The organism is Streptomyces sp. BoleA5 (assembly GCF_000373665.1).
Classification (GTDB): Bacteria; Actinomycetota; Actinomycetes; order Streptomycetales; family Streptomycetaceae; genus Actinacidiphila.
In genome coordinates, this window is record NZ_KB892107.1 from 55,064 (window position 1) to 110,906 (window position 55,843).

Below are 55,843 nucleotides of genomic sequence, written 5' to 3' on the forward strand. Positions count from 1 at the left end.
TCGCGGGGGCGGGGGACGTCGGCGCGGCCGGGCGCTCGCTCCCCGTGGACCTCGGGGCCGTCGTGGACCCCGTACCCCTCGTCCCCCGCGTGCTCCTCTTCCGCCTCGTCCCCGGGCTGGCCGTACTGGCGCAGCCGCTCGGCGACGCGGGCGAGTTCACGCTTGGAGAGCAGCGAGGGCGAGAACCCGGCCACCGAGCGGGCGGCGAGCCACACCTGGCACATCCACTCCAGTTGGGCGGTGCGGTCGTAGGCCTGCTCGAGGTCGTCGCCGTAGACGATGGTGCCGTGGTTGCGCAGCAGGCAGCCCGTGCGGTCCCGGAGCGCGCGCAGGACGTTGGCGGCCAGTTCCTCGCTGCCGTAGGTCGCGTAGTCGGCGACGCGTATCCGGCCGCCCAGGGCCGCCGCCATGTAGTGGATGGCGGGCAGTTCGTAGAGGAGCGTGGAGACGGCCGTGGCGTGCACGGCGTGGGTGTGGACGACGGCGCCCGCGTCGGTGTGCCGGTAGATCGCCAGGTGCATCGCCAGCTCGCTCGTCGGCCGCAGCGCGCCGAGCACCTGCTTGCCGTCCAGGTCGACCCCGACCGTGTCCTCCGGGGCGAGGCGGTGGTAGGGCACCCCGCTGGGGGTGACGAGCACCAGGTCGTCGCCCACCCGCACCGACACGTTGCCGGACGTGCCGACCACGAGACCGTCGTCGACGGAGCGGCGGGCCGTGTCCACCAGGTCCGTCCAGGCCCGCGCCACCGTGTTCCGCACCGACATCCGTGCCACCTCCGAGCGCTGATCCTGACAGGTTGGCCGTTGCCGCCCGCTCTCGGGGCACAGTAACGTCCCGGCACACCTTCCGGACCGAGCACGCATACGAATTGCAGGGGCACCATGACCACCGTCAACGGCGGCATCTCCTTCTGGTACGCGAAGTCAGGCCTCCCGGTACCGCGTGAACCGCTGCCCGGGGACTCCACCGCGGACGTGTGCATCGTCGGGGGCGGCTACACCGGGCTGTGGACCGCCTACTACCTGAAGAAGGCCGTGCCCTTCCTGCGGATCGTCGTCCTGGAGCAGCGCTTCTGCGGCTACGGCGCCTCCGGCCGCAACGGCGGCTGGCTGTACAACGGGATCGCCGGCCGCGACCGCTACGCCGCGCTGCACGGCCGGGAGGCCGCGGTCGCGCTGCAGCGCGCGATGAACGGGACCGTGGACGAGGTGATCCGGGTCGCCGCCGAGGAGGGCATCGACGCGGACGTCCACAAGGGCGGGGTGCTGGAGGTCGCCCACTCCCCCGCGCAACTGGCCCGGCTCAGGGCCTTCCACGAGACGGAGGTCGCCTTCGGCGAGAAGGACCGCCTGCTGCTGGGCGCGGCCGAGTCCGCCGCGCGGATCCGGGTCGCCGGGACGGCCGGCGGCACCTGGACACCGCACGGGGCGCGTATCCACCCGGTGAAGCTGGTGCAGGGACTGGCCCGCACGGTGGAGGCGCTCGGGGTCGTCGTCCACGAGTCGACCCCGGTGACGGAGATCCGGCCGAAGCACGCGGTCACGCCGTTCGGAACCGTGCGCGCCCCCTACGTGCTGCGCTGCACGGAGGGCTTCACCGCCTCGCTCAAGGGCCAGAAGCGGGCGTGGCTGCCGATGAACTCATCGATGGTCGTGACGGAGCCGCTGCCGCGGGAGGTCTGGGACACCATCGGCTGGGAGGGCCGGGAGGCCCTCGGCGACATGGCGCACGCGTACATGTACGCGCAGCGCACCGCCGACGACCGGATCGCCATCGGCGGCCGCGGGGTGCCGTACCGCTTCGGTTCGCGCACGGACAACGACGGCCGCACCCAGGCGGCGACGGTGGAGGCGCTCCGCGAGATCCTCGTGCGCTTCTTCCCGGCGACGGGGCGGGTGGGGATCGACCACGCCTGGTCCGGGGTGCTCGGCGTGCCGCGCGACTGGTGCGCGACCGTCGAGCTGGACCGCTCCACCGGCCTGGGCTGGGCGGGCGGCTACGTCGGCAGCGGTGTCGCCACGGCGAACCTCGCGGCGCGGACGCTGCGGGACCTCGTGCAGATGGACTCCGGCCAGGCGCACGGAACCGAGCTGACGGCCCTGCCGTGGGTGCACCACCGCGTGCGCCGCTGGGAGCCCGAGCCCTTCCGGTGGATCGGGGTGCACGGGCTGTACGCGGCCTACCGCGGCGCCGACCGGCGCGAGCAGGCCGGACGCAGCGTGGAGACCGACCGGGTGGCCCGCATCGCGGACCGCATCTCGGGCCGCCACTAGCCAGAGGAGATTCGGCCGGTACGTGCGGGGCCGGCGCTTGCGCCCGCAGGGCGCGAGACGAACGCGCACGGACCACCGCCGGCACGCCCCCGGTTCGTGCCGCGAGACGGCGGCGGAGCGGGCCGTCGCCGCGTGACCAGGATCTCTTCCTGACCTCCGGAAAGGGGTGGTCGAAGCACGCGAAAGGCCGGATTCCGGGCCGCGGCCGGGGCCGGGCCACACCCCCCGCACGCACCGGCACCGCCGCGCCTCCCCTCGTTCACCTTCCGTTCATCCAGACTCCGTACGGTCGCCACCGCCACTGTCCGATCGAACGAATGCCTGGGTCAATGGAACACATCACGCTCCTGATCGGAATCGTGATCATTACCGCACTCGTGTTCGACTTCACGAACGGTTTCCACGACACCGCCAATGCGATGGCGACCACCATCTCCACTGGCGCACTCAAGCCCAAGACGGCGGTGGCCATGTCCGCCGTGCTCAACCTCGTCGGCGCCTTCCTCTCCGTCGAGGTGGCGAAGACGATCTCCGGCGGGATCCTCGACGAGAGCGCGGGCATCAAGCCCGAGGTGATCTTCGCGGGACTCGTCGGCGCGATCGTCTGGAACCTGCTGACCTGGCTGGCGGGACTCCCCTCCAGCTCCTCCCACGCCCTCTTCGGCGGCCTCATCGGCGCCTCCGTCGCCTCGGCCGGATTCAGCTCGGTCAACGGTGACGCGGTCGTCATGAAGGTCCTGATCCCGGCCGTCTGCGCCCCGGTGGTCGCCGGGGTCGGCGCGATGCTGGCGACCCGGCTGACCTACCGCATCGGCCGCAACGCCGATCCGGCCGCCACCGCCAAGGGCTACCGGGCCGGGCAGATCGCCTCGGCCGGCCTCGTCTCCCTCGCCCACGGCACCAACGACGCACAGAAGACCATGGGTGTCATCACCCTCGCCCTGATCGCCGGCAACGTCGTCGCGCCCGACTCCGACCCGCCGCTGTGGGTCATCGTCTCGGCGGGCATGGCGATCGCGCTCGGCACCTTCATCGGTGGCTGGCGGATCATCCGCACCATGGGCAAGGGCATCACCGACATCCAGCCGCCGCAGGGCTTCGCCGCCCAGACCGGCGCCGCGACCGTCATCCTGGCCTCCTCGCACCTCGGCTTCTCGCTCTCCACCACGCAGGTCTGCTCCGGCTCCGTCATGGGCGCCGGCGTCGGCCGCAAGGGCGGTGTCGTCCGCTGGAGCACCGCGGGCCGGATGTTCGCCGCGTGGGGGCTCACCCTCCCTGCCGCGGGCCTGGTCGCGGCGGGCGCCGCGCTCCTCGCCGACCAGGGCGACTGGGGTGTCACGACGGTCGCCGTCCTGGCGCTCGCCGCGTGCACCGCGATCTGGATCGCCTCCCGCCGCAAGCCCGTCGACCACACCAACGTCAACGAGGGCCACGACGCCGAGGAGCCGGGCGTCATCACCACGGCCATCGCCGCCGTCATCCCGCCGCCCGCGGGGCTGACCACGACCGCCGCCGGCACCGACCCCGCCAAGGCCTCCGCCTGACGGCGGCAGCCGCACCGGCCCCGGAAGGAACCAGCACCATGCACATCGACTGGGCTGCCCTCGGCTCCGTCTTCGGCGTCAGCCTCGCCGTGACCGTCGGACTCGTCGGCCTGTTCACCCTCGGCATCGTCGGCCTGTCCAGGCAGGGCACCGCCGGCGGCGGCGAGGCGGGCACCTCCGCCGCGGGTGGCACCACCGCCCTGGCCCGCACCGGCGCGTACCTGTGCTTCGCGCTGTGCGCGGCGGCGGTGGCGTACGGGATCTACCTGATCGTCGCCTGACCCGCACGTCCCCGCGCACCGCGGTGTGAAGTTGACCTCAGCTCCCGGCCTTCCGGCCGTGAGCTGGGGTTTCTTCTTGTCCACAGGCTGTCGCGATGAGTTGACGGGCCGGAGCGGGGCGTGGTGGTATCGGAACCGCCAAACGGCGGCAGGAGAGGAAGTCCGGTGCGAATCCGGCGCGGTCCCGCCACTGTCACCGGGGAGCGGACCCCCGCCCATGGCCACGGCCCCGACTCGGGGCTGGAAGGCCGGGGGTGCCGCCGATCCGGGAGCCAGGAGACTCTCGTCGCCGGTCACGTCGAACCAGGGCGCGGACCCTGAGTGAGGACTCCTGTGATGCGCGGCTCCGGCCGTTCACCCGGCACCGGCGTCGCGGCGCCGTGCGCGTTCGCCACCGGCGCCGCCCTCGGCTGGCTCGCCGACCTGGCCCTCGCCGACCCGCGCCGCGGTCACCCCGTCGCGGTGTTCGGCCGCGCCGCCGCCCGCCTGGAGCGGGCGCTGTGGCGCGACCACCGCGGTCGCGGCGCCCTCCACACGGCCCTGTGCGCGGGCGGCGCCGTGGCGGCCGCGGCCGGGCTCCAGCGTGCCGTGCGCCGTTCCGGAGCGGCGTCCGTCGCCCTGACGGCGGCGGCGACCTGGGCCGTGCTCGGCGGGACATCCCTGGTACACGAGGCACGGATCGTCGGTGCCGCCCTGTCCACCGGTGACATGGAGGCGGCGCGCGAGCGGCTGCCCCATCTGTGCGGCCGCGACCCGCAGGCGCTGGACGAGGCGCAACTGGCCCGGGCGGTGGTGGAGTCCGTCGCGGAGAACACCTCGGACGCCGTCGTGGGGGCCCTGGTGTGGGGTGCGCTGGGCGGCGTACCGGGGCTCGTGGGCTTCCGGGCGGTCAACACCCTGGACGCGATGGTGGGTCACAAGTCGCCGCGGCACCGGCGGTTCGGCTGGGCCGCGGCCCGGCTGGACGACGTCGCCGGCTACCCCGGCGCCCGGCTGACCGCCGCGCTCGCGGTGCTGGCCGGCCCCGACCCCCGGGGGGCGTGGCGGGCCTGGCGCACGGACGGCCCCCGGCATCCCAGCCCGAACGCGGGGCCGGTGGAGGCCTCGTTCGCCGGGGCGTTGGGCGTGCGCCTCGGGGGGACGCTTGCCTATGACGGGCGGGTGGAGCACCGGCCCGTGCTGGGGGCGGGGAACCGGCCGGTGGAGGTACGGGACATCGAACGGGCGGCGCGGTTGTCGCGGCGGGTCGGCGCGCTGGCGCTGGTGGTCGCGGTGGGCGGGCGCCTGGCGTGGGGCGCGGTCGCCCGGGGGAGGGACTCATGAGGGGCGGGGGCCTGCTGGTCGCGGGGACCACGTCGGACGCCGGCAAGAGCGTCGTCACGGCGGGGATCTGCCGGTGGCTGACGCGGCAGGGCGTGTCCGTGGCGCCGTTCAAGGCGCAGAACATGTCGCTGAACTCGTACGTGACCCGCGAGGGCGCCGAGATCGGCCGCGCCCAGGCGATGCAGGCCCAGGCCGCGCGCGTGGAGCCGTCGGCCCTGATGAACCCGGTGCTGCTCAAGCCCGGCGGGGACCGCACGAGCCAGGTCGTCCTGATGGGGCGCCCGGTGGGCGAGATGAGTGCGCGCGGCTACCACAACGGGAGCCGCGCGGAGCTGCTGGAGACCGTCACCGGCTGCCTGGAGGAGCTGCGCGGGCGGTACGACGCGGTGATCTGCGAGGGCGCCGGCAGCCCGGCCGAGATCAACCTGCGGCGGGGCGACATCGTCAACATGGGCCTGGCGCGGGCCGCCCGGCTCCCGGTGGTCGTGGTCGGCGACATCGACCGGGGAGGGGTCTTCGCCTCGTTCTTCGGGACGACGGCGCTGCTCGCCCCGGAGGACCAGGAACTGGTCTGCGGATACCTGGTCAACAAGTTCCGCGGCGACGTGTCCCTGCTGGAGCCGGGTCTTGAGATGCTGCGCGGGCTGACCGGACGCCGCTTCTACGGGGTGCTGCCGTTCCGGCACGGCCTCGGCATCGACGAGGAGGACGGGCTGCGGATGTCGCTGCGCGGCAGCGTCCGGGAGTCGGACACGGCGCCGCCGCACGGCGAGGACGTCCTGCGGGTCGCCGTCGCGGCGGTCCCGCTGATGTCGAACTTCACCGACGTGGACGCGCTCGCCGCCGAGCCCGGTGTCCTCGTCCGCTTCGTGGACCGGCCGGAGGAGCTCGCCGACGCCGACCTCGTGGTGCTGCCCGGCACCCGCGGCACGGTCAAGGCCCTGGAGTGGCTGCGGCGGCGGGGCCTGGCCGACGCGGTCGTCCGCCGGGCCGCCGAGGGGCGTCCGGTGCTGGGGATCTGCGGCGGCTTCCAGATGCTCGCCGAGACGATCGAGGACGACGTCGAGTCGCGGGCCGGTACGGTCCCCGGGCTCGGGCTGCTGCCGGCGTGCGTCCGCTTCGCCGTGGAGAAGACCCTGGCCAGGCCTTCGGGGAAGGCGTACGGCGAACCGGTCGAGGGGTACGAGATCCACCACGGCGTGGCCGACGTCCGCGGCGGCGACGAGCCCTTCCTGGACGGCTGCCGCAGCGGCGCGGTCTGGGGCACCCACTGGCACGGCTCCCTGGAGAGCGACGGCTTCCGCCGCGCCTTCCTGCGCCGCGTCGCGCAGGCCGCGGGGCGGCGCTTCGTCCCGGCCCCAGGCACCGCCTTCGGCGCGCTCCGCGAGGAGCAGCTGGACCGGCTGGGCGACCTGATCGAGGAGCACGCCGACACCGGCGCACTGCTCCGCCTGATCGAGCAGGGCCCCCCTGCGGGGCTGCCCTTCGTCCCCCCGGGGGCGCCGTGAGCGGCCCGTCGCGGCCCCGGAGCCGGGCCGTCCGTGAGAACCGCCGCAATGTCCGTTCGACCCAGGAGGCCGCGTGAGCACCCCTTACCCCTTCACCGCGATCGTCGGGATGGCGGACCTGCGGCTGGCGCTGCTGCTGAACGCGGTCAGCCCCGCGGTGGGCGGTGTGCTGGTGCGGGGTGAGAAGGGCACCGCCAAGTCCACCGCCGTGCGGGCGCTGTCAGCGCTGCTGCCGGCCGTCGAGGTCGTCCCCGGCTGCCGCTTCGGCTGCGACCCGGCGGCAGCGGACCCGGCGTGCCCGGACGGGCCGCACGGCCCCGACGCCGGCCGCGAGAGCCGGCCGGCGCGCATGGTGGAGCTGCCGGTCGGCGCGTCCGAGGACCGCCTCGTCGGCGCCCTGGACATCGAACGGGCCCTGGCGGAGGGCGTGAAGGCCTTCGAGCCGGGGCTGCTGGCGGACGCGCACCGCGGCGTGCTGTACGTGGACGAGGTCAACCTGCTCCACGACCACCTGGTGGACCTGCTGCTGGACGCGGCCGCCATGGGCGCCTCCTACGTCGAGCGCGAGGGCGTCTCGGTGCGTCACGCCGCGCGCTTCCTGCTCGTCGGCACGATGAACCCCGAAGAGGGCGAGCTGCGGCCCCAGTTGCTGGACCGCTTCGGTCTCACGGTGGAGGTCGCGGCGTCACGGGAGACCGAGGAGCGGGTGCAGGTCGTCCGGCGGCGCCTCGCCTACGACGCCGATCCGGCGGGCTTCGCCGCCGCCTGGCGGGGCGAGGAGCGGGAGCTGCGGGAGCGCATCGCGGCGGCACGGGCGCTGCTGCCGTCGGTCTCGCTCGGCGACGGCGCGCTCCGCCAGATCGCCGCGACCTGTGCGGCCTTCGAGGTGGACGGGATGCGCGCGGACATCGTCATGGCGCGCACGGCGACCGCGCTCGCGGCCTGGGACGGGCGCACCGAGGTGACCGACGCCGACGTGCGGCAGGCCGCGCTGCTCGCGCTGCCGCACCGGCGCCGCCGCAACCCCTTCGACGCGCCGGGCCTCGACGAGGACAAGCTCGACGAGACCCTGGAACGCAACCGCGGCGAGGACGACGACCCGGACCCCGGCCCGGACGGCGGCGGACCGGACGGCGGCGGGCGCCCGCCCCAGGGCGACGACGGCGCCCCGGACCCCGCGCCCGACATCGCCCCGCCCAGGGAGCCGGCGGACGCCGGTGCCCAGCCCGAGCCCGCGCAGGCACCGCAGGGCGGCGTGGGCGAACGGGCCGCGGTGCCGGCGGCCGAGCCGTTCAAGGCCCGCGCCCTGACCGTTCCCGGCCTCGGCGAGGGCGCCGCGGGCCGCCGATCCCGGGCCCGTACCGCGCACGGCAGGACGACGGGCGCGCGGCGGCCCCAGGGCGCCCTGTCCAAACTGCACCTGGCCGCCACTGTGCACGCCGCCGCCCCGCACCAGCGGGCGCGCGGGCGCGGCGGCCCGGGGCTGGTGATCCGCCGGGACGACCTGCGCGAGGCGGTCCGCGAGGGCCGCGAGGGCAACCTGGTGCTCTTCGTCGTCGACGCCTCGGGGTCGATGGCCGCCCGGCAGCGCATGAGCGCGGTCAAGGGCGCGGTGCTGTCGCTGCTGCTCGACGCCTACCAGCGGCGCGACAAGGTCGGACTGATCACCTTCCGCGGCGCGACGGCGGAGCTGGCGCTGCCGCCGACCTCGTCGGTCGAGGCGGGCGCGGCCCGCCTGGACAGGCTGCCCACCGGCGGCCGCACCCCGCTGGCCGCCGGGCTGCTGAAGGCCCACGACGTGCTGCGCGTGGAGCGGCTGCGGGACGCCTCGCGCCGCCCGCTGCTGGTCGTGGTCACCGACGGCCGGGCGACCGGTGGCCCCGAGCCGGTGCGCACGGCCGGGCGCGCGGCGCGGCTGCTGGCGGCCGAGGGCACCGCCTCGGTGGTCGTGGACTGCGAGTCCGGCCCGGTACGGCTGGGGCTCGCGGGCGAGCTGGCGCGCGAACTGCACGGCACCGCCGTGACGTTGGACGAGCTGCGCGCGGACAGCGTCGCGGCACTGGTACGGGATGTACGGAGGGCCGCGTAATGCCACAGGGACAGCCGAGCGTCGTGCCGCAGGACGGCCTGACGACCCGTCAGCGCCGCAACCGGCCGCTGGTGATGGTGCACACCGGCACCGGCAAGGGGAAGTCGACGGCCGCCTTCGGGCTGGCGCTGCGGGCGTGGAACCAGGGCTGGCCGGTCGGGGTGTTCCAGTTCGTCAAGTCCGCCAAGTGGAAGGTCGGGGAGGAACGGGCGCTGCGCGTGCTCGGCGCCTCCGGCGAGGGCGGCAGTGTCGCCTGGCACAAGATGGGCGAGGGCTGGTCCTGGGTGCAGCGGGACATCACCGAGAGCGAGGACGCCGCCCGCGAGGGCTGGGAGCAGGTCAAGCGCGACCTGGCGGCCGAGACCTACCGGCTGTACGTGCTCGACGAGTTCGCCTACCCGCTGCACTGGGGATGGATCGACACCGACGAGGTGGTCTCGGTCCTGCGCGACCGGCCCGGCACGCAGCACGTCGTCATCACCGGCCGCAACGCCCCGCAGCCCCTGCTGGACTTCGCGGACCTGGTCACCGAGATGGGCAAGGTCAAGCATCCGATGGACGCCGGCCAGAAGGGCCAGAAGGGCATCGAGTGGTAGCCAGGCTCGTCGTCGCGGCCCCCGCCTCGGGGAGCGGCAAGACCACCGTCGCCACGGGCCTGATGGCCGCCTTCGCGGAGGCCGGGCTCGCGGTCTCCCCGCACAAGGTGGGCCCCGACTACATCGACCCCGGCTACCACGCCCTGGCCACCGGCCGCCCGGGCCGCAACCTGGACGCCTACATGTGCGGCCCGGAGCGGATCGCGCCGCTGTTCCTGCACGGGGCGCGAGGGGCCGACCTGGCGGTCGTGGAGGGCGTGATGGGGCTCTTCGACGGCGCCTCGGGAATGGGTGAGCTGGCCTCCACCGCGCATGTGGCGAAGCTGCTGCGGGCGCCGGTGGTGCTGGTGGTGGACGCCTCGTCGCAGTCCCGTTCGGTGGCGGCGCTGGTGCACGGCTTCGCCTCCTGGGACCCGCAGGTGCGGGTCGCCGGCGTCATCCTCAACAAGGTCGGCTCCGACCGGCACGAGGAACTGCTGCGCGACGCCCTCGACGGGGCGGGCGTGCCCGTGCTGGGCGCGCTGCGGCGCGACACCGCGGTCGGCACGCCCTCCCGGCACCTGGGCCTCGTCCCGGTCGCGGAGCGGCGCGCGGACGCCCTCGACGCGGTGCGGGCGCTGGCCGCCCGGGTGCGCGAGGGCTGCGACATGGAGGCGCTGCTGGCCCTGGCACGCAGCGCTCCCCCGCTCACGGACGAGCCCTGGGACCCTCGGGAGGCGGCGGCCGGCGCGGCCGCGCCGGGCACCCGGCCGGTGATCGCGGTGGCGGGCGGGGCGGCGTTCACCTTCTCGTACGCCGAGCACCTCGAACTGCTCGACGCGGCGGGAGCGGAGGTCGTCACCTTCGACCCGTTGCGGGACGAGCGGCTGCCGTCCGGTGCCGAGGGGCTGGTCATCGGCGGCGGCTTCCCCGAGATGTACGCCCACGAACTGTCCGCCAACGAACCGCTGCGCGGGGCCGTCGGAGCCTTCGCCGGTCCCGTGACCGCGGAGTGCGCGGGCCTGCTCTACCTCGGGCGGGAACTGGACGGACGTCCCATGTGCGGGGTGCTGGACACCACGGCCCGCATGTCGGACCGGCTCACGCTGGGCTACCGCGAGGCGGTCGCGATCGCCGACAACGCGCTGGCGGCCGCCGGGACCCGGGTGCGCGGCCACGAGTTCCACCGCACCGTCGTGGAACCCGCCGCCGGCGCCACCCCCGCCTGGGGCCTGATCCGGCCGGAGCGGCGCGTGGAGGGCTTCGTGCGGGGCGGCGTCCACGCGTCGTACCTGCACGTCCACTGGGCGGCGGAGCCGTCCCTGGCGCGGCGGTTCGTCGCCTCCTGCGCGGGCGGGGCGGGCGCGCCCTCGTGAGCGTCGTCGTCGGTGTGGGCGCGGCCCGCGGTGTGACGGGGGCCGAAGTGCTCGCGCTCGTACGGTCCGTGCTCGCCGAGGCCGCACTTCCGGAGGCGTCCGTCACGGCGCTGGCGACCGTCGACGGCAAGGCCGGGGAGCCGGGCCTCGTCACGGCGGCCGAGCGGCTGGGCGTTCCCCTGGTGACGTACGACGCGCGTACGCTGGCGGCGGTCGACGTGCCGAGCCCCTCGGGCGCGGCGCTGGCCGCGGTCGGCACACCCTCCGTGGCGGAGGCGGCGGCGCTGGCCGCCGCGCCCGGCGGCGAACTGCTGGTACCGAAGAGGAAGTCCGCCCCCGGGGGCGGTACGGCGAAGGCGACCGCGGCGGTGGCCCGGCACCGTACACCCGAGCACGGCACGCACGGCACGCACGGCACGCACGGCACGACGGAGGAGACGGCACCGTGATCAACCGGCCCGAGGACGTGCTGGAGCGGCGCGTCGACGCCGCGCTCGGCGGCGGCCGCCGTACGCCCCTGGACCGGGCGGCGACAATGGTGCTGCTCGTCGGCGCCGGCTCCCCCGAGGCCGCGGACAACGCCGAAGTGGCCCGCACCGCAAGGCTGTTGTGGGAGGGCCGGGGCTACGCGGGCGTGGAGAGCGCCTTCCTGACGACGGCGGCGCCGGACGTCCCCGCGGGCCTGGAACGCTGCGCGCGGCTCGGTGCCCGGCGGATCGTGGTGCTGACCGGCTTCCCGGCGGACGCGGCCCTGGAGGAGCGGGTCGCGCAGCAGGCGGGGGGCTGGGCAGAGGCGCGCCCCGAGGTCGAGGTGCGGCACGCGCCGGCGCGCGACAGCGGCGGCGGACGGCCGGAGCCCGGCGACGGTGACGGCGAGCACGATCTGCGGCACCACGGCGACGCCGAGGTCCGCGACGGCGGCGACGACCTCACCGATCTGGCCGTCAACGTGCGCGCCGGCACACCCCCGCCATGGCTCAGGGAACGCCTCGCGGCCACCCTCGACGGGCTGGCCGGCTACCCGGACGACCGCGCCGCGCACCGGGCCGTCGCCGCCCGCCACGGCCGCCCGGCCGAGGAGGTGCTGCTCACGGCGGGTGCCGCGGAGGCGTTCGTCCTGCTGGCCCGCACCACCCGGGCCCGCCACGCGGTCGTCGTCCACCCGCAGTTCACGGAGCCGGAGGCGGCCCTGCGCGACGCCGGGCATCCTGTGCACCGCGTCGTGCTGCGGGCGGCGGACGGCTTCCGCCTCGACCCGTGGGCGGTACCCGAGGCCGCCGACCTGGTGGTCGTCGGCAACCCGACCAACCCCACCTCCGTACTGCACCCCGCGGCGGACCTCGCCCGCCTGGCCCGGCCGGGCCGCACCCTCGTCGTCGACGAGGCGTTCATGGACGCGGTGCCCGGCGAGCCCGAGAGCGTCGCCGCCCGCCGCGACCTGCCCGGCCTGGTGGTGCTGCGCAGCCTCACCAAGACCTGGGGCCTGGCAGGCCTGCGGGTCGGCTACGTCCTCGGCGACCCCGAGCCCGTGGCGGCGCTGCGCCGCGCCCAGCCCCTGTGGGCGGTCTCGGCCCCAGGCCTCACCGCCGCCGAGGCCTGCTGCGCCCCCGCGGCCCTGGCGGAGGCCGAGGAGGCGGCCCGCCGGACCGCCGCCGACCGCGAGCACCTGCTGCGCCGGCTCGCCGAGTTCGACGACGTCGAGGTCGCCGGCCCGGCCCACGGCCCCTTCGTCCTGCTGCGCCTGCCGGGCGCGGCCTCCGTCCGCGCCCGCCTGCGCGAACTCGGCTTCGCCGTCCGCCGCGCCGACACCTTCCCCGGGCTCTCCCCCGACTGGCTCCGCATCGCCGTCCGCGACCCCGCCACGACCGACCGCTTCGCGGCCGCGCTGTCGAAGGCGCTCGACGGCTGACGCGCAGCCGCCGGGCGAGCCCTGGGAGCGGGTCCACCCCGGCTCAGCCCTTGACCCCCAGGGCCGGGTGGACGTAGGCGTTGGTCAGGCGGTCGGAGCGGTAGTTGAGGCGGCGGTCGTAGAGGAAGGGCAGCAGCGTGCCGCGGTCCTGGGCGGTGGAGTCGACGGTCCTCCAGAGGTTGTCCGCGGCGTTGCGGCTGGTCTCGGAGTCGGCCTCGTTCATCAGGGAGTTGATCTCCCGGTCGTCCAGGCCCGCGTAGTTGCTGGGGCTGTCCGGCAGCAGCAGCGGGCGCAGGAATCCGGCCGGGGAGGGCCAGTCGGACTGCCAGGTGGTCAAGACGATGCCCCAGCCCTTGTCCTTGATCTGCTGCTGGTCGGCGAGGGCGGCGTAGAAGTCGGCGGCGTCGGGTGTCTGCACGGTCGCCTTGATGCCCACCTCGGCGAGCTGGCCGGCCAGGGACTGCGCGACCTTGCGGGCGGCCGGGTCGCCGCCGGACACGGCGACGACCGTGCTGAACCCCTTGGCGCGGCCGCATTCGCCGAGGAAACGCCGGGCCTGCTCGGGGTAGGAGCCGCCGCTGACGGTGCCGTAGGTGTCGAGGTGCCGGTCGTGGCCGCCGATGGTCGGCGGCAGCATGCCGCCGGCGACGTCGCCCGCGTCCTGGCCGCCCAGGGCGTCGCGCAGCAGGCTGCGGTCGGTGGCGTACTGGACGGCCCAGCGGCAGCGGTAGTCGTCCAGGGGCGCGACGGCCGTCTGCAGGGAGAAGTAGCGGACGGCGCCGGTCTGCACGAGGTCCACGCGGGGCGTGAGCGAGTCGTCGGCGAGGACCCGGGTCCGCGTGGCCTCCTGGAGACCGGTCTGGGCGAGGTCGAGGTCGGCGGTGCCGTTCATCAGGGCGGTGTCCACGGCGGCCGCGTCCACGGCGATGGTGAGCTCCACCTCGTCGGGCAGGGCGGTGCGTATCGCGTCGGTCGCCGGGTCCCACGTGTCGTTGCGCACCAGGCGCAGCCCGGCGGCGGCGTCGTAGGAGGCGATGCGGTAGGGGCCGCTGGCGACCGGCTGGTCCTGGTAGTGCTCCTTGGTGTCCTTCGCCTTCGGGACGGGCGAGGACATGGGCAGCGCCAGGACGTGGGGGAAGTCCGCGAAGGGTGAGTCGAGGTGGAAGACGATCGTGCGGGCGTCGGGGGTCTCGACGCTCTTGAGGCCCAGCCCGTCGGGGTCGGTGTCCTTGTAGGGGCCGGTGTAGTCCTGCCCTTGGTCGAGCAGGTCGCGCAGGTGGTGCGGACGGCCCGCTCGATCTCCATCGGGGTCTGTTCGCGGGCGAGTTCGGCCAGGGTGCGGCCCTCGATGTGCTCCATCACCAGATACGGCACGACCGCGTCGTCCGTGGTCACCTCGTCCTGGTCGTGGACGGTGACGATGCCGGGGTGGTCGAGCGCGGCCGCGGCACGGGCCTCGCGGGCGAAGCGGCGCCGTGCCTCGGGGTCGCGGGCCAGCTCCGGCAGAAGCGTCTTGACGGCCACGGTCCGGCCGAGCCGGGTGTCGTACGCGAGGTGGACCCGAGCCATGCCGCCGGAGCCGAGCAGGGCCCGTAATTCGTACCGTCCCCCGAACATGCGATCCCCCGGCCCCGTCCGCGACGGGCGCGCGAACACTCCCAACAGGGTAGTGGAAAGTACCCTTTTCGGACGCTCGCAGACCGGCGCGAGGGGCGCGGGGCGGCGGCGGAGAGCACGTGGAGGGCGGCTCCGGACACTCAGCCGCCCTCCACTTCCCCCCTCACCCCTGGTCCCCCCGGGGTCGACCCGGGGTCGTCAGTCCCGGGCGCTCTCGGCCGCCGGCCTGCGGCGGGTCTTGCGGATCACGAGGAATCCGGCGGCGAACAGCAGCACCGAACCGCCCGCGAGGTACGGGGTCATGGAGCTGCTGCCGGTCTCGGCGAGGTCGCCGGTCGCCGCGGGCGCGGCCTGCGGGGACTGCTCGGCGCGCGCGGACTCGGAGGGCTCGGATGACGGCGTGGGCTCCGCGGACTGCGAGGGCTGCTCGGACTCGCCCCCGGTCTGCGGCTCCTCGCCACCTCCACCGGAGTCCTCGCCGCCGTTGCCGCCGTTGCCACCGCCGCCGTTGCCACCACCGCCGTGGTGTCCACCACCACCACCGCCGCCGTGCCCGCCGCGGCGGGGGGTCTCGCAGGTGGCCCCGGCGAGGGTGACGGTGCCGCTCACCTCGGCGACGCCGAGCTTGAGCGGGTTCACCTCCACCGACAGTTCCAGTGCGGTGGCCGCGGCGCTGCGCGAGGTGACGGTCTTCTTGGCGAGGTCGAGGCGGACCTCGCCCACACCGGGAACCTTCACCAGGGTGGTGCCGCCGGCCGAGACGGCGACGCGCTTGCCGAGGACGACGACGTGGCCGGGCATCTCGACGTCGGCGACCGGCCTGCGGCCGGCCGCGCACGTGGCGCGGGCGGAGATCAGGTCGGCCTTGACCAGCCCGAGGAGCGGCAGTCCGGGCAGGTTGACGCGCGCCTTGACGAGCTTGGCGTAGCCCTCCGCCTTGTGGCGGTCGACGGTGGCCCGGGCGGTGGCGACGTCGGCGCGCAGAACGCTGAACGGCCTGCCGCGATCGACCCCGTCGAGGGTGGCGGTCAGCGCGGTCTCGTCGGCGCTCGCCGGTGCGCGGACCTCGTTGAGCGTCAGGTTCAGCGGTACGTCGACGGACTTGCGGAGCAACGAGACGTCCAGGCCGGTCCGCAGGACGACCGCGCCGGCCTTGCCGGACGAGCCGTGGGTCCCCCCGGTCGCGGCGGCCGGGGTCGCGGGCCCCAGCGCGAGGGCGCCCGCCGCCAGCGCGACGGCGGCCCCCAGCGCGGCGGCGGGACGGCGCGCGGGCATGCTGAAGGGAGAGCTGGACACAGTGGAAAACCCCCAAATGGTCATGGAGTCGCCGCGGCGCCGCTGAAGGGGACAGCGCGCTCGCCGGGGCGACCTCGACCCCGTAATGATTTACGTACGGAGAGTGAACCGGCACCCACCTGGGCCCGGTTCACTCCAAAGGGTGGTTTTCGTCCCCGTATTCGAAACCTGCGGCACACGCGTTCCCGTGTGTCACACCTGCGATCGTGCGTATTCGAGCAGCTTGGCGAAGTCGAGCGCGCCGGGGTCCCCGTGGGAGTTGTGGCACAGCAGCCCGCGCGCCACGTAGGTACGGGCCGAGGTCGACAGCGAGGCGATCGGCTGCTCCCCCAGGGGCTCGACCGCGAGCACCTCCGCCTCGCCGGTGACCTCGGCGACGACGGCGCCCTCCCAGGCACCCTCAGGGGCGCCCTGCCGGTCGGCGAGGGTGACGATCCGGTGCTTGAACGGGGTCAGTTCACGGCTGGTCACCCACGCGTCGCCGTGCGGCAGCCGCACCAGCCAGGGATGGTCGGCCGTCGCGACGACCTCGCCCCGAGCCGTCGTCACCCGGTACGAGTCCTTGCGCGCGGGGTCGTTGCGGGTGACCACCCCGCAGCGGAGCCGGCGCCGCCCCTGCCCGGCCCCGGCGACCTCGGCGTCCTCCTCGTCGAAGCAGGCGATCTCGTCCCCGACGGCCAGTTCGGCCGCCCGCGCCCAGCTCAGGTCGGCGCGGAGCACCGGGGTGTCGGGGTGCACGCAGTTCTCCGGCACGTGCTGATGGCCGCAGACCCCGCGGAAGGCGTTCCACTCCCGCCCGGTCATCCGCTGGCCGCCCGCGTTCCCGTACGAGCGGGGGTAGGGCAGCCAGAGCTTCGGACCCTTCAGGGGCACTCCGTGGTGGGTGTGCATCCAGGCGAGGAACTCGGCGAGTTCGCGCAGCGCCCACTGCGGGGCCTTGGGCCAGTAGATGTGCCGGTTGGCGGTGCCCCAGTCCTCGTGCCGCTCGGGGTCGCAGGTGCCCACCAGCTCCACCTGGCACACGTTGAGGGTGTTGGTCTCCACCCCGCCGGGCCGGTTGACCAGGGCGCGCGAGGAGATGTCGATGTCGAAGTGCTGGTACCAGACCAGCTTCTCGTCCTCGAAGTCCGGTCTCGCCGTCAGGTTGGGCGCGCTGCCGCCGCCCCCGTACGTCGGCACGCTGCGGCCCTCGGTGGTGTGCAGCACGAGGGCGTTGACCTCCATCGCGTCGCCGCCGTAGTCGTCCTGGTACCAGTACCTTCGCGAGGCGCCCGGGTACTTCTGCGGTCCCTGCCTGGTCATGGTCGTTCCCCGTCCCGTTGCGGATTCCGGTAGGACCGATGGCAGCACGCGGAGCGGGGAGGGACGGGGCGAACCCGCCCAGGATCACCCGAATTGGGGCGATGGGATCATTCGGGGCTCAGAACCAGAAGCACTTCACTACTGTGTGCCCCTCGGCTGCGGCGCGGGTGTAGAAGGTCCGCAGCCCCTCGTGCAGGGGCCGGACGACCCCGTCACGGACCCGGGCTTCGTCCCGTCCCCGGAAACCGGCCATGACCGCCGTCCCGCCGGATGCCCACAGCGCGTCGAAGGACACCCCGTCGAGGAACCTCGCGGCCTCCCCGACCTCCCCGGGACCGAGCACGAGGATCGGGGGGTCGACGTCCCGTGGGTCCTCGACGACGATGCCGCCCGCGACGGGGAGGGCGCCGGGGCCGTCGGCGCCTCCCGGCGCGGCGGGCTCGCTCGTGCAGAACCGGTCGACGAGTTCGAAGTCCTTCTCGATGCTCACGGCGATCCCCGCCTCGGCCTCCTCCTCGTAGTTGTCCCAGGCCTCCGCGAGGAACTCCGCCAGGTGCGCATAGGCCCGCGGCAGTCGGGACCCGGGAAGGGCGCGCAGATGCATGTGGTAACTCACGCCTCACCCCACCACGCGGCCGCGCAGCACGATGCGCCGGGGCGCGGTCAGCACGCGGACGTCGGCCCGGGGGTCCTCCGGATAGACGACCAGGTCGGCGGGGGCTCCCTCGGTGAGGCCGTCGCGGCCGAGCCACTCGCGGGCCGACCAGGTGGCGGCGGACAGCGCGTCGAGGGCGGGCAGGCCCGCGGTGACCAGCTCGGCGACCTCCGCGGCGACGAGCCCGTGGGCGAGGGAGCCGCCCGCGTCGGTGCCGGTGAAGATCCGGATACCGGCGTCGTGGGCCGCGCGGACGGTGTCGTAGCGGCGGGCGTGGAGCCGGCGCATGTGGTCCGCCCAGCGCGGGAACCTGGCCTGGCCGCCGTCCGCGAGGTCCGGGAAGGTCGCGATGTTGACCAGGGTGGGGACGATGGCCACGCCGTGCTCCGCGAACAGCGGGATGGTGTCCTCGGTGAGCCCGGTGGCGTGCTCGACGCAGTCGATGCCCGCCTCGACCAGGTCCCGCAGGGAGTCCTCGGCGAAGCAGTGGGCGGTGACGCGGGCGCCCTCCTCGTGGGCGGCGGCGATGGCGGCCTCGACGGCGCCGCGCGGCCAGCAGGCGGTGAGGTCGCCGGCGTCGCGGTCGATCCAGTCGCCGACCAGCTTGACCCAGCCGTCCCCGCGCCGGGCCTCCCGGCGGACGTAGGCGACCAGGTCCTCGGGCTCGATCTCCCAGGCGTAGTTGCGGATGTAGCGGCGGGTGCGGGCGATGTGCCGGCCGGCCCGGATGATCCGCGGGAGGTCCTCGCGGTCGTCGATCCACCGCGTGTCGGAGGGCGAACCCGCGTCGCGGAGCAGCAGGGTGCCCGTGTCCCGGTCGGTGAGCGCCTGCTTCTCGGACGTGCCCGGGTCGACGGGGCCGTGCTGGTCGAGGCCGACGTGGCAGTGGGCGTCGACCAGCCCGGGCAGGGCCCAGCCCTCGACGGTGGTGAGGTCGCGGAGACCGGCGGGACGCTCATAGGTGACGCGCCCGCCGACCACCCAGAGCTCGTCCCGGACGTCCTGCGGCCCGGCCAGGATGCGGCCCTTGATGTGGAGCGCCTGCGACGCCTCGCGAACAGCCATGTCAGCACTGTACGAGCCGCCGGATACCCTCGGGCCGTACACCCCCTCGACGAAGGAAGCGGCGCCACCGTGTCCCACCCCCTGCTCGACCTGCCCCCGCTGACCGCAGAGCGCTTCACCGCGATCGAGCGGAGAGTCGCCGCGCTGCTGCACACGGAGCAGGACGTCGTGATCACGCAGGGCGAGGCCCTGCTGCCGCTGGAGGGCTGCATCCGCGGCGGGGCGCGGCCGGGCTCGACGGCGCTGAACGTGGTGACCGGGCCGTACGGCCAGACCTTCGGCAACTGGCTGCAGGACGCGGGCGCCACCGTGGTCGACCTGGAGGTGCCCTTCCACGCCGCCGTGAGCGCGCGGGACGTCGAGCGGGCGCTGGCCGCCCGCCCGGAGATCGACTTCGTGTCGTTGGTGCACGCGGAGGCCGCCACCGGCAACACCAACCCGGTGGCGGAGATCGGCGAGGTGGTCCGGGCGCACGGGGCGCTGTTCATGGTCGACGCGGTCGCCTCGGTGGCGGCCGAGCCGCTGCTGGTGGACGCGTGGGGCGTGGACCTGTGCGTGATCGGCGCCCAGAAGGCGATGGGCGGGCCCGCCGGGGTCTCGGCGGTGTCGGTGAGCGAGCGGGCGTGGCGGCGCCTGGCGGACAACCCGGCGGCGCCGCGCCGTTCGTATTTGTCGTTGCTGGACTGGAAGGACCGCTGGATCGACGCCGGGCGCAGGGCACTGCCGCACGCTCCCGCGCAGTTGGAGATGCTGGCGCTGGAGGCCTGCCTGGAGCGGATCGAGGAGGCCGGACTCGACACGGTGATCGCCCGGCACCGCGCCGCCGCGGCGGCCACCCGGGCGGGTGCGGCCGCGCTGGCCGCCGTCGAGCCGTACGTGTGCCGGGACGCGGACGCCGCGCCGGTCGCGACGACGCTGCGCACCCTGGACGGGGTCGCCGCCGACGGGCTGGTCGCCCGCGCCCTGGCCCTGGAGCCGGGGCTCCCGCTGGTCGCCGGCGGCGGGGCACTGGCCAAGGAGATGATCCGGGTCAACCACTACGGCCGGGACGCCGACCCCGCCGTGGTCGTCCGTACGCTGCGCACGCTGGCCGGCGCCCTGGAAGCGGACCCCGAGGCGGCGGTGGCGGCGGCCGAGGCCGCCTGGCGGGTCTGACCGCACCGCATTCCCCAGGGGCCGTCCCCGCCGTCGCGAACGGCGGGGACGGCCCTTTACGTACGGGCTCCGGAATTCCATACCAGCTTGACGGCGGGGAAATTCCGAGTAATTATCCAGCGCAACACCGAAGGTATTCCGCATTCAACTCCTGCCCCGGGATCACCGCTTCAAACGCCAAGATTTCATCGACACCGCGTGATGATTTCGAGGATGTGACCGAGCCCACAACACCATCCTTCCGCCCCGAAATGTCCGGGCAAAGGAACCCATCCCGGCTGCCTCCGCGCGCCTGATATCAGTGGCGTCCACACGCCACAAGGCCCGCGCGGCATGCAATTCGGAATTCCGCCCGCTACGTTGTCTCCGCATGACCGCCGCTAGGGAATTGCTGCTCGACACCCCGGGAATCGAGGACGGCGCCGCACTGTGGCGCATCGCCCGTGATTCCCGGACCCTGGACCTGAACTCCCCGTACAGCTATCTGCTGTGGTGCCGGGACTTCGCCGGCACCTCCGTGGTGGCGCGTACGGCGCACGGCGAACCGATCGGCTTCGTGACCGGCTACGTCCGCCCCGAGCGCCCCCGAACCCTCGTCGTCTGGCAGGTCGCCGTGGACGAGGCGCACCGCGGCCGGGGGCTCGCGGCCACGATGCTCGACGACCTCGCACAACGGGCCGCCGCGTCCGGCGTCCGCGAGGTCGAGACCACGATCACCCCGGACAACGAGGCCTCGCACCGCCTGTTCACGTCCTTCGCCGCCCGCCACGGAGCGCGGACCGAGCGCGGGGTGCTCTTCGACACGGCGCTGTTCCCCGAGGACCACCGGCCCGAAGTCCTGTACCGCATCGGGCCCCTCGTCTGACCCGGCCGTCCCCGCCCGACTCCTCCTCCCCCACAGAAGGAATGCACGGTGACCATCACCCCGCCCGCCACGTCCGTCTTCGAGACCCTCGAGTCCGAGGTCCGCAGCTATTGCCGCGGCTGGCCCGCCGTCTTCGACCGCGCGCAGGGCAGCCGCATCTTCGACGAGGACGGCCACGACTACCTCGACTTCTTCTCCGGCGCCGGCGCCCTCAACTACGGGCACAACAACCCCGTGCTCAAACGCGCCCTGCTCGACTACCTGGAGCGCGACGGCATCACGCACAGCCTGGACATGAGCACCACCGCCAAGCGCGCCTTCCTGGAACGCTTCCAGGACGTCGTCCTGCGCCCGCGCGGCATGGACCACAAGGTGATGTTCCCGGGACCGACCGGCACCAACGCCGTCGAGGCGGCGCTGAAGCTGGCCCGCAAGGTCAAGGGCCGTGAGTCCGTGGTGTCCTTCACCAACGCCTTCCACGGCATGTCGCTGGGCGCGCTCGCCGTCACCGGCAACTCGATGAAGCGGGCCGGCGCCGGCGTCCCCCTGGTGCACGGCACTCCGATGCCCTTCGACAACTACCTCGACGGCCGCGTCCCGGACTTCCTGTGGTTCGAGCGGCTGCTGGAGGACCAGGGGTCCGGCCTCAACCAGCCCGCCGCGGTGATCGTCGAGACGATCCAGGGCGAGGGCGGCATCAACGTCGCCCGTCCCGAGTGGCTGCGCGGCCTGGCCGACCTGTGCCGGCGCCGCGACATGCTGCTGATCGTCGACGACATCCAGATGGGCTGCGGCCGCACCGGCCCGTTCTTCTCCTTCGAGGAGGCGGGCATCGTGCCGGACATCGTGACCCTCTCCAAGTCGATCGGCGGCTACGGCATGCCCATGTCGCTGACCCTCTTCCGCCCCGAACTGGACATCTGGGAGCCGGGCGAGCACAACGGCACCTTCCGCGGCCACAACCCCGCCTTCGTCACCGCCACCGCCGCCCTCGACACCTACTGGGCGGACGGCGGGAGCATGGAGAAGCAGACCCTCAAGCGCGGTGAGCAGGCCGAGGCGGTCCTGCGCGAGATATGCGCCGAGAATCCGCGCTCCGGCGCCCGCTACCGGGGCCGCGGCCTGGTGTGGGGCCTGGAGTTCACCGACCCCGGCCGGGCCTCCCGGGTCTGCGCCCGCGCCTTCGAACTGGGCCTGCTGCTGGAGACCTCGGGCCCCCGCGGCGAGGTCGTCAAACTGCTGCCCGCCCTGACCATCACCCCCGAAGAGCTCGACGAGGGGCTGCGCACCCTCGCCCGCTCCGTCCGCGAGACCGCCTGACGAGAGGAACCGTCCCACCGTGATCGTGCGAACCCTGAAGGACATCGAGGGCACCGACCGGGATGTCACCGCCGAGACCGGCACCTGGCGCAGCAAGCGCATCATCCTCGCCGACGACCGCGTGGGCTTCTCACTGCACGAGACCGTGATGTACGCGGGGACACAGACCTCCATGTGGTACGCCAACCACGTCGAGGCGGTGCTGTGCGTCGAGGGCGAGGGCGAGCTGACCGACGACGAGACCGGCGAGAGGCACCGGATCTCCCCCGGCACGCTCTACCTGCTCGACGGTCACGAACGGCACACCATGCGCCCCGAGACCGACCTGCGCTTCGTCTGCGTCTTCAACCCGCCCGTCACCGGGCGCGAGGTGCACGACGAGAACGGCGTCTACCCCCTGCTCACCGAGGGAGCGTGACCAGCGATGACCACCGCGACGACGACCGGCCCCACCACTGACCTCTACCCCACCCGCGGCACCGCCGAGGTGCTGACCCCGCGCCAGGACCCGGTCGTCTGGGGCGGACCCGACACGAGCGGCCCGCTCCAGCCGTCCGAGCTCGGCGACTTCGACCGCGACGGCTTCCTGCCCGTCGACGCGCTCATCGGCCCCGAGGACGTGGCCCGCTACCACGCCGAGCTGGAGCGGCTGTGCGCCGACCCGGCCGTGCGCGCGGACGAGCGGTCCATCGTGGAGGCGAAGTCCCAGGACATCCGCTCGGTCTTCGAGGTCCACAAGATCAGCCCGGTCTTCGCCGAGCTGGTCCGCGACCCCCGCGTCGTCGGCCGCGCCCGGCAGATCCTCGGCTCCGACGTCTATGTCCACCAGAGCCGGATCAACGTCAAGCCGGGCTTCGGCGCCTCCGGCTTCTACTGGCACTCCGACTTCGAGACCTGGCACGCCGAGGACGGACTGCCCCGTATGCGCGCGGTCTCGGTCTCCATCGCGCTGACCGAGAACCACGACACCAACGGCGGCCTGATGATCATGCCGGGCTCGCACCGGACGTTCCTGGGCTGCGCGGGCGCGACGCCGGAGGACAACTACAAGAAGTCCCTCCAGATGCAGGACGCGGGCACCCCCTCGAACGCGGCCCTGACGGAACTGGCAGGCCGGCACGGGATCCGGCTGTTCACCGGGCAGCCCGGGTCCGCGGTCTGGTTCGACTGCAACTGCATGCACGGCTCGGGGGACAACATCACGCCGTACCCGCGCAGCAACGTCTTCATCGTCTTCAACAGCGTGGAGAACAGGGCCGTCGAGCCCTTCGCGGCGCCTGTGCGGCGGCCCGAGTTCATCGGGGCGCGCGACTTCACGCCTGTGCGCTGACCCTGCGGGGGGGCGGGTTCTGGGTGCGGTGGGTTGGTGTGTGCGGGCGCGTTGTGGTTGCGGTCGGGGTTTCTCCCCCGACCGCCCTCCCTCCCCCAGCCTTCGGCCGGGGGGACCCCCGCCTCCCCCGCCCCCTCCGTATCGTTCGGCGACCAAGGCCCGGTGGGGGGGTGAAGGGGGCCCACCCCTCCCTGCACCGCAGGGGGCTGCCTCCAGCAGGGAGTTCCCCGGCGGGAGGCCGAGCAAGAGTGCGCGCACCGGTGGCCAGGGGCGCCTCCCCCGCAGGGGTTGCCTGCGTCACGGCGAGCGCGAAGATTGGGGGCGCAACCCTGTCCCTCGGCGGGCGGCCGGGCCTGTCCGCTTGCCGAAAAAGTCTTCTGGGACGTCAAGGACCGGTCGAAGGCGCTCGTGATCGAACTCGCCGACGAGCAGTACGCACGCCTGGTTCTCCAGGTCGACGACCCCCGCGCGACTGTCGCCCTCATCGAGAGCACCCTCACCGCAAGGAAGTAGGCGGAGGTTCGCCACTTGGCCGCGGCGGCGACGGCATTGGCCGTCGTCACCGCACATCCGACCGCCGACCCGGCGAACCTTCCCGGTCAGAGAACTATGACGCGTGCGGCAGCCCCGCCCCGCTCTCCGACCGCCCTCCGGCCGTCAGCCGCCCGCGCACAGGGAGGGGGACAGCCCGCCGCAGGCGCAGACAACCCGCGCACGACGACGGGCCGCAACCACACCCACCCGGCGCGGAAAGCGCAAGCCTCAGGCTTCGCGGCGCCCGTTGAACCGCCGCGGCAACCCCAGCGGGTTGCCGTCACGCAGTTCCGCCGGCAGCAACCCCTCCGGCGCGTCCTGGTAGACGACGGGCCGCAGCCACCGCTCGATCGCGGTACCGCCGACCGACGTGGACGTCGAGGTCGTCGCCGGGTACGGCCCCCCGTGGTGCATGGCCGGGGCCACCGCGACGCCGGTGGGCCAGCCGTTCACCACGACGCGCCCCGCCAGCGGGGTGAGCCGGCGCAGCAGTTCCGCGCCGGAGGCGTCCCCGTCGCCGCCGGACGCCTCGGCCTCGCTCAGGTGCGCCGTCGCCGTGAGGTTCCCCGGGAGCCGCCCGAGCACCCCCTCGACCTCCTCCGCGGTTCCGTACCGCGCGACGACCGTGACGGGCCCGAAGTGCTCCTCCAGCAGCGCGTCGTGCTCGCCGCCCTCCGCGAGCCGGGCGGCCGGGACGGAGACGAAGCCGGCGCGCACCAGGTGCTCGCCGCCGTCGCCGGGCTCGACCGGCGCCTCCACCTCGGGAAGCGTGGTCAGTTCGCGCACGCCCGCGATGAAGTTGTCCCGCATGCGGGCGTCGAGCAGCGTGCCGGGGGCGACGTCGCCCACCGCGGCCGCCAGGGACTTGAGGAGGCGGTCGCCCGCCTCCCCCGCCGGGGCCAGGACGAGGCCGGGCTTGACGCAGAACTGGCCGACGCCGAGCGTCACGGACCCGGCGAGCCCCGCGCCGATCTGCTCGGCGCGCTCCTCGGCCGCGGCCTGCGTGATGACGACCGGGTTGAGGCTGCCGAGTTCGCCGTGGAACGGGATCGGCACGGGTCGTGCCGCCGCGGCGTCGAAGAGGGCGCGGCCGCCCCGTACGGATCCGGTGAACCCCGCGGCGGAGACCAGCGGGTGCTTGATGAGGTCGATGCCGGCCTGGAAGCCGTGGACGACCGAGACGACGTCGGCGGGCAGCCCGACCTCGACGGCGGCGCGGCGCAGCGCGTCCGCGCACAGCTCGCTGGTCGCCGGGTGGTCGGGGTGGGCCTTGACGACGACGGGGCAGCCCGCCGCGAGCGCGCTGGCGGTGTCGCCGCCGGGCACGGAGAACGCGAGCGGGAAGTTGCTGGCGGAGTAGACGGCCACGACGCCGAGCGGGATCTTGTAGCGCCGCAGGTCCGGCCGGGGCGGGGCGAGCGTCGCGTCGGCGTGGTCGATGATGACGTCGAGGAAGGCGCCCTCCTCGACGATCTCGGCGAAGGCCCTCAGCTGGTAGGCGGTGCGCCCGAGTTCGCCGGTGAGGCGGGCGGGACCGAGGGCGGTCTCCGCGTCGGCGGCCTCCAGGATGCGGGGGCCGGCCTCCTCGAGGAAGTCGGCCGCGGTGCGCAGGAGGCGGGCCCGCACCTCGCGGTCGGCGAGCGCCGGGAAGGCCGCGGCGGCGGCGCGTACCGCGGCGTCGACCTCCTCGGCGGTGGCTTCGACGGCGACCTGCTCCCGCTGCTTCCCGGTTCGAGGGTCGACGCTCCACACTGGTACGGCCACCGCGGGTACCTCCAGGCCTTTCGTTCGATATGCTGAACAGCATCCGCAACTGTGAATCTGTTCGGGAGCCTACTTGCGCGGGTCCCGGCCGAACAAGAGGGGTCCTCCGAGATGGCTGCAGGTGAGGGCGGGGCGCAGGTCAAATCCGCGGTGCGGACGGTGGAGCTGCTGGAGTTCTTCGCCGGGCAGCCCGGCATGCACAGCCTGGCCGCCGTGCAGGAGGCCGTCGGCTACCCCAAGTCCAGCCTGTACATGCTGCTGCGCACGCTCGTCGAGCTGGGCTGGATCGAGACCGACGCCACCGGCACCCGCTACGGCATCGGCGTGCGCGCCCTGCTGGTCGGCACCTCGTACATCGACGGCGACGAGGTCGTGGCCTCGGCCCGCCCGACCCTGGACCGGCTCTCGGACGACACCAGCGAGACCATCCACCTCGCCCGCCTCGACGGCACCAGCGTCGTCTACCTGGCGACCCGTCAGTCCTCGCACTACCTGCGGCCGTTCACCCGGGTGGGCCGCCGACTGCCGGCCCACTCGACCTCGCTCGGCAAGGCACTGCTCGCCACGTACACCGACGAGCAGGTCCGCAAGCTGCTGCCGGAGACGCTGGAGCCGCTCACCGAGCACACCCACACCGACCGCGAGAAGCTGATCGCCGAGCTGCACCAGATCCGCGAGCAGGGCTACGCCGTGGACCGCGAGGAGAACACGCTCGGCCTGCGCTGCTTCGGCGTGGCCATCCCCTACCGCACGCCCGCACGTGACGCGATCAGCTGCTCGGTGCCGGTGGCCCGGCTGACCCCGGCCCACGAGCAGCTGATCAAGGACGCCCTCTTCGACGCGCGCGACCGCCTCACACTGGCGACGCGCCGCCTCTGATCCGGCCGCTCGGGGCCGGCGGCCCGGTGGCGCGGGTGCTGGTGGCGTCGACGAAGAGCAGCCGCGAGCTCTTCGCGACGTTCACCTTCCTGCCCGGGCACGGGTCTGGTGGACAACCTCTCGGCGCTGTCCGCGTCCCGCGACGGCGTCTACTGGCGGGTGGATGCCCAACTCCCTGTTCTGCGCCGGTTTCGGGGCGCCGCCGTCGGCGGCGGTGTCCGCGATCAGCGGCTACACGCTGCCGAAGTACCGCTTCCGCGGCCGTGAGGCGATCGTCGGCGTCCTGCTGACGGGGGTGCGGATGCCTCCCGTCATCCTGGCGATCCCGGTAGCCCGCCAACCGCTGGACACCGCCGGGGTGTCCAGTGCCCCCGTGATCATGGCGACCCTGCGCCACTGGCAGCGCCGGCCACGCTGCCGCAGCTGACCACGATCCGCCGGCCGTGGGACCGCATCAGCGCCGAGATGGTGCGGCTGCCGCTCGCCCGCGTCGCCGGTGACGAGCCCGCCGGGGTGGCCGTCCCGACGGAGCCGGTGCGGCGGGAGTCGGCCTGAACATCCCCTAGGATCATGGCAGTTGGGGCGCCGCAGCCGTCGCCCCCAAACTTGGAGGACCGGTGCGTCTCCCCCGCTCCCTTTCCGGCTGGACCATGGCCGTCTTCGGCCTGCTCGCCGCCGCGCTCGGCATCGTCGGGATCGTCTCGCCGGCCGTACAGCTGTCCCTGCTCGGCTTCCACCGGCCGGACCACCGCGCGGCCGGCGACTACACCCTTGTCTTCCTCACGGCTTCCTCGATGGCGGCGCTCAACATGGGCGTCTACTACGTCCTGGCGGCCCTCGCCGACTGGCGGGCCTTCTTCCGCTGGACTGTCCCGTTCCGGCTGCTGACCTTCACCGTCTTCACCACCGCCGTGGTGGTCGGCCGGGCCCCCTCCGGCTTCCTCGGGGTCGGCGTGTGGGAGGGCGTGGGCGCGCTGGTGACGGGCGCGGCCCTCTGGTACGAGGGCCGCAAGGCCCGGACCGCGGCCCCCGGGGGCGCCTCGGCGGTGTGACCCGCCGCCGGCCGGGGACGGCCGGCCGACGGGGTGGTGCGGAGGCGGGGCGTCAGCCCGCGTAGGGTTCCGGCACTTCTCCGGGCCGGGTCAGGAAGCGGAAGTCGCAGCCGGTGTCGGCCTGGGTGATCTGGTCCTGGTACAGCGCGCCGTAGCCGCGTCCGTAGCGGGGCGGCGGTGCCTGCCACTGTGCGCGGCGGCGTTCCAGTTCCGCGTCGTCGACCTCCAGGCGCAGGGTGCGCGACGGGACGTCCAGGGTGATCAGGTCGCCGGTGCGGACCAGGGCGAGCGGACCGCCCACGTGCGACTCGGGTGCCACGTGCAGCACGCACGCGCCGTAACTCGTGCCGCTCATCCGGGCGTCGGAGATCCGCACCATGTCCCGCACCCCCTTCTTCAGGAGGTGGTCGGGCAGCGGCAGCATCCCGTACTCGGGCATACCCGGTCCGCCGAGCGGACCGGAACCGCGCAGCACCAGGACGCTGCCCTCGGTGATGCCGAGGCCCGGGTCGTCGATGGTGCGCTGCAGGGTCCGGTAGTCGTCGAACACGACCGCGGGGCCGGTGTGTTCGAGCAGATGCGGCTCGGCCGCGATGTGCTTGACGACCGCGCCGTCCGGGCACAGGTTGCCGCGCAGGACGGCGACGCCGCCCTCCGCCGCGAGCGGCGCGTCCAGCGGGCGGATCACGTCGTCGTCGTGGACGCGCGCCCCGGCCAGCTGCTCGCCCAGGGTCTTGTGCGCGACGGTGGGCCGGTCGAGGTGCAGGACCCGGGCGTCCCGCAGCCGGGTCAGGAACCCGGGGAGGCCGCCCGCGAAGTGGAAGTCCTCCATCAGGTACCGGCCGCCCGGCCGGAGGTTCGCCAGCACCGGCACCGTGCGGGCGATGCGGTCGAAGTCGTCCAGGGTCAGCGGGACGCCGCTGCGCCCCGCCATCGCGATCAGGTGGATCACGGCGTTGGTCGATCCGCCGAGCGCGAGCACGGTGGCCACCGCGTCCTCGTACGCCTCGCGGGTGAGGATCGCCGACGGCCGCAGGTCCTCCCGCACGAGGTCGACGATCCGCATTCCGGAGGCCGCCGCCATGCGGTCGTGCCCGGAGTCGACGGCGGGGATCGACGACGCGCCGGGCACCGTCATCCCCAGCGCCTCGGCCGCCGCGGTCAGCGTGGAGGCGGTGCCCAAGGTCATGCAGTGTCCTGGGGAGCGGGCCAGCCCGCTCTCCAGCTCGGCCATCTCGCAGTCGCCGATGAGCCCGGCCCGCTTGTCGTCCCAGTACTTCCACATGTCGGTGCCGGAACCCAGCACCTCGGTGCGCCAGTGCCCTGGCAGCATGGGTCCGGCCGGCACGAACACCGCCGGCAGGTCGGCGCTCGCGGCGCCCATCAGCAGCGCCGGCGTGGACTTGTCGCAACCGCCCATCAGGACCGCCCCGTCCACCGGGTAGGAGCGCAGCAGCTCCTCGGTCTCCATCGCGAGCAGGTTGCGGTAGAGCATCGGCGTCGGCTTCTGGTACGTCTCCGACAGCGTCGCGACGGGGAACTCCAGGGGGAAGCCGCCCGCCTGCCACACACCGCGCTTGACCGCCTGGGCCCGCTCGCGGAGGTGGACGTGGCAGGGGTTGATGTCGCTCCAGGTGTTGAGGACCGCGATCACCGGCTTGCCCAGGTGCTCCTCGGGCAGGTAGCCCAGCTGCCGGGTGCGGGCCCGGTGGCTGAACGAGCGCAGGCCCTCGGTCCCGTACCACTGGTGGCTGCGGAGTTCTTCCGGCTTCCTCATGGCGGCCCTCCGTCCCCTCCCGGCTCACAGGTCCCAGCCGGCGAGCAGGGCGGCCACCCGCTCGCGCCGGTCCCCGGTCAGCAGGCGGCTGGGCGGGCGTACCTCGCGGCGGCACAGTCCCAGCACCGCCAGCGCCTCCTTCACCACCGACACGTTGTCGGCGGAACTCTGCTCGGCCCGCAGGTCCTCGAACTCCCTGATCCGCTCCCACACCTTCATCGCCGCCGCGTAGTCGCCGTCGCGGAGCGCGCGCAGCATCGCCAGTGACACCCGGGGCGCGACATTGACCAGGCCCGAGGTGAAGCCGGTCGCGCCCATCGCCCAAAACGCGGGGGCGTACAGCTCGGCGAGACCGGCGACCCAGGTGAAGCGGTCCAGCCCCGCGTCCCGCGCCACCGCCGCGAAGCGGGCGGCGTCGGGCACCGCGTACTTCACCCCGACGACGTTCGGGCACAGCGCGCCGAGGCGTGCGATCGGGCCGCCGTCCAGCAGCGGGTTGCGGACGTAAGGGACCACCGCGGTCTCCGGGACGGCCTCCGCGATGGCGCGGTGGTAGTCCACCCAGCCCTCCGGCGACACGTACGGGTGGATCGGCTGGTGCACCATCACCGTCTGCGCCCCGGCGTCCCGCGCGTGCCGCGCGGCCGCGACCGCCGTCGGCACGTCGTGGCCGACGCCCACCACGACCTGGGTTCCCGGGTCCGCCTCCGCCATCGTCAGCTCGACGACCAGCCGCCGCTCGGCCGGATCGAGGGCGTAGAACTCCCCGGTGTTGCCGTTCGGCGTGACCGTCCGCACCCCGCTGTCGAGCAGTCTGCGCAGCAGCGCCCGGTACGCGGTGCGCTCCACGCCACCGTCCGCGTCGAACGGGGTCACCGGGATCGCCACGACATCGGCGAGCGCGGACGACTGCTCTGCGAATGACATTCGGTAGCCCTTCGACTCGGTTGACTGCGTGATGCGGTGGGGGCGGCTTACGGAGGGGGCGGGCGCGCGGGGGGCCGTCCCCTCACCCCCGCGCGCCCGCGGCTCAGCGGACCGGCCCGTCACCGCCGTCCCGGCCCTCGGGGAACGCCCGGGCCACGAAGTCCTCGATGTGGTCGTGGAGCAGCCGCGCCGCGCCGCCCGCGTCCCCGTCCAGCGCCCGCGCCAGGATCTCCCGGTGCTCGCGGGCCTCCTGCTCCCACGACGGCGTCTCCTGCCAGACCACGGCCGAGACCAGGGCTGCCTGGTCCCGCACGTCGTCCAGCATCCGGGCCAGCAGGGGGTTGCCGCACGGCGTGTACAGCGCCCGGTGGAACTCCCGGTTGGCGAGCGACCGTTCGGCCCGGTCCCCCGCCTCGTCGGCACGCGACAGCGCCTCCCGCGCGGCGTCCAGCGGGGCGCGGTGCGTGACGGTACGGCGCAGCGCCTCCGGCTCCAGCAACAGACGCACGTCGTACACCTGACGCGCCATCTCCGCGTCCACCGTCCGCACGGTCACGCCCTTGTACTGGCTCATCACGACCAGTCCGGTGCCGGCGAGCGTCTTGAGCGCCTCCCGCACGGGCGTCTTCGACACCCCGAACTGCGCGGCCAGCTCGGCCTCCACGAGGGCCTGACCGGGCTTCAGCTGCCCGGTGAGTATCCCGTGCTTGATCGTTTCCAGCACGACCGTGGTACGGGACGGAATCGGCGTCGGCGCGGTGCCGGCGAGCAGGTCCATGGGGGCTCTTTCGGGTCTCGCGCATGGCATCTCATATATGACGTATGAAGTACGACGTGATGAAAGTAGAGCGGGGGGCGGGGTACGTCAATGGGGTGCGCCCGGTCCGTCGTGGTTGCGGTCCGGGTGCCTGCGCTGGGCTGCCCGGTGGGTGCCCCTTGGGGCCGGTTGTTGGGTGCGGGCGGCTGCGCCGGGCTGCCCGGTCCAACCGCGCTACGCGCGGGAGGTACACGCCTCAGCCGACCCCCGCCAAAAACGCCCGCACCGCCGCCAGATCCCCCGCGGACGCGAGCCCCGCGTGGTAGAGCCGCAGCTCCGTCGCCCCGGCGGCCCCCGCCCGGGCCGCGTCCGCGGCCAGGGTGCCGGGGCTGCCGCCCATACCGGCGACGACGGGGAAGTTGGCGGCCAGCACGGTCCCCGGCCGCGCGTACGGCACGCAGGCCGCGACCAGGTCCGCCCCGGGCAGCACGAGCCCGTCCGCCTGGCCCAGGACCCACTCCGGGTCGACCCCGGCGTTGGCCCCGCACCGATGCGCGTGCGGGTCCGCGTGGAGCAGCACCTGGAACCCCGGCGCCGCGGCGGCCCGTACCGCCTCCACCGCGGCCCGCTGCAGGTCCCGCGCGACGGAACCCCGCCACGCCATGGTCAGCCCCGCGAGGTCCGCCCCGAGCAGTTTCTCGGCGTCGGCCCACTCGTCGGGCCCGGGGGACCACTCCCCCGCCCACACCGGCGCGAGGGCGCCCCGCACCGCCCCCCGCAGTTCCTCCGGGTCCGCGCCCAGCCCGGCGTACCCCGCCTCGCACGCGGGGCAGAAGCACAGGGACATCAGGTACTGCGCGGCGCCGGGCAGCGGCACGCCGCCCGTCTTGTCGTGGGCGTGCAGGTGCGCGAGGCCGTACCAGCCGCAGGACTCGAGTTCCGTGCCCTCCGTACCCGTCCCCGGCCGCACCGCGGCCTCCGCCGCCAGCGTGACGAGGTATTCGCGCACCTCCGGCTGGGCGACGCACGGTGCCCACGGATAACGGTCGCCGTAGGCGTTGCGCACGCTCACCCGGGGGTACTCGTCCCCGAGCCGGGAGTTGTGGGCGAGCACGACCCAGGAGTGCACGTCCAGTCCGGCCGCGCGCAGGGCCCGGGCGGCCTCGCCGTAGGCGTCCCCGGCGCCCGCCCAGTCCTGGGTGTACGGCCGCAGGGCGCGCCCCGCCCAGCGCCGCTCGTCCGGCGGGTAGAGCACGGCGGCGTGGCGGGCGGTGACGACGCGGTGCCCGGGGTGGCGCGGGGTCAGCGCCCGCGTGGAGTGGTAGGCGGAGGCGAGGGTGACCTGCTGCACGCCGAGGCCGGCGATGCGGTCCGCCGCTTCCGGGTCGCCGACGACGTCCCACGGGTAGACGAACGTGGAGGCTCTCAACGCGGCTCCTGGGGGTGGGGGTTGACGCGGGTCACCGTACGTCAGTCTTCGCCGAGCAGGGCGAGTCCGCGGTCGATGAGTTCGGCGAGTTCCTTGAGGTGCGCGGGCGCGGGCTCGGACAGCGGCGGGCGCACCTCGCCGACGTCGAGCCCGCGCAGCCGTACCCCGGCCTTGACCAGGGAGACGGCGTAGCCGCGGCCCTGATGGCGCAGTTCCACCAGGGGCCGGTAGAAGCCGTCGAGGAGGGCGTTGACGGTGGCGTCGTCACCGCCGGTCAGGGCGCGGTGGAAGGCGAGGGCGATCTCGGGCGCGAAGCAGAAGACGGCGGAGGAGTAGAGGGTGACGCCGATGCCGCGGTAGGCGAGGCCGGTGAGTTCGGCGGTGGGGAGGCCGTTGAAGTAGCGGAAGTCGCGGTCGGGGACGGTGCTGCGGACGGCGCTGATGATGCGCTGCATCAGGTCGAGGTCGCCGACGCCGTCCTTGAGGCCGATGATGCGCGGGATGCGGGCGAGTTCGGCGACGGTCGCGGGGGTGAGGACGGCGTTGTCGCGCTGGTAGACGATGACGTCGAGCGAGGTGCCCTCGGCGAGCGCCGCGTAGTGGCGCAGCAGTCCGGCCTGGTCGGCGACGACGAGGTAGGGGGGCATGGCGAGCAGCCCGTCGGCGCCCGCCTCCTCGGCGAGGTGCGCGAACTGCAGGGCCAGGGCGGTGCCGTAGCCGGCGCCGGCGACGACCGGGACCCGGCCCGCGGACTCCTCGACGGCCGCCGCGACGCAGGCGCGGTACTCCTCGGGCGTCAGCGCGTGGAACTCGCCGGTGCCGCAGCACGCGAACACCGCCCCCGCCCCGGCCTCGATCCCGCGGCGCACGTGCGCGCGGAAGACCTCCAGGTCGACGGCGCCGTCCGGGCCGAAGGGCGTCACGGGGAAGAACAGCAGGCCGTCGAGGCGCGCGGACAGTGAGGCGGCATCGGTCATCGGCTTCTCCCTGAAGACTGGCGGCTGTGCGCTCATCTGATCGATGTCTATATTCATGAACGCGTTCACGCTAAGGCAGCACAAGAGAAGGGTCAAGGAAGACAGCCGCAGGTGGTGGAGTCTTGACGCTTCGACAAGCGCTCCTTAGCGTGTCCATGAATATGAATGAGGTCCATGAACGTGGACGTCCGATCGAGGAGACCCGCGCATGCCCGCTCCCCGCACCGTCCTGCTCACCGGCGCCGCAGGCGGCCTGGGCACCCTGATGCGCGAGCTGCTGCCGGCGTACGGCTACGAGCTGCGCCTCCTCGACATGCTGCCCGTCGAGGGCGAGCCCGACGCGATCACCGCGGACCTGGCGGACCGCGCCGCCCTGCGCGAGGCCGTGCGCGGGGTCGACGCGATCATCCACCTCGCGGGCATCTCCCTGGAAGCCCCCTTCGAGAAGATCCTGCTCGCCAACATCGAGGGCACGTACAACCTCTACGAGGCCGCCCGCGAGGAGGGCGTGCCGCGGATCGTCTTCGCCTCCAGCAACCACGCGGTGGGCTTCACGCCGCGTCCGGTCGGGGACGACCCGCTCATCCCGGTCGACACCCCGCGCCGTCCCGACACCTTCTACGGCCTGTCCAAGTGCTTCGGCGAGGACCTGGCCCAGCTCTACTGGGACCTGTACGGCCTGGAGACCGTCTCGATCCGCATCGGCTCCTGCTTCCGCGAGCCGACGTCGGTGCGCATGCTGTCGGTCTGGATGAGCCCGGAGGACTGCGCGCGGCTGCTGCACGCCGCTCTCACCGCCGAGGGCGTCGGGCACACCGTGGTCTACGGCAGCTCCGCCAACACACGCCTGTGGTGGGACCTGTCCTCCGCGCGGGCGCTCGGCTACGAACCTCGGGACGACTCCGAGCCCTTCGCGGCCGGGCTCGTGGCCGCACAGGGCGAACTCGACCCGGCGAACCCGGACCACGCCCACCTCGGCGGCCACTTCACCACCCACCCGCCCATCTGGCCCCACTGACCGGAGTCACTCAGCGTCCGCGCTCGGCCCCGCCGTTCACCTGGTGGATCTGGGCGGTGACATGGGCGGCGCCCGGAGAGGCGAGCCAGTGGACGAGCGAGGCCACGTCCTCGGGAACGCCGACCCGTCCGTTGAGGGTCTGCCCGACGTGGAACGCGCGCCGCTCCCGCGTCATGCGGCCGCCGAAGAACCCGGTGTCGTCGATGAAGCCGGGCGCGACGACGTTGACCGTGATCCCGCGCCCGCCCAGGGCCGCCGCCAGGTCGTAGGCGTACGGGTGCAGAGCGGCCTTGGCGGCACCGTAGGAGCCGGAGCCGCCGCCGCGTACGGCGGCGATGGAGCTGAGCAGCAGCACCCGCCCGCCGTCGGCCAGAAGGTCGCGCAGCGCCTCGGTGAGCAGCACCGCGGTCAGCACGTTGGACCGGAAGTTGCCCGTCCACAGCTCGGTGAGTGACGGTTCGCCGCCGCCGAGGGCGACGTTCCCGCCCGCGTTGTTGACCAGGACGTCCACCCGGCCGAAGCGCCCGGCCACGAGGTCACGGACACCGGCCGCCTCCGTCTCGTCGGTCAGGTCCGCCGGGACCGCCAGGGCGGATCCGGAACCCAGGCGGGCGACCGCCTCGTCCAGGACGTCCCCCCGCCGTCCGACCAGCACGACCTGGTCCCCGTCGCGGACGAAGGCCTCCGCGACGGCCAGGCCGATCCCCGTACCGCCGCCGCTGATGACCACGATGCGTGACACGTGAGAACACCTTTCGGTAATGGAACCGTAAACCCGGAACGATCGTTAAGCGGAGCATGACCGCAATGACACCCGGCTCGAACATCCCGCTCTCCGCGGCGCGCGTGACAGTGGAGGTATCCGCGCCCGTGCGGCTGGACGTTTCGGGCCTCCTGATCGCCGGCGACGGCAAGGTGCGCTCCGACGACGACTTCGTCTTCTACAACCAGCCCGCGGGGCCGGGTGTCGCCTACCGGTCCGGTGGCGGCACCTCCCCCGACGCGATCACGGTCGACACCGCCGCCGTGCCCGCCGCCATCGAGAAGATCGTAGTGACGGCGAGCCCCGACGCGCCCGGGGCCACCTTCGCCGGCACCGAGCCGACCGCCACCGTGCGGGACGCCGACAGCGGGGCCGTCCTCGCGACCTTCACCCCGTCCGGGCTGAGCACCGAGACCGCGCTCGTGGTGGTCGAGGTCTACCGCCGCTCCGGCGCCTGGAAGGCCCGCGCGGTCGGCCAGGGGTACGCGAACGGGCTGGCGGGCATCGCCACCGACTTCGGCGTCTCCGTGGACGAGCCCGCGGCCGGCGCGCCGCAGGCTCCGCCCCAGGCGCCGCCCGTGGCTCCCCCGCCGCCCGCTCCTCCGGCCGCCGCCATGGCCCCTCCCCCCGCGCCGCCGGCCCCTCCCGCTCCTCCGGTCGGCACGGGCAAGATCAACCTGGACAAGGGACGGGTCAACCTCCAGAAGCACCAGACGGTCTCCCTGGTCAAGGGCGGCAAGCCGCTGATGACCTCGGTCCGCATGGGCCTCGGCTGGGAGCCCGCCTACCGCGGCAAGGACATCGACCTGGACGCGTCGGTGATCGCGTACGGACCGCAGCGCAACCACATCGAGTCCTGCTACTTCGGCCGGCTCACCATCCTGAACGGCGCGATCCAGCACTCCGGCGACAACCTCACCGGCGAGGGCGCGGGCGACGACGAGGCCATCACCGTCCACCTCGGCGGGCTGCCCCCCGAGGTCACCGGGCTGGTCTTCACGGTGAACTCGTTCTCGGGCCAGAAGTTCAACCAGGTGGCCAAGGCCTACTGCCGCCTGATGGACGGCGCGACGGGCGAGGAACTGGTGCGCTTCGACCTCACCGGCGCCGAGCCCCGCACAGGCGTGATGATGGCCAAGTTCATCCGCCAGTTCTCCGGTGAGTGGGAGATGACGGCGATGGGCGACTTCGTCGACTCCCGCACGGTGAAGGGCATGGTCAAGCCCGCAGCTCAGGCGCTCTGAGGACGCGCGTGCGCCCGGTGGTCCGTGCGGGGCACGGACCACCGGGCGCGGGGTGACGCGGTCGGGTCTCAGCAGGCGCCGCCGTGGCCCTGGCGGCGCCAGGGGCCGGTGATGGCCAGCATGATGCCCGGGTCCTGGATGTTGGCGAACAGCGTCTTGCCGTCGGGCGAGAAGGTCACACCGGTGAACTCGCTGTACTCCGGCTCCTCCGCGGTGCCGATGTTCAGCTCGTTGCGGGCGATCGGGTAGGTACGGCCGTCGCCGAGCGCGCCGAACAGGTGCTGCACGCCCTCGCCGTCCTCGGCGATGACCAGGCCTCCGTAGGGCGAGACCGTGATGTTGTCCGGACCGTCGAAGGCGCCGTCGGCCGAGGGGTCGGGGTTGACGCCCAGGAGGACCTTGAGGGTCAGGGTGCGGCGCTTGGGGTCGTAGAACCACACGGCACCGTCGTGGGACGCGCCCGGGCTCTCCTCGCGGGCGTACGAGGAGACGACGTACACGCCGCCGTCGCCCCACCACATGCCCTCCAGCTTGCGGGCGCGGGTGACCTCGCCCGCCGCGAACTGCTTGCGGACGGAGGTCGCCTTCGCGTCGCGGTCGGGGACGTCCACCCAGTCCACGCCGTAGACCGTGCCGATCTTCGTGGCGCGGGACAGGTCGTCGATGAACTTGCCGCCGGAGTCGAAGCACTTGAAGGCCTGCAGCACACCCGCGCTGTCGGGCAGGGCGCGCAGCTTGCCGCGGCCGTGGTGGAAGCCCGCCGGCGGGGTCCAGCGGAAGAACAGGCCGTTGGGGTTGGAGGCGTCCTCGGTGAGGAAGAGGTGGCCGCGCTTGGGGTCGACGACGACCGCCTCGTGCGCGTAGCGGCCCAGCGCCTTGATCGGCTTGGGGTCGCGGTTGGCCCTGCGGTCGTACGGGTCGACCTCGAAGACGTAGCCGTGGTCCTTCAGGAAGCCGTTCTTGCCGGCCTTGTCCTCGGTCTCCTCGCAGGTCAGCCAGGTGCCCCAAGGGGTGCGGCCGCCGGCGCAGTTGGTGGCGGTGCCGGCCACGCCGACCCACTCCACGACGTGGCCGCCGTGCTGGGCGACCTCGACGATGGTCACGCCGCCGGCGGCGCCGGAGTCGTAGACCAGGCCCTCGGTCAGCGGGACCGGGTGCGGCCAGTCTGCGCGGGCACCGGCCAGCTCGTGGTTGGTGGCGAGCAGCGTGGCGCCGCGCAGGCCCTCGAAGGTGGCGGTGCCGTCGTGGTTGGAGGGGGTCGACTCGCCGGACTCCAGCTTGGTGACGCCGGTCCGGGTGATGACGCGGTACGAGAAGCCCTTGGGCAGCGCGAGGATGCCCTTGGGGTCGGGGACCAGCTCGCCGTAGCCGAGCCCGCCGTGGTGCCGGGACGCGCCGGCCGCCGCGGCGGTCGCCGGGGCGTCCGCGGCGAGGGCGCCGGGTGCGGTCGCGAGGACGTCGACGGTTCCGGCCAGCGCGACTCCGGCGCCGGTGATCGCCGTGCGCTTGGCGAAGTCTCTGCGGGTGAGAGGCATCGTTCTCTCCTGGGGCCACAAGGTCACTGTTCTGCCGCAGTCACGCTCCCGCCCCACGACGAACGGGAGTTGAACTGAGCGGGACATTCCGACGCCCATTCCCCGAGACGTTCGGGCCTTCGCCGCGCCCTCGCGGCGGAGCCCGCGTGCGGCTCAGGGCGCCGCGGTTCCCGCCGAACGGGCCTTGAACGCGGCCTTGCGCGCCTCCTTGGCCAGTCGCTTGTCGGGGTGGATCCGGCCCATGGCCTCCAGGACGTCGGCGGTCGCCGGGTGGTCCACCCGCCAGGCGGCGGTGAAGAAACCGTCGTGCCGGGCGACGAGGTCGGTGACCAGTTCGCGCAGCAACTCGGGGTCGTCGTCGGCGTCGAGCTGGGCGGCGATGGTGTCGACGGTGAGCCAGAAGATCATGTCCTCGTCGGGGGCGGGGACGTCCGCCGCCTCGCGTTCGGTCAGCCAGACCCGGGCCAGTCCGCCGAGCTGGCGGTCCGCCAGGACCTCGCGCAGGGCCGGCTCGGCCTCGTCGCCGAGCAGGCTCAGGGTCTGCTGGGCGACCAGGCGGCGGCCGGGCGCGTTGCGGTCCTCGCCGCGCGCCGCCTCCAGCAGTTCGCGGGCCGCGTCGTAGGGCTTGCGGTTGCCGAGCCACGCGTCGGCCTCGCGGCGGGCGATCTGGTCGGGGTACTGGAACAGCGCCTCCAGGAGGACGGCGGCGGGCTCCCCCGCCAGGTCGCCGGCGGCCGGGGCGTGCATACCGGCGTCGGCCATCCGGGCCCGCACGCCGTACACGCCGAGCGGGGTCAGCCGCACCAGGCCGTAGCGGGAGACCTCCTCGGGCCCGATCTCCTCCGGGAAGACCGCCGCGCCCTCGGCGGGCCCGTCGTCCTCGGACTCGGCCTCCTCGATCAGGGCCTCGTCCAGCGGCTGGTACTCCAGCAGCCCGATGGTCGTCAGCAGCCGGAAGTGCTCGTCGAGGCGCACCATCACCTCGGTGACGTCCTCCAGCAGTGCGTCGCTCGGCTCCTCCACGTCCTCGGGGACGACGAGGGAGGCGGACAGGACCGGCAGCGGCACGGCGTCCTTGGTGTCGCCGCCGGAGTCCTCCATGGCGGTGAAGAGGTAGAGGTTGGCGAGCGCGCCGTCGAGGAACTCGGCCTCCTCCTCCGGATCCCAGTCCAGGGTGCCCAGGTCGACCTCGCCGTCCGGGCCCAGCTCCTCCAGCAGGCCGTCGAGGTCGGGCGTCGCGGCCTCGGCCAGCGCCGTGTCGAGCGCGGCCAGCCACACCTCCAGCACCTCGCGCGGACCGCCCGCGTCCAGCCGTCCCAGCGCCTCGCCGGGCACGGCACGCCCCGCGGGCTCGTCCAGGGCCACGCCCCCCGCGCCGGCCTCCTCGTCGGCCTCGTCCTCGTGCGAGTCCTCGATGTCGAGGTCGACGAGCCCGGCGTCCACGGCCACGCCCCAGGCCTGCGCCGCGTCCGACGCGCCGTCCGGCTGCTCCTCCAGGCCCAGCTCACGAACGGCGCGCGGGACGTCCTGCGCGGTCAGCTCCCCCATGGCGTCCACGGTCACGTGCGGCGCGCACCAGCGCGCCAGTCGTACCGCGCGGTCGAGGAGCGGCACGGCGAGTGCGAGCCGCGCCAGCTCCTCCTCGGGCAGCAGCCTCACCGGCGGCAATTCGAGGCGGTCAGCGGCCATGGCGGGGTCTCCAATGCAGCGGTGTCCGGGGGGCGCCTGAACGCGCAGCACCAGCCTAGACGTGTGGGCGCCCGGCGGGCGCGCTTCGGCCTTCCGTCACCCGTCATTACCGCTACGGACGCACGAGTTGCCGCTATTGCCGGGCGAGGGCGGGCCCGGGCAAGGCGCACCGTGGTTCCATCCGTCAGCGGTGTCACTTCCGCCCCACCGCCGGAGCCGTACGCCGGTGCGCACGCCCCGGCGGCCCGCACGTCGCGGATGCACTGGTGCGCGACAGGGCGTACGACGCCCCCCGCGCGCCGCCCCCGCGGGGTGCCTGTCATGATCCCCACCATGACCACGAGCGAGGCGCACCGGGCGCTCGACCGGCACGTGCGCGAGTTCTTCTCGGGACATCCGGTGGGCACGGCCACCCACGACCTGGGCGACGGACGCCGCGGCACGGTACCCGACCTGCGTGTCATCGAGGTGGGCCCGGGTCCCCGCGGCGACCACTGGGCCTATGTGACGGCCGGCTGCTGGTCACGGGCGAACGACGACGGCCACGGCGTGGAGTTCGTCCTGACCGCCCCGGTCCCCGACCCCCGCTTCGCCGACCTGATCGCCATGACCGCCCACTACCACTGCGGTCCCCGGCCGCACCTGCTCGACGTGGGCCACAGCCTCCCGGTCGGCGAGCCCTGGGTCCCCGGTTCGGCCTGCGACCACATCCTGGTCAGCCTCCCGTACCTCCACGGCCCCGACCTGGAGGTCTGCCACCTGCCGGGCGGCCACGCCCGTCTGCTGTGGCTGCTGCCGGTGACCTCGTCCGAGATCGCCTTCGGCCGCGAGCACGGCACCGAGCCGCTGGAGCGGCGCTTCGACGAGGCGGGGATCCGTCCGCTGGACCTGCACCGGGCCCCGGTCGTCTGAGCGCGGCCGGTACGACGCCCCAGCCGCGCGCCGGGCCGGCGGTGCGGGGAGTCCGAGCAGCGCACGGGGCTCCTCGAACACGGGTGCCGGTATGACCATCCGACAACGTCCCTAGGATGTGCGGGTGACCACGGACACCGCTACGCCGGACCGCACCGACGACGACGCCGGCGACCCCCGAGCGGCGACCGCCGCCGACTGGCCGCTGCGACTGCGCCGGTTCGGCCACAGCCCACGCCCCCGGACCGACACCCGCGAACGGCTGGTCCCGCCCTTCCCCGAGCCGGGCACCCGCACGTGGCAGGCCCTGGGCCTGGGCCCGGCGCGGGCGTACCGTGCCGCACGGGCCATGGGCTGGCTCGGCCCCGTCCTGGTCGCCGTCTTCGCCGGCGTGCTGCGGTTCGTGAGCCTCGGCAGCCCGCACGCCATCGTCTTCGACGAGACGTTCTACGCCAAGGACTCCTGGTCCCTGCTCCGGCTCGGCTACGAGGGCGGCTGGCCCGACCGCAAGGTCTCGGATCCGCAGATCCTGGGTGACCCCCAGATCATCCCCCTCTCCGAGACCGGCCACTTCATGGCGCACCCGCCGATGGGCAAGTGGGTGATCGCGCTCGGTGAGTGGATGTTCGGTCTGAACCCGCTCGGCTGGCGCTTCATGGCGGCGGTGCTCGGCACCCTGTCGGTGCTGATGCTGTGCCGCGTCGGCCGCCGCCTGTTCCGCTCCACGGCGCTGGGCTGCCTGGCCGGCGGGCTGATGGCGGTGGACGGCCTGCACTTCGTCATGAGCCGCGTCGCACTGCTCGACGTGTTCGTCATGTTCTTCGTGCTGGCGGCGTTCGGCTGCCTGCTGATCGACCGCGACCGCGCGCGGGCCCGGCTCGCAGCCGCCCTACCGGTGGACGGCGACGGCTTCGCCGGTCCCGACCAGGACACCGGCGCCCGCGCGGGAACCGGCCCCCGGCCCTGGCGGCTCGCGGCCGGCGTGCTCCTCGGCCTCGCCTCCGCCGTCAAGTGGAACGGCCTGTACTACCTGGCGTTCTTCGTGCTGCTGACCGTGCTCTGGGACGTCGGCGCCCGGCGCCTGGCCGGAGCCCGCCGCCCCTACCGCGCGGTGCTCCGCCGCGACCTCGGCTGGTCCCTCCTGTCCCTCGTCCCGGTCGCCGTGGCGGCGTACCTGGTGACCTGGACCGGGTGGTTCCTCAGCGACGACGGCTACGGGCGGCACTGGGCCGACGGCCGCGGCGGCACGTGGTCGTGGATCCCGGCTCCGCTGCGCAGCCTGTGGCACTACGAGTACGGGGTCTACCAGTTCAACGTCGGCCTGTCGGACCCGCACCCCTACCAGTCCAACCCGTGGAGCTGGCTGGTCCTCGGGCGTCCCGTGTCCTTCTTCTACGAGTCCCCCAAGCAGGGACAGGACGGCTGCGGCGTCGCCAACTGCTCGCGTGAGATCCTCGCCCTCGGCACGCCCCTGCTGTGGTGGGCCGCCTGCTTCGCCCTCGCCTACCTGCTGTACCGCTGGGCGCTGCGCCGCGACTGGCGCGCCGGGGCGGTCCTGTGCGCGGTCGCCGCGGGCTACCTGCCGTGGTTCCACTACCAGAACCGCACCATCTTCTCCTTCTACGCCGTCGTCTTCCTGCCCTACCTCTGCCTCGCCCTCGCCATGGCGCTCGGCGCGCTCATCGGCCGGCCCGGCGCGACCGAACGCCGCCGCACCTACGGGGTGGTTGCGGCGGGCGTGCTCGTCCTGCTGATCGTCTGGAACTTCATCTACTTCTTCCCGATCTACACCGGGCGGACGATCCCCTACGACGACTGGCACGCCCGGATGTGGCTGAGCACCTGGATCTGATCCGGCCGCCGCCGCCCCGGCAGCCCCGAGCCCGAACCGTCTCCCGCCGGGCGGCCCCCGGCCGCCCACACCACGAACCCCGCGGGTCACATGGCGCCCCAGGCAACCAGTCCACCCAAGCGCCAGGCCCGCGCCCGGCGTGCCAGTCCCCCTCCGGCTCTTCGGAGCCGCATACGCTGCGAGGACGGCCGACCTGGCAGGCGGGAGAGGGTGTGGCATGGCGTCCCCAGACGTTCACCTCCGGGAGATCACCGACGAGAACCGGGAGGCCGTCCGTGCTCTGCGCGTCCGGCACCGGCAGAAGCAGTTCGTCGCCTCGGTGTCCCTGTCGCTGAAGCAGGCGGCGAAAATGCCGGACGCCAGTCCCTGGTACCGCGCCGTGTACCGCGGCGACGAACCGGTCGGCTTCGTGATGCTGTCGTGGAAGCCGCCGTCCGGCCCCTACCGGGGGCGGCACTTCATCTGGCGGCTCCTGATCGACAAGCGGTACCAGGGGCACGGCATCGGCCGTGAGGTGCTCACGCAGATCGCCGACCTGGTCCGCGCGGACGGCGCCACGGAGCTGCTGACCAGCTACGAGCCCGGCGACGGCGAGCCCTGGCCCTTCTACCGGAAGTTCGGCTTCGAGCCCACCGGGGACATCGACGACGGCGAGATCGTCCTGCGGCTCGCTCTCCCTCCGGGACCCACCGCGACGTGACCGGCGCCGGGGTGCGGCGGACCGCCCTCGACGGGCCACGGTCCGCTGCGCGGCAGTTCCCGGCCCCCGATGCGCGCCCGGGCCCCGGAACGCCGCCGGAGTCCTGATGCCCGCGTCTCCCCGGGGAGCGGTCGCGGCATCGTGCAACAGCCCGCGCTACTCGGCCAGGTAGGCAAGACCGGCCTCAGTCGGCCGGACGGTCACCGATCCGTCTCGCACCTGCCACTCCACCTGCGCGGCCACCTCGCTGCTGACCACAAAGAGCCCACGGACCCCGTCCCCGTCCTCGTCCTCGTCGGACGCGGGGATCGCGGCCATCGCCCGCAGTTGGTCCATGAACCAGTCCACGGCCGACACACGGACGTCGCCGCCATAGGAGACGTACGAGGTCCAGTTGAAGTGCCGGGCCGGAAAGCCCCAGCCGTCGCTGTAGTGCCCGTCGGAATGGTCCGCGATCACTCGGCGGACGGCGGCGAGCTGCTGCGCGTCGCACTCCAGCCACCCCCTGATGGAGACGTATACGCCCACCTTGCCCCTCCCCTTGGACCGGCATCGTCTGACCTCTCGGGCGGCATCACGCGGATGCCTGTCCTCGTCGGTCGCCCGCGCGGACCCCGGAATCGCGCGGGCAAGCTGCCCGCCCCCTTCTCGACAGGCCGCGGCCGCGGAGCACGGCCACGGGCCCGGACGAGGGCTGAACGCGCGAGCGCCCTCCCGGGCCACCGGCCATGGGAGGGCGCTCGTCGGACGGCCGGCGCGGCCGCGGTACCCGGACCGCGGGCCGCACGCCGTCAGTTGTGGCTGTGCAGGATCTCGTTCAGCCCGCCCCACGAGCCCGTGCGCTGGAGGACCTCGACCGCGCCGGTGACGGAGTTGCGGCGGAAGAGGAGGTTGTCGGCGCCGGAGAGCTCCTTGGCCTTGACGATGGTCTCGTCGGGCAGGCACACCCGGGTGCCCGCCGTGACGTAGAGGCCGGCCTCGACGACGCAGTCGTCGCCGAGGGAGATGCCGATGCCGGCCTCGGCGCCCAGGAGGCAGCGCTCGCCGATGGAGATGACGGACTTGCCGCCGCCGGAGAGGGTGCCCATGATCGAGGCGCCGCCGCCGATGTCGGAGCCGTCGCCGACGATGACGCCCTGGCTGATGCGGCCCTCGACCATGGAGGTGCCCAGCGTGCCCGCGTTGAAGTTGCAGAAGCCCTCGTGCATCACGGTCGTGCCGGACGCGAGGTGGGCGCCGAGGCGCACGCGGTCGGCGTCGGCGATGCGGACGCCGGCGGGGACGACGTAGTCCGTCATGCGCGGGAACTTGTCGACGCCGTAGACCGACAGGTGCAGGCCCTCCGCGCGGGCGGCGAGGCGGGCGCGCTCGATGTTCCCGGCGGGGACCGGGCCGATGGAGGTCCAGGCGACGTTGGCCAGGAGGCCGAAGATGCCCTCCAGGTTCTGGCCGTTGGGCTTGACCAGGCGGTGGCTCAGCAGGTGCAGACGCAGGTAGGCGTCGTGGGCGTCGAGCGGCTTGTCGTCGGTCGAGGCGATGACGGTGCGTACGGCGACGACCTCGACGCCGCGGCGCGGGTCCGGTCCCAGCGCCTTGGGGGCGGCGTCGCCCAGCAGTTCGGCGGCCTGGTCCGCGGTGAGCCGTTCGGTCCCGGCGGGGCCGGGGGCCGCCACGAGCTCGGGCGCGGGGAACCAGGTGTCGAGGACGGTGCCGTCGTCGGCGATCGTGGCGAGGCCTGCGGCAACGGCACCGGTGGCGCGAGAGGTGGCGGTCGTTTCAGTCATGTGTCGAACGCTAGTCGCTGCGTCCCGCGCTTGCCCAACCGGCCCGCCATCCGGAACGCCTCCGCGTCGCGTCCGCCCCATCCGGCACGCCCGTCGCGAACTCGGCCTCCCCGCCCCCGCCCACCGCACCGCGCCGCCACAGCGCGGCGGCCGTCAGCAGCACCGCCCCGCTGAGCGCGGCCAGCACCGCGCGGACCGGCCACAGCGCGCCGGGGGCGGCCCCGTACAGGGCGCCGCCCAGGGGCGGGGCGAGGACGGTGCCGCTGACGGAGGCGCCCGCGTACAGGGACTGGAAGCGGCCCTGCAGGTGCTCCGGGGCGCTGTCGGCCACGTGGGCGGTGGCGGTGGTCTTGTAGAGGATCTCCCCCGCCGTGAGGAGCACCTTCATGGTCACCGCCGTGGCGATGTACGGCCCGCCGGCCAGGGCGGCGTAGCCCGCGCCTACGAGGACGAGCCCGGTGCCGATGATCGGCAGCGGCGGCCGGCGGCGCAGTGCGACGGTGGCCGGGATCTCCAGGCAGAGGATGACGCCGCCGTTGACGGCGATCAGCCAGCCGTACGCGCCGGTGCCGATGCCGTGGTCGGCGAGCCAGACGGGCAGGGTGGAGTACTGCTGCCGGTAGACGGTGTCGGTGACGAGCCTACCGCGGCCGTGCACGGGGTGAGCGCCCAGCGCCCGGACGAGCAGGCCGAGTTCGCCGAGCGGGAGCGGTTGCCCTTCCCGCTGCTGTCGGACGCGGAGCTGACCCTGTCCTCGGCGCTGCGGCTGCCGACCTTCCGCGCGGGCGGCGCGGCGCGGTTGAAGCGGCTGACGCTGGTGGTCGGCGCGGACCGGGTGATCCGGCGGGTGTTCTACCCGGTCACGGACATCACGGCGAGCGTGGCGAGGCGCTGGAGGCGGTCAGGACTGCGTCGCGGCCTTGACCGCGTCCGGCTCGACGGCCTCGTCCCGTACGCCCGTCAGCCGCTGGGCACCGAGCACGGCCACCCCGGCGACGACGCCGAGGACGGCGCACAGCGGCCACAGCGCGCCCGGCGCGTGCTCGTAGAGCACGCCGCCGAGGGGGGCGGCCAGCACCACGCCGCTGATGGAGGCGCCCGCGTACATGCTCTGGAAGCGGCCCTGCAGGTGGTCGGGGGCGCTGTCGGCGACGTAGGCCGTGGACGGCGACTTGTAGAGGATGTCGCCCACGGTCAGCAGGATCATCATCACGACGGCCGCCGCGATGTACCAGTGGCCGGTGGCCAGCGCGGCGAAGCCGAGACCGACCAGCATCACGCCGAGGCCGATGATCGGCAGCGGCGCGCGCCGGCGCAGGGCGACGGTGACCGGGAGTTCGAGGAGGATGACCAGGGCGCCGCTGACGGCGATCAGGGCGCCGTAGACGCCGGTGCCGATGCCGTGGTCCTTCAGGTACACGGGCAGGGTGGAGTACTGCTGGCGGTAGATCGTGTCGGCGACCAGGATCGCGGCGAGCAGCACCAGCACGGCGGGCCGGGCGCGCAGCGCGGCCCACAGGCCGGGAGCGTCCGGCGAGGCCTCGCCCTTGGGCCGGTGGTTGCCGTTCGCGGGCAGGATGAAATGCGCGTAGACGCCGAAGAAGAGCATGCCGAGGCCGTCGGCGACGAACAGCCAGTCGTACGAGACGGAGGTGGCGATCAGCGCGCCCAGCGGCGGGCCCACGGTGACGCCGAGGTTCGCCATGAAGCGCAGCAGGGCGAAGCCCTGGCGGCGGGAGCCCTCGGGTACGGAGAAGGCGATGAGCGCCGAGTTGGAGGCGCGGGTGACGCCGGTGGCGTACTGGGCGACCGGGAAGACCACCGCGAGGGCGGCGGTCGGCGTCAGGGGCAGGGCCGCGAGGCCGAGACCGGACACGACCATGCCGGTGATGAGGGTGCGGCGGTGCCCGAAGCGGTCACCGAACCAGCCGCCGGTGAAGTTGCCGGCGACCATGCCCACGCCGCCGACACCGGCGATGAGTCCCGCCTGGGAGGTGCTGAGCCCACGAGGTCCCGTCAGGTAGACGAAGAGGTAGACGAAGGTGAAGCTCACCGCCGCCACGAAGAACATGCCGGTGGCAAGGAGCCACACCACCCTCGGTATGTCCTTCATCGCCTGTTTCATTTACTGGCCTCCGATCGACGCTCTACAAGAATCGATCACGTGAAGGCGTGAATGCGGCGCGTGAGGATGCCGGATCAGGTCGCGGCCGGTATAGGTCAGCAGTCTCGCCCGGGTTTGCCGATGAGCCGCGCGAAGACCTCGCGGGCCTCCTCCCGGTCGATGTCGCGCCCGGTCAGCAGCGCCTGCAGGCACATACCGTCGGTGAGGGCGGCCAGCGCGCGGGCGGTGACCGGATCGGTCCACCGGGTGAGGAGGGCGGCCATGTTGTCCACCCACTCCGCGGCGACCGGGCGCACCGCCTGGTGACGGACGGCGGCCAGGTAGAGCTCGTACTCCAGCTGCGCACGGGGCCGGTCCCGGGAGACCGTCTCCTCGACGAACCGGGCCAGTTCGGCGGCGAGGTCGGCGCCGGGCGCGCCGAGCAGGGCGCGTTCCCCGACCTCCCGGAAGAAGGCCTCGTTGCACTGCCGCAGGGCGGCCACGAGCAGGTCGTCGAGGGTGGCGAAGTGGTAGGTGGTCGAGCCCAGCGGGACGTCGGCCGCCGCGGCCACCGCCCGGTGGCTGAGCCCGGCGATGCCACGCTCGCCGACCACGCGGATCGCGGCGTCGATGAGGCGCTGCCGCCGGTCGGGGTCGTACCGGCGGGCCATCAGTGGGAGCCGCCCAGGTTGAGGACGACCACCCCGGCGATGACCAGGAGTATCCCCGTCAGCTTGGCCGCGGTGGCCGCCTCGCCGAGGAAGACCATGCCGATGGCGGCGATCGCTGCGGTGCCGACGCCGGCCCAGATCGCGTAGGCGGTGCCCACGGACATCGACTTGAGCGTCTGCGCGAGCAGCGCGAAGGCGATCAGGTAGCCGGCGGCGGTGCCGAGGGAGGGCCACAGCCTGGTGAAGCCGTCGCTGTACTTCATGGACGTCGTACCGAGCACTTCGGCGAGTATCGCCCCGCCCAGCAATGCGTATGCCATGCGTACAAGCGTACACATCGATGTGTACACCCGTACACATGGCGACCCCTCAGGCCCGGCGCGACCACCACCGCTTCCGGGCGGCACCCGGCGCCGGGGCCGGCCCCAGCCGCACGTCGCCCCCGACCGGCTGCGCGTCGGCGCGTTCGAGGAGCCCGGAGGCGAGTGCGCGGAAGGAGTCCTGGTCGGTCACGCCGAGTCCGATGGCGGCGAAGTGATTGCTCATGCGCGGAAGGCTCGCGGGCCCGCGGGAACGAGCGCAAACGAGAATACGACTGCGGGACACCGCTCCTCACCGGAGCGGTGTCCCGCAGTCGTGGTCCCGCGAGGGGTCAGACGTTGAAGCCCAGCGCGCGCAGCTGATCGCGGCCCTCGTCGGTGATCTTGTCGGGGCCCCACGGCGGCATCCAGACCCAGTTGATCTTCAGGTCGTTGACGATGCCGTCGGTGGCCGACTTCGCCTGGTCCTCGATGACGTCGGTCAGCGGACAGGCCGCCGACGTGAGCGTCATGTCGAGGGTCGCGACATTGCTGTCGTCGATGTGGATGCCGTAGATCAGGCCGAGGTTGACGACGTCGATGCCCAGTTCGGGGTCGACGACGTCGTAGAGGGCCTCACGGATCTCCTCCTCGCTCGCCGGCTTCGTCGTCGTCACTTCTGCGTTCTCGCTCATGCGGACTCCCTGACCGCGCCATCGCCCAGAGCCTGGGCGGTGGCGTCCTTCCACGCCATCCAGCTCAGCAGCGCGCACTTGACGCGCGCCGGGTACTTGGAGACGCCGGCGAACGCGACCGCGTCCTCCAGCACGTCCTCCATCGCGTCGTCGGGCTCCAGCTTGCCCTTGGACTGCATCAGCTCCAGGAAGACCTCCTGGACCTTCACGGCCTCGTCGACCTGGCGGCCGACGAGCAGTTCGTTGAGCACGGAGGCACTGGCCTGGCTGATGGAACAGCCCTGACCCTCGTAGCTGATGTCCTGGATGGACGTGCCGTCGAGCTTGACGCGCAGGGTGATCTCGTCGCCGCACGTCGGATTGACGTGGTGCACCTCGACATCACCGTCGCGCAGGCCGCGGCCGTGCGGGTTCTTGTAGTGGTCCAGGATGACTTCCTGGTACATCGAATCCAGCTTCACAGGCTTCGCCGTCCGTCCCTCAGCCGAAGAAGTTCCGTACGTGCTCCAGGCCCTCGACCAATGCGTCGACCTCGGCCGGAGTGGAGTACAGATAGAACGACGCTCGCGTGGTCGCGGGAATTCCGTACCGCAGGCACACCGGCCGCGCGCAGTGGTGCCCGACCCGCACGGCGATGCCCTGCTCGTCGAGGACCTGGCCCACGTCGTGCGGGTGGATGTCGCCGAGGGTGAAGGAGATCGCGGAGCCGCGGCCCTCGGGGGTGTCCGGTCCGATGATCTTCAGCCCGGGCACCTCCTTCAGCCGGCGCAGCGCGTACTCGGTGATCGCGTGCTCGTGCGCGGCGATCCGGTCCATGCCGATGGCGCTCAGGTAGTCCACGGCCGCGCCGAGGCCGACGGCCTGTGCGATCGGGGGCGTACCCGCCTCGAACTTGTGCGGCGCGGGCGCGTAGGTCGACTCGTGCATCGAGACGGTCTCGATCATCTCGCCGCCGCCCAGGAACGGCGGGAGGTCCTCCAGCAGCTCCTGGCGGCCCCAGAGCACGCCGATGCCGGTCGGGCCGAGCATCTTGTGGCCGGTGAAGGCCACGAAGTCGGCCTGCAGCGCCTGCACGTCCAGCACCATGTGCGGCGCGGCCTGCGAGGCGTCGATCAGTACCAGGGCGCCGACCTCCTGGGCGCGGCGCACGAGCGCCTCGACCGGGTTGACCGTGCCCAGGATGTTGGAGACGAGCGTGAAGGAGACGATCTTCGTCTTCTCGGTGATGACCCGCTCGATGTCGCTCAGGTCGAGCCGGCCGTCGTCGGTCAGGCCGAACCACTTCAGCTTCGCGCCGGTGCGCTGCGAGAGCAGCTGCCACGGGACGATGTTGGAGTGGTGCTCCATCTCCGTGATGACGATCTCGGTGTCGCTGTCCACCCGGTAGGGCTCGTCGGCCCAGCCCAGCATGTTGGCGACCAGGTTCAGCGACTCCGAGGCGTTCTTGGTGAATATCACCTCGTCGCGGCTCGGCGCGTTGATGAAGGCCGCGATCTTGTCACGGGCGCCCTCGTACAGCGCCGTGGCCTCCTCGGCGAGCGTGTGCACACCGCGGTGGACGTTGGCGTTGTAGCGCTCGTAGTACTCGTTGAGGGCGTCGAGGACCTGGCGCGGCTTCTGCGAGGTCGCGGCGTTGTCCAGGTAGACGAGCTTCTTCCCGTCGTGGACCAGGCGGTCCAGCACCGGGAAGTCCTTGCGGATCGCCTCGGCGTCCAGCAGGCCCGGCAGCTGCGGTGTCACGCGGACGCGCCTCCCTTCACATAGGCCTCGTAGCCCTCGGCCTCCAGCTTGTCCGCGAGCTCCGGGCCACCGGACTCGGCGATCCGGCCCGCGGCGAAGACATGGACGTGGTCGGGCTTGATGTAGCGCAGGATCCGGGTGTAGTGGGTGATCAGCAGCGTGCCGACCTCACCACTCTCGCGCACCCGGTTGACGCCCTCGGAGACGATGCGCAGCGCGTCGACGTCCAGGCCGGAGTCGGTCTCGTCGAGGATCGCGATCTTGGGCTTGAGCAGTTCGAGCTGGAGGATCTCGTGACGCTTCTTCTCACCGCCGGAGAAGCCCTCGTTGACGTTGCGCTCGGCGAAGGAGGGGTCCATGTGCAGGCGCTCCATGGCCTCCTTGACCTCCTTCACCCAGGTGCGCAGCTTCGGGGCCTCGCCGCGGATGGCGGTGGCCGAGGTCCGCAGGAAGTTGGAGACCGAGACGCCGGGGACCTCGACGGGGTACTGCATGGCCAGGAAGACGCCCGCCCGGGCCCGCTCGTCGACGGACATGGCCAGCACGTCCTCGCCGTCAAGGGTCACGGTGCCACCGGTGACGGTGTACTTCGGGTGCCCGGCCAGCGAGTAGGCCAGGGTCGACTTGCCGGAGCCGTTCGGACCCATGATGGCGTGGGTCTCGCCCTGCTTCACGGTCAGGTCGACGCCGCGGAGGATCTCCCGCGGACCGTTCTCGGCCTCGACGGAGACGTGCAGGTCGTGGATCTCAAGCGTTGCCATGGGTGTCTCAGGACTCCTGGGTGACGGAGACGAGCACATCGTCCCCTTGGATCTGAACGGGGTACACGGGGACGGGCCGCGTCGCGGGCAGCCCGGACGGCTTGCCGGTCCTCAGGTCGAAGGAGGAGCCGTGCAGCCAGCACTCGATCTGGCAGTCCTCCACCTCGCCCTCGGACAGTGAGACGTTCGCGTGCGAGCAGATGTCGTTGATCGCGAACACCTCGCCCTCGGTGAGCACGACCGACACCGGCACGCCGCCGAGCTCGACACGCTTGGGCGTGTCCTCCTCGAGCTCGCTCAGCGCGCAGGCGCGGACGAAGCCTTCAGCAGTGGTCATACGACGGACGCCTCCAGCTCCGCGTCGATCTTCTCCAGCAGGCGCTCCTGCAGGTCGGCGACACCGATCTGCTGGATCAGCTCGGCGAAGAAGCCGCGCACGACCAGCCGGCGGGCCTCGTCGGCCGGGATGCCGCGGGCCATCAGGTAGAACAGCTGCTCGTCCTCGAAGCGGCCGGTGGCCGAGGCGTGGCCGGCGCCGACGATCTCGCCGGTCTCGATCTCCAGGTTCGGCACCGAGTCGACCCGGGCGCCGTCGGTGAGCACCAGGTTGCGGTTGAGCTCGTAGGTGTCGGTGCCCTCGGCCTCGGCGCGGATGAGCACGTCGCCGATCCACACCGCGTGCGCGTCCCGGCCCTGCAGCGCGCCCTTGTACGCCACGTTCGACCGGCAGTGCGGGGTGTCGTGGTCGATGAAGAGGCGGTGCTCCTGGTGCTGGCCCTCGTCGGTGAAGTAGAGGCCGTACAGCTCGGCCTCGCCGCCCGGGGCGCCGTAGACGACCCGCGGGTGCAGCCGCACCACGTCGCCGCCGAAGGTGACGACGACGGACTTGAAGGTCGCGTCCCGGCCGATCAGCGCGGTGTGCTGGGCGGCGTGCACGGCGGTGTCGTCCCAGTCCTGGATGGAGACGACGGTCAGCTTGGCGCCGTCGCCGATCAGGTACTCGACGTTGGCGGCCACGGTGGCGTCACCGGTGTGGTCGATCACCACGACCGCCTCGGCGAAGGCCCCGACCTCGACGACCTGGTGGCCGAAGGCCACGCCGCCCTGGCCGTGCACGGAGATCCGCACCGGCTCGGAGAGCACCGCGTCCTTGGGGATGGAGACGACACCGGCCTTCTCGAAGGCGCTGTACGCCTGGGCGGCGACCCGGTCGACCGGCTTGCCGGCCTTGCCGACCCGGGCGTCGTCCCGGCCGACGGTCTCGACGGTGACGCCGGCGGGGGCGCTCACCTCGACCTTGACGCCGCCACCGGTGGCGACGGCGGTGCCGTCGTGCAGACCGCGCAGCCGCTCCAGCGGGGTGAAGCGCCACTCCTCCTCGCGACCGAGCGGCACGGGGAAGTCGGCCACGTCGTAGGACGCGGGCGCGCTGACCCGGGCGTCCCGGGGCTGGCCGACCTGGATGGCGCCTTCGGTGGTGGCACCGGCGGCCGGGATGGATTCAGCCATGGCTGTCTTACTGCCTCTTTCTGCCTATGTGTGCTCGCTCGCCTCCGGGCGCTCACATCCGCTTCCGACGTTCCTCGACACTGCGCTCGTTCCTCGCTTGGTCTCGTCACTTTCGGAAGCGGCGCGCCCTTTGGCTCGCTCACGGCCCTGCAGGGGCATCGGTTCGTGGTGGACGGAGCAGCCGGACGTCAGCCGACCGCGCCCTCCATCTGCAGCTCGATCAGCCGGTTGAGCTCCAGCGCGTACTCCATGGGCAGCTCGCGCGCGATCGGCTCCACGAAGCCGCGGACGATGGTGGCCATCGCCTCGGTCTCCTCCAGGCCGCGGCTCATCAGGTAGAAGAGCTGGTCCTCGCTGACCTTGGAGACGGTCGCCTCGTGGCCCATCGACACGTCGTCCTCGCGGACGTCCACGTACGGGTAGGTGTCCGAGCGGGAGATCGTGTCCACCAGCAGCGCGTCGCACAGCACGTTGGACTTGGAGCCGGCGGCGCCCTCGCCGATCTCGATCAGACCGCGGTAGGAGGTGCGGCCACCGCCGCGGGCCACCGACTTGGAGACGATCGAGGAGGAGGTGTTCGGCGCCATGTGCACCATCTTGGCGCCGGCGTCCTGGTGCTGGCCCTCGCCCGCGAAGGCGATCGACAGGGTCTCGCCCTTGGCGTGCTCGCCCATCAGGTAGACGGCCGGGTACTTCATGGTCACCTTGGAGCCGATGTTGCCGTCGACCCACTCCATGGTCGCGCCCTCGTACGCCACGGCGCGCTTGGTGACCAGGTTGTACACGTTGTTCGACCAGTTCTGGATCGTCGTGTAGCGGCAGCGGCCGCCCTTCTTCACGATGATCTCGACCACGGCGCTGTGCAGCGAGTCCGACTTGTAGATCGGCGCGGTGCAGCCCTCGACGTAGTGGACGTAGGCGTCCTCGTCGACGATGATCAGCGTCCGCTCGAACTGGCCCATGTTCTCGGTGTTGATCCGGAAGTAGGCCTGCAGCGGGATCTCGACGTGCACGCCCTTCGGCACATAGATGAAGGAGCCGCCGGACCACACCGCGGTGTTCAGGGAGGCGAACTTGTTGTCACCCGCGGGGATGACCGTGCCGAAGTACTCCTGGAACAGCTCCGGGTGCTCCTTCAGCGCCGTGTCGGTGTCCAGGAAGATGACGCCCTGCTCCTCCAGGTCCTCGCGGATCTGGTGGTAGACGACCTCCGACTCGTACTGCGCGGCCACGCCCGCGACCAGCCGCTGCTTCTCCGCCTCGGGGATGCCCAGCTTGTCGTAGGTGTTCTTGATGTCCTCGGGCAGGTCCTCCCAGGACTCCGCCTGCTTCTCCGTGGACCGCACGAAGTACTTGATGTTGTCGAAGTCGATGCCGGACAGGTCCGAGCCCCAGGTGGGCATGGGCTTCTTCCCGAAGAGCTTGAGGCCCTTGAGGCGCAGCTTGAGCATCCACTCGGGCTCGTTCTTCTTCGAGGAGATGTCGCGGACGACGTCCTCGTTCAGGCCACGACGGGCGGCGGCACCGGCCACGTCCGAGTCGGCCCAGCCGTACTCGTAGTTGCCCAGACCCTCGAGTTCAGGGTGAGCCGTCTCCAGGGGGGCAGTCATGCGGGGTTCCTCCCGGCGTTGCTTGCGGTGTTTGTCGGTGCGGTGGTTCCGGACGGCGACGCGGCCTTCGGCACGAAGGTGGTGCAGACACCGTCTCCGTGGGCGATGGTCGCCAGCCGTTGTACATGGGTGCCGAGCAGGCGGGAGAAGACCTCGGCCTCCGCCTCGCACAGCTGCGGGAACTGCTCGGCGATGTGGGCCACCGGGCAGTGGTGCTGGCAGAGCTGCTCGCCGGCGGAGGCGGGCGCGTTGCGCGTCGTGGCAGCGTACCCGTCCTGGCTGAGCGCCTCGGCCAGCGCCTGCGTGCGCTCCTCGGGGCCGGCCGCCTCGACGACCGCCCGGTAGCGTTCGGCCTGCGCGGCGACCCGGGCGCGGGCGAAGGCGGACACCGCGGCGTCCCCCTGCTCCCCGCCTCCGGCCGACTCGGCGATCCAGCGCAGCGCGTCGGCGGCGAGCTGGTCGTACGCCTGGTCGAAGGCGTCGCGGCCGCAGTCGGTCAGCGCGAACACCTTGGCGGGGCGGCCTCGGCCGCGATTCCCGTAGACCCGCTTCTCGCGGGGCTCGACGATGTCCTCGGCGACGAGCGCGTCCAGGTGGCGGCGTACCGCCGCCTGCGTCAGCCCGAGCCGTTCCGCCAGGTCGGCGGCGGTCGACGGCCCGTGGACCAGGACGGACCTGGCGACGCGGTTGCGGGTGCTCCGCTCCCCGGTCGTCTGCTCCTCCTGAGCCTCGGACGCGTTTTTCACAAGCCCAGTGTTGCGTAATTCATCTCGCAGAGGCAAGCGGCGGTCCCCGGGGTGGATGTCTGCTCCATCACTTAGGGTGACCTAACCTGACCTGCGGAAACGATCTTCCCTGCCGCCGGGATCCGGCCGCCGCGCACCCCGCGCGACCGGCGGCGACGGCGCGCGGCACCGCCCTCGCGGCGGAGCGCCCCTCGCGGGTTCGTAGACTTCCGTTCATGCGAATGGACCCCGCGGTCGAGATGACGGGACTGGTCAAGCGATACGGCGCCAAGACCGCGGTGGACGGGCTCGACCTGAGCGTCGCCCGGGGCACCGTGACCGCCGTGCTCGGGCCCAACGGAGCAGGGAAGACCACGACCGTCGAGACCTGCGAGGGCTACCGCCGTCCCGACGGCGGCCGGGTACGGGTGCTGGGGCTCGACCCCGTACGGGAGGCCGCCGCGCTGCGGCCCCGGATCGGCGTGATGCTGCAGTCCGGCGGCGTGTACGCCGGTGCCCGCGCCGAGGAGATGCTGCGGCACACCGCGAAGCTGCACGCCGACCCCGTCGACCCCGCCCTGCTGATCGAACGGCTCGGCCTGGAGTCCTGCGGCCGCACCCCGTACCGCCGGCTCTCCGGCGGCCAGCAGCAG

General features: G+C 73.2%; 51 protein-coding genes, 6 pseudogenes and 1 riboswitch (1 of these 58 only partly in view). Of the genes and pseudogenes, 26 read left to right on the forward strand and 31 right to left on the reverse strand.

Going from position 1 to position 55,843, the window contains the following annotated elements; all coding sequences use genetic code 11:
• Positions 1–113 precede the first annotated feature (113 nt).
• A pseudogene (locus B085_RS0121335) lies at positions 114–764 on the reverse strand (class II aldolase/adducin family protein); the annotation flags it as partial.
• A gap of 117 nt (positions 765–881) precedes the next feature.
• On the opposite strand from B085_RS0121335, the gene B085_RS0121340 reads away from it, so the two are divergent.
• The 11 genes and pseudogenes from B085_RS0121340 to cobC all read left to right on the forward strand — a co-directional run bounded on the left by B085_RS0121340 (position 882) and on the right by cobC (position 12,878).
• Positions 882–2,273: an NAD(P)/FAD-dependent oxidoreductase gene (locus B085_RS0121340; protein ID WP_018560619.1), complete on the forward strand. Its 1,392-nt coding sequence runs from the start codon at positions 882–884 to the stop codon at positions 2,271–2,273.
• Between the two features lie 329 nt (positions 2,274–2,602).
• A complete protein-coding gene (locus B085_RS0121345; protein ID WP_018560620.1) occupies positions 2,603–3,817 on the forward strand; it encodes an inorganic phosphate transporter in 1,215 nt (404 codons plus the stop codon).
• A 38-nt stretch (positions 3,818–3,855) separates the two neighbouring features.
• Entirely contained in the window at positions 3,856–4,098 is a 243-nt protein-coding gene (locus tag B085_RS0121350) for a hypothetical protein (protein WP_018560621.1), read from the forward strand.
• A 153-nt stretch (positions 4,099–4,251) separates the two neighbouring features.
• Positions 4,252–4,381: riboswitch (cobalamin riboswitch) on the forward strand.
• Between the two features lie 53 nt (positions 4,382–4,434).
• Positions 4,435–5,421: a cobalamin biosynthesis protein gene (locus B085_RS0121355; RefSeq protein WP_018560622.1), complete on the forward strand. Its 987-nt coding sequence runs from the start codon at positions 4,435–4,437 to the stop codon at positions 5,419–5,421.
• A complete protein-coding gene (locus tag B085_RS0121360; RefSeq protein WP_018560623.1) occupies positions 5,418–6,929 on the forward strand; it encodes a cobyric acid synthase in 1,512 nt (503 codons plus the stop codon). Before B085_RS0121355 ends, B085_RS0121360 begins: the two co-directional genes overlap by 4 nt.
• A gap of 73 nt (positions 6,930–7,002) precedes the next feature.
• Positions 7,003–9,018: a putative cobaltochelatase gene (locus B085_RS0121365; protein WP_018560624.1), complete on the forward strand. Its 2,016-nt coding sequence runs from the start codon at positions 7,003–7,005 to the stop codon at positions 9,016–9,018.
• On the forward strand, positions 9,018–9,614 hold the full coding sequence (gene cobO / locus B085_RS0121370; RefSeq protein WP_026251293.1) for a cob(I)yrinic acid a,c-diamide adenosyltransferase: 597 nt from the start codon (positions 9,018–9,020) through the stop codon (positions 9,612–9,614). Before B085_RS0121365 ends, cobO begins: the two co-directional genes overlap by 1 nt.
• Positions 9,608–10,969 (forward strand): cobyrinate a,c-diamide synthase, encoded by a 1,362-nt coding sequence (locus tag B085_RS0121375; protein ID WP_018560626.1) that lies wholly within the window; start codon positions 9,608–9,610, stop codon positions 10,967–10,969. Before cobO ends, B085_RS0121375 begins: the two co-directional genes overlap by 7 nt.
• Positions 10,939–11,352: pseudogene (locus tag B085_RS0121380) on the forward strand (cobalamin biosynthesis protein); the annotation flags it as partial. The gene B085_RS0121375 and the pseudogene B085_RS0121380, both read left to right, overlap by 31 nt.
• Before the next feature lie 152 nt (positions 11,353–11,504).
• A pseudogene (locus B085_RS50945) lies at positions 11,505–11,735 on the forward strand (CbiX/SirB N-terminal domain-containing protein); the annotation flags it as partial.
• Positions 11,736–11,852: 117 nt separating this feature from the next.
• Complete coding sequence (gene cobC, locus B085_RS0121385) at positions 11,853–12,878, forward strand: Rv2231c family pyridoxal phosphate-dependent protein CobC (protein WP_234018634.1); 1,026 nt, start codon at positions 11,853–11,855, stop codon at positions 12,876–12,878.
• Between the two features lie 43 nt (positions 12,879–12,921).
• Here cobC and B085_RS43265 read toward each other — a convergent pair whose 3' ends face one another.
• The 6 genes and pseudogenes from B085_RS43265 to B085_RS0121415 form a co-directional block, all read right to left on the reverse strand.
• Complete coding sequence (locus B085_RS43265) at positions 12,922–14,154, reverse strand: ABC transporter substrate-binding protein (protein WP_078620002.1); 1,233 nt, start codon at positions 14,152–14,154, stop codon at positions 12,922–12,924.
• 68 nt (positions 14,155–14,222) lie between these two features.
• Positions 14,223–14,495 (reverse strand): annotated as a pseudogene (locus tag B085_RS47265) (protein kinase domain-containing protein); the annotation flags it as partial.
• Positions 14,496–14,693: 198 nt separating this feature from the next.
• Complete coding sequence (locus tag B085_RS49435; RefSeq protein ID WP_018560632.1) at positions 14,694–15,770, reverse strand: SCO1860 family LAETG-anchored protein; 1,077 nt, start codon at positions 15,768–15,770, stop codon at positions 14,694–14,696.
• A gap of 213 nt (positions 15,771–15,983) precedes the next feature.
• Complete coding sequence (locus tag B085_RS0121405) at positions 15,984–17,093, reverse strand: Hint domain-containing protein (RefSeq protein WP_018560633.1); 1,110 nt, start codon at positions 17,091–17,093, stop codon at positions 15,984–15,986.
• Between the two features lie 118 nt (positions 17,094–17,211).
• Positions 17,212–17,709 carry a DUF1877 family protein gene (locus tag B085_RS0121410; protein ID WP_063741055.1) on the reverse strand — a complete coding sequence of 166 codons (498 nt, stop codon included), beginning with the start codon at positions 17,707–17,709 and terminating at the stop codon, positions 17,212–17,214.
• Between the two features lie 3 nt (positions 17,710–17,712).
• Positions 17,713–18,813, reverse strand: a complete 1,101-nt coding sequence (locus B085_RS0121415; protein WP_018560635.1) for an amidohydrolase family protein — start codon at positions 18,811–18,813, stop codon at positions 17,713–17,715.
• 69 nt (positions 18,814–18,882) lie between these two features.
• Between B085_RS0121415 and B085_RS0121420 the strand changes: the two genes are divergently transcribed.
• The 5 genes from B085_RS0121420 (at position 18,883) to thpD (ending at position 23,483) form a co-directional block, all read left to right on the forward strand.
• Positions 18,883–19,968: a pyridoxal-phosphate-dependent aminotransferase family protein gene (locus tag B085_RS0121420; RefSeq protein WP_018560636.1), complete on the forward strand. Its 1,086-nt coding sequence runs from the start codon at positions 18,883–18,885 to the stop codon at positions 19,966–19,968.
• 370 nt (positions 19,969–20,338) lie between these two features.
• Positions 20,339–20,833: a diaminobutyrate acetyltransferase gene (gene ectA / locus B085_RS0121425; protein ID WP_037732170.1), complete on the forward strand. Its 495-nt coding sequence runs from the start codon at positions 20,339–20,341 to the stop codon at positions 20,831–20,833.
• Between the two features lie 48 nt (positions 20,834–20,881).
• A complete protein-coding gene (gene ectB, locus B085_RS0121430; RefSeq protein ID WP_018560638.1) occupies positions 20,882–22,153 on the forward strand; it encodes a diaminobutyrate--2-oxoglutarate transaminase in 1,272 nt (423 codons plus the stop codon).
• Positions 22,154–22,172: 19 nt separating this feature from the next.
• Positions 22,173–22,571 (forward strand): ectoine synthase, encoded by a 399-nt coding sequence (locus tag B085_RS0121435; protein ID WP_018560639.1) that lies wholly within the window; start codon positions 22,173–22,175, stop codon positions 22,569–22,571.
• Between the two features lie 6 nt (positions 22,572–22,577).
• Positions 22,578–23,483 (forward strand): ectoine hydroxylase, encoded by a 906-nt coding sequence (gene thpD, locus B085_RS0121440; protein ID WP_018560640.1) that lies wholly within the window; start codon positions 22,578–22,580, stop codon positions 23,481–23,483.
• A gap of 762 nt (positions 23,484–24,245) precedes the next feature.
• Here thpD and B085_RS0121450 read toward each other — a convergent pair.
• The gene (locus B085_RS0121450; RefSeq protein ID WP_037732174.1) at positions 24,246–25,781 is read right to left on the reverse strand and encodes an aldehyde dehydrogenase (NADP(+)); all 1,536 of its coding nucleotides are present in this window, start codon (positions 25,779–25,781) and stop codon (positions 24,246–24,248) included.
• A 111-nt stretch (positions 25,782–25,892) separates the two neighbouring features.
• Between B085_RS0121450 and B085_RS0121455 the strand changes: the two genes are divergently transcribed.
• The 3 genes and pseudogenes from B085_RS0121455 (at position 25,893) to B085_RS0121470 (ending at position 27,712) form a co-directional block, all read left to right on the forward strand.
• Positions 25,893–26,660 carry an IclR family transcriptional regulator gene (locus tag B085_RS0121455; RefSeq protein WP_026251294.1) on the forward strand — a complete coding sequence of 256 codons (768 nt, stop codon included), beginning with the start codon at positions 25,893–25,895 and terminating at the stop codon, positions 26,658–26,660.
• A pseudogene (locus B085_RS50950) lies at positions 26,555–26,988 on the forward strand (carbohydrate ABC transporter permease); the annotation flags it as partial. The gene B085_RS0121455 and the pseudogene B085_RS50950, both read left to right, overlap by 106 nt.
• Positions 26,989–27,310: 322 nt before the next feature.
• Positions 27,311–27,712: a hypothetical protein gene (locus B085_RS0121470; protein WP_018560646.1), complete on the forward strand. Its 402-nt coding sequence runs from the start codon at positions 27,311–27,313 to the stop codon at positions 27,710–27,712.
• A gap of 52 nt (positions 27,713–27,764) precedes the next feature.
• Here the strand turns inward: B085_RS0121470 and araD are convergent, their stop codons facing one another.
• The 5 genes from araD to B085_RS0121495 all read right to left on the reverse strand — a co-directional run bounded on the left by araD (position 27,765) and on the right by B085_RS0121495 (position 33,579).
• Positions 27,765–29,489, reverse strand: a complete 1,725-nt coding sequence (araD, locus tag B085_RS0121475) for an L-arabinonate dehydratase (protein ID WP_018560647.1) — start codon at positions 29,487–29,489, stop codon at positions 27,765–27,767.
• A 24-nt stretch (positions 29,490–29,513) separates the two neighbouring features.
• Positions 29,514–30,416 carry a dihydrodipicolinate synthase family protein gene (locus B085_RS0121480; protein WP_018560648.1) on the reverse strand — a complete coding sequence of 301 codons (903 nt, stop codon included), beginning with the start codon at positions 30,414–30,416 and terminating at the stop codon, positions 29,514–29,516.
• A gap of 103 nt (positions 30,417–30,519) precedes the next feature.
• Entirely contained in the window at positions 30,520–31,194 is a 675-nt protein-coding gene (locus B085_RS0121485) for a GntR family transcriptional regulator (protein WP_018560649.1), read from the reverse strand.
• 235 nt (positions 31,195–31,429) lie between these two features.
• The gene (locus B085_RS0121490; RefSeq protein WP_018560650.1) at positions 31,430–32,602 is read right to left on the reverse strand and encodes a hypothetical protein; all 1,173 of its coding nucleotides are present in this window, start codon (positions 32,600–32,602) and stop codon (positions 31,430–31,432) included.
• A gap of 41 nt (positions 32,603–32,643) precedes the next feature.
• Positions 32,644–33,579 carry a 5-dehydro-4-deoxyglucarate dehydratase gene (locus B085_RS0121495; protein ID WP_018560651.1) on the reverse strand — a complete coding sequence of 312 codons (936 nt, stop codon included), beginning with the start codon at positions 33,577–33,579 and terminating at the stop codon, positions 32,644–32,646.
• A 208-nt stretch (positions 33,580–33,787) separates the two neighbouring features.
• Between B085_RS0121495 and B085_RS0121500 the strand changes: the two genes are divergently transcribed.
• Entirely contained in the window at positions 33,788–34,597 is an 810-nt protein-coding gene (locus B085_RS0121500) for an NAD-dependent epimerase/dehydratase family protein (protein WP_018560652.1), read from the forward strand.
• A gap of 10 nt (positions 34,598–34,607) precedes the next feature.
• Here the strand turns inward: B085_RS0121500 and B085_RS0121505 are convergent, their stop codons facing one another.
• Positions 34,608–35,339, reverse strand: coding sequence for an SDR family NAD(P)-dependent oxidoreductase (locus B085_RS0121505; RefSeq protein ID WP_018560653.1), 732 nt, complete (start codon positions 35,337–35,339; stop codon positions 34,608–34,610).
• Positions 35,340–35,404: 65 nt separating this feature from the next.
• On the opposite strand from B085_RS0121505, the gene B085_RS0121510 reads away from it, so the two are divergent.
• Positions 35,405–36,604: a TerD family protein gene (locus tag B085_RS0121510; RefSeq protein WP_018560654.1), complete on the forward strand. Its 1,200-nt coding sequence runs from the start codon at positions 35,405–35,407 to the stop codon at positions 36,602–36,604.
• A gap of 68 nt (positions 36,605–36,672) precedes the next feature.
• Here the strand turns inward: B085_RS0121510 and B085_RS0121515 are convergent, their stop codons facing one another.
• Both B085_RS0121515 and B085_RS0121520 read right to left on the reverse strand, forming a co-directional pair.
• Positions 36,673–38,139, reverse strand: a complete 1,467-nt coding sequence (locus B085_RS0121515; RefSeq protein ID WP_018560655.1) for an alkaline phosphatase PhoX — start codon at positions 38,137–38,139, stop codon at positions 36,673–36,675.
• Between the two features lie 153 nt (positions 38,140–38,292).
• Positions 38,293–39,828, reverse strand: coding sequence for a hypothetical protein (locus B085_RS0121520; RefSeq protein WP_018560656.1), 1,536 nt, complete (start codon positions 39,826–39,828; stop codon positions 38,293–38,295).
• A 333-nt stretch (positions 39,829–40,161) separates the two neighbouring features.
• Here B085_RS0121520 and B085_RS0121525 point away from each other — a divergent pair, with 333 nt between their 5' ends.
• The 3 genes from B085_RS0121525 (at position 40,162) to B085_RS0121535 (ending at position 43,292) form a co-directional block, all read left to right on the forward strand.
• Positions 40,162–40,740 carry a suppressor of fused domain protein gene (locus B085_RS0121525; RefSeq protein ID WP_026251296.1) on the forward strand — a complete coding sequence of 193 codons (579 nt, stop codon included), beginning with the start codon at positions 40,162–40,164 and terminating at the stop codon, positions 40,738–40,740.
• 124 nt (positions 40,741–40,864) lie between these two features.
• Positions 40,865–42,592 (forward strand): phospholipid carrier-dependent glycosyltransferase, encoded by a 1,728-nt coding sequence (locus tag B085_RS0121530; RefSeq protein WP_018560658.1) that lies wholly within the window; start codon positions 40,865–40,867, stop codon positions 42,590–42,592.
• A gap of 217 nt (positions 42,593–42,809) precedes the next feature.
• Positions 42,810–43,292, forward strand: a complete 483-nt coding sequence (locus B085_RS0121535; protein WP_018560659.1) for a GNAT family N-acetyltransferase — start codon at positions 42,810–42,812, stop codon at positions 43,290–43,292.
• Positions 43,293–43,448: 156 nt separating this feature from the next.
• On the opposite strand, the gene B085_RS0121540 is transcribed toward B085_RS0121535, so the two are convergent.
• The 3 genes from B085_RS0121540 to B085_RS43280 form a co-directional block, all read right to left on the reverse strand.
• Positions 43,449–43,820: a hypothetical protein gene (locus B085_RS0121540; RefSeq protein ID WP_018560660.1), complete on the reverse strand. Its 372-nt coding sequence runs from the start codon at positions 43,818–43,820 to the stop codon at positions 43,449–43,451.
• A gap of 263 nt (positions 43,821–44,083) precedes the next feature.
• A complete protein-coding gene (gene dapD, locus B085_RS0121545) occupies positions 44,084–45,076 on the reverse strand; it encodes a 2,3,4,5-tetrahydropyridine-2,6-dicarboxylate N-succinyltransferase (protein WP_018560661.1) in 993 nt (330 codons plus the stop codon).
• A 10-nt stretch (positions 45,077–45,086) separates the two neighbouring features.
• A complete protein-coding gene (locus tag B085_RS43280; RefSeq protein ID WP_018560662.1) occupies positions 45,087–45,734 on the reverse strand; it encodes an MFS transporter in 648 nt (215 codons plus the stop codon).
• On the opposite strand from B085_RS43280, the pseudogene B085_RS47270 reads away from it, so the two are divergent.
• Positions 45,723–46,000 (forward strand): annotated as a pseudogene (locus tag B085_RS47270) (redoxin domain-containing protein); the annotation flags it as partial. The gene B085_RS43280 and the pseudogene B085_RS47270 overlap by 12 nt on opposite strands.
• On the opposite strand, the gene B085_RS0121555 reads toward B085_RS47270, so the two are convergent.
• From B085_RS0121555 to B085_RS0121610, 12 genes are all read right to left on the reverse strand, one after another.
• On the reverse strand, positions 45,978–47,189 hold the full coding sequence (locus B085_RS0121555) for an MFS transporter (RefSeq protein ID WP_018560663.1): 1,212 nt from the start codon (positions 47,187–47,189) through the stop codon (positions 45,978–45,980). The pseudogene B085_RS47270 and the gene B085_RS0121555 overlap by 23 nt on opposite strands.
• 107 nt (positions 47,190–47,296) lie before the next feature.
• Positions 47,297–47,851, reverse strand: coding sequence for a TetR/AcrR family transcriptional regulator (locus B085_RS0121560; RefSeq protein WP_018560664.1), 555 nt, complete (start codon positions 47,849–47,851; stop codon positions 47,297–47,299).
• Positions 47,851–48,171, reverse strand: coding sequence for a DMT family transporter (locus B085_RS0121565; RefSeq protein ID WP_026251297.1), 321 nt, complete (start codon positions 48,169–48,171; stop codon positions 47,851–47,853). The genes B085_RS0121560 and B085_RS0121565 overlap by 1 nt, the downstream gene beginning before the upstream one ends.
• 49 nt (positions 48,172–48,220) lie before the next feature.
• Entirely contained in the window at positions 48,221–48,397 is a 177-nt protein-coding gene (locus tag B085_RS49440; RefSeq protein WP_018560666.1) for a hypothetical protein, read from the reverse strand.
• A 106-nt stretch (positions 48,398–48,503) separates the two neighbouring features.
• Positions 48,504–48,845, reverse strand: coding sequence for a metal-sulfur cluster assembly factor (locus B085_RS0121575; protein WP_018560667.1), 342 nt, complete (start codon positions 48,843–48,845; stop codon positions 48,504–48,506).
• The gene (sufU, locus tag B085_RS0121580) at positions 48,842–49,306 is read right to left on the reverse strand and encodes a Fe-S cluster assembly sulfur transfer protein SufU (RefSeq protein ID WP_018560668.1); all 465 of its coding nucleotides are present in this window, start codon (positions 49,304–49,306) and stop codon (positions 48,842–48,844) included. The genes B085_RS0121575 and sufU overlap by 4 nt, the downstream gene beginning before the upstream one ends.
• Before the next feature lie 19 nt (positions 49,307–49,325).
• The gene (locus B085_RS0121585) at positions 49,326–50,585 is read right to left on the reverse strand and encodes a cysteine desulfurase (RefSeq protein WP_018560669.1); all 1,260 of its coding nucleotides are present in this window, start codon (positions 50,583–50,585) and stop codon (positions 49,326–49,328) included.
• Positions 50,582–51,346 (reverse strand): Fe-S cluster assembly ATPase SufC, encoded by a 765-nt coding sequence (sufC, locus tag B085_RS0121590; RefSeq protein WP_018560670.1) that lies wholly within the window; start codon positions 51,344–51,346, stop codon positions 50,582–50,584. Before sufC ends, B085_RS0121585 begins: the two co-directional genes overlap by 4 nt.
• 7 nt (positions 51,347–51,353) lie before the next feature.
• A complete protein-coding gene (locus B085_RS0121595) occupies positions 51,354–51,683 on the reverse strand; it encodes a non-heme iron oxygenase ferredoxin subunit (protein WP_018560671.1) in 330 nt (109 codons plus the stop codon).
• Complete coding sequence (gene sufD / locus B085_RS0121600) at positions 51,680–52,855, reverse strand: Fe-S cluster assembly protein SufD (protein ID WP_018560672.1); 1,176 nt, start codon at positions 52,853–52,855, stop codon at positions 51,680–51,682. Before sufD ends, B085_RS0121595 begins: the two co-directional genes overlap by 4 nt.
• A 188-nt stretch (positions 52,856–53,043) precedes the next feature.
• Positions 53,044–54,465: a Fe-S cluster assembly protein SufB gene (gene sufB / locus B085_RS0121605; protein ID WP_018560673.1), complete on the reverse strand. Its 1,422-nt coding sequence runs from the start codon at positions 54,463–54,465 to the stop codon at positions 53,044–53,046.
• The gene (locus tag B085_RS0121610; protein WP_018560674.1) at positions 54,462–55,211 is read right to left on the reverse strand and encodes a helix-turn-helix transcriptional regulator; all 750 of its coding nucleotides are present in this window, start codon (positions 55,209–55,211) and stop codon (positions 54,462–54,464) included. The genes sufB and B085_RS0121610 overlap by 4 nt, the downstream gene beginning before the upstream one ends.
• Before the next feature lie 215 nt (positions 55,212–55,426).
• On the opposite strand from B085_RS0121610, the gene B085_RS0121615 reads away from it, so the two are divergent.
• Positions 55,427–55,843, forward strand: the 5' portion of a protein-coding gene (locus B085_RS0121615; RefSeq protein ID WP_026251298.1) for an ABC transporter ATP-binding protein. Its footprint extends 510 nt past the window's final position; 417 of the gene's 927 nt are visible here — the first part of the coding sequence; the start codon lies at positions 55,427–55,429; its stop codon lies off the right edge, out of view.

What these genes read in the sequence shown, in the direction of transcription:
- sufB (WP_018560673.1), bottom strand. Translation starts at nt 54,465, where the DNA reads ATGACTGCCCCCCTGGAGACGGCTCACCCTGAACTCGAGGGTCTGGGC.
- B085_RS0121555 (WP_018560663.1), bottom strand. Translation starts at nt 47,189, where the DNA reads ATGAAGGACATACCGAGGGTGGTGTGGCTCCTTGCCACCGGCATGTTC.
- B085_RS0121525 (WP_026251296.1), top strand. Translation starts at nt 40,162, where the DNA reads ATGACCACGAGCGAGGCGCACCGGGCGCTCGACCGGCACGTGCGCGAG.
- B085_RS0121355 (WP_018560622.1), top strand. Translation starts at nt 4,435, where the DNA reads ATGCGCGGCTCCGGCCGTTCACCCGGCACCGGCGTCGCGGCGCCGTGC.
- B085_RS0121520 (WP_018560656.1), bottom strand. Translation starts at nt 39,828, where the DNA reads ATGGCCGCTGACCGCCTCGAATTGCCGCCGGTGAGGCTGCTGCCCGAG.
- B085_RS0121360 (WP_018560623.1), top strand. Translation starts at nt 5,418, where the DNA reads ATGAGGGGCGGGGGCCTGCTGGTCGCGGGGACCACGTCGGACGCCGGC.
- B085_RS0121515 (WP_018560655.1), bottom strand. Translation starts at nt 38,139, where the DNA reads ATGCCTCTCACCCGCAGAGACTTCGCCAAGCGCACGGCGATCACCGGC.
- B085_RS0121500 (WP_018560652.1), top strand. Translation starts at nt 33,788, where the DNA reads ATGCCCGCTCCCCGCACCGTCCTGCTCACCGGCGCCGCAGGCGGCCTG.
- B085_RS0121485 (WP_018560649.1), bottom strand. Translation starts at nt 31,194, where the DNA reads ATGGACCTGCTCGCCGGCACCGCGCCGACGCCGATTCCGTCCCGTACC.
- B085_RS0121560 (WP_018560664.1), bottom strand. Translation starts at nt 47,851, where the DNA reads ATGGCCCGCCGGTACGACCCCGACCGGCGGCAGCGCCTCATCGACGCC.
- dapD (WP_018560661.1), bottom strand. Translation starts at nt 45,076, where the DNA reads ATGACTGAAACGACCGCCACCTCTCGCGCCACCGGTGCCGTTGCCGCA.
- cobO (WP_026251293.1), top strand. Translation starts at nt 9,018, where the DNA reads ATGCCACAGGGACAGCCGAGCGTCGTGCCGCAGGACGGCCTGACGACC.
- B085_RS0121495 (WP_018560651.1), bottom strand. Translation starts at nt 33,579, where the DNA reads ATGACCGATGCCGCCTCACTGTCCGCGCGCCTCGACGGCCTGCTGTTC.
- araD (WP_018560647.1), bottom strand. Translation starts at nt 29,489, where the DNA reads ATGAGGAAGCCGGAAGAACTCCGCAGCCACCAGTGGTACGGGACCGAG.
- B085_RS0121340 (WP_018560619.1), top strand. Translation starts at nt 882, where the DNA reads ATGACCACCGTCAACGGCGGCATCTCCTTCTGGTACGCGAAGTCAGGC.
- ectA (WP_037732170.1), top strand. Translation starts at nt 20,339, where the DNA reads ATGACCGCCGCTAGGGAATTGCTGCTCGACACCCCGGGAATCGAGGAC.
- B085_RS0121350 (WP_018560621.1), top strand. Translation starts at nt 3,856, where the DNA reads ATGCACATCGACTGGGCTGCCCTCGGCTCCGTCTTCGGCGTCAGCCTC.
- B085_RS0121565 (WP_026251297.1), bottom strand. Translation starts at nt 48,171, where the DNA reads ATGGCATACGCATTGCTGGGCGGGGCGATACTCGCCGAAGTGCTCGGT.
- B085_RS0121455 (WP_026251294.1), top strand. Translation starts at nt 25,893, where the DNA reads ATGGCTGCAGGTGAGGGCGGGGCGCAGGTCAAATCCGCGGTGCGGACG.
- B085_RS0121405 (WP_018560633.1), bottom strand. Translation starts at nt 17,093, where the DNA reads ATGACCAGGCAGGGACCGCAGAAGTACCCGGGCGCCTCGCGAAGGTAC.
- B085_RS0121535 (WP_018560659.1), top strand. Translation starts at nt 42,810, where the DNA reads ATGGCGTCCCCAGACGTTCACCTCCGGGAGATCACCGACGAGAACCGG.
- B085_RS49440 (WP_018560666.1), bottom strand. Translation starts at nt 48,397, where the DNA reads ATGAGCAATCACTTCGCCGCCATCGGACTCGGCGTGACCGACCAGGAC.
- B085_RS0121470 (WP_018560646.1), top strand. Translation starts at nt 27,311, where the DNA reads ATGGCCGTCTTCGGCCTGCTCGCCGCCGCGCTCGGCATCGTCGGGATC.
- B085_RS49435 (WP_018560632.1), bottom strand. Translation starts at nt 15,770, where the DNA reads ATGCCCGCGCGCCGTCCCGCCGCCGCGCTGGGGGCCGCCGTCGCGCTG.
- B085_RS0121345 (WP_018560620.1), top strand. Translation starts at nt 2,603, where the DNA reads ATGGAACACATCACGCTCCTGATCGGAATCGTGATCATTACCGCACTC.
- B085_RS0121510 (WP_018560654.1), top strand. Translation starts at nt 35,405, where the DNA reads ATGACACCCGGCTCGAACATCCCGCTCTCCGCGGCGCGCGTGACAGTG.
- B085_RS0121480 (WP_018560648.1), bottom strand. Translation starts at nt 30,416, where the DNA reads ATGTCATTCGCAGAGCAGTCGTCCGCGCTCGCCGATGTCGTGGCGATC.
- B085_RS0121595 (WP_018560671.1), bottom strand. Translation starts at nt 51,683, where the DNA reads ATGACCACTGCTGAAGGCTTCGTCCGCGCCTGCGCGCTGAGCGAGCTC.
- B085_RS0121575 (WP_018560667.1), bottom strand. Translation starts at nt 48,845, where the DNA reads ATGAGCGAGAACGCAGAAGTGACGACGACGAAGCCGGCGAGCGAGGAG.
- sufC (WP_018560670.1), bottom strand. Translation starts at nt 51,346, where the DNA reads ATGGCAACGCTTGAGATCCACGACCTGCACGTCTCCGTCGAGGCCGAG.
- sufD (WP_018560672.1), bottom strand. Translation starts at nt 52,855, where the DNA reads ATGGCTGAATCCATCCCGGCCGCCGGTGCCACCACCGAAGGCGCCATC.
- B085_RS0121415 (WP_018560635.1), bottom strand. Translation starts at nt 18,813, where the DNA reads ATGGCTGTTCGCGAGGCGTCGCAGGCGCTCCACATCAAGGGCCGCATC.
- thpD (WP_018560640.1), top strand. Translation starts at nt 22,578, where the DNA reads ATGACCACCGCGACGACGACCGGCCCCACCACTGACCTCTACCCCACC.